Source organism: Nocardioides sp. YIM 152315, from assembly GCF_029210375.1.
GTDB lineage: Bacteria > Actinomycetota > Actinomycetes > Propionibacteriales > Nocardioidaceae > Nocardioides.
Window position 1 is genome coordinate 1 of record NZ_JARGER010000029.1, and the last position, 57,523, is coordinate 57,523.

A 57,523-nucleotide genomic window follows, 5' to 3' on the forward strand; every position below is an offset into this window, starting at 1 on the left:
ACAAACAAACTAATTCGTCGACTATGACACACTGTTGAGTTCTCAAACATCAGACGCACACCGCGCGATCGGCCTTTCGGACCTCCCGCTCCGGGGCAACTCGTCTAACTTAGCGGATTGTTTTATCCCGGCGCAAATCCGGGCCCTTCCGCCTCATCCCGCACCATGCACAGCACATTTCCCGCCAGTTTTGGAGGGCCCAGCGAGGGGCGCGCTTCGCCACCGGTGAGGTGAAGTGAGAGTCGAGATGGCCGCCGGGGCCGGAGGCCCGACCTGACCGGTCTTGCCTCCCGCCGCTCCCTGGCGACCCGGAGAACATTAGGGGACGGCGCGGCCGAGTTCAAATCGAGTAAACGTGACGGCGCGCACATGAGCGTCTGCGCAGGTCAGGGGCGGTTTGGTGCCCCGCCGGCGCCCGGGCCACGGCGCGTCAGCGGACCTCGACTCCCGCGAAGCTCTTCTTGCCGCGGCGCAGCACGAGCCAGGTGCCCCCGACGAGGTCGTCGTCCCCGGGCACGAGCTCGGGGTCCGCGACCCGCTCGTTGTTGAGGTAGGCCCCGCCCTCGGCAACGGTGCGTCGGGCCTCGCCCTTGCTCTTGGCGAGCCCGGTGGCGACGAGCAGGTCGGCGATCGGGGGGATCCCCGCGTCGCCGTCGACGACCGTGCTCCCCGCCTCGCGGAGCGCGGCGCCGAGGGTCGCGGCGCTCAGGGTCGCGAGCTCACCGCCCCCGAACAGCGCCGCGGACGCCTGCGCGATGCGCTCGGTCTCGTCGGCCCCGTGCACGAGCGTGGTGACGTGCTCGGCGAGCGCCCGCTGGCCGGCGCGCAGGAAGGGCTTCTCCGCGTGCTGCGCCTCGAGGTCCTCGATCTCCGCACGGGAGAGGAAGGTGAACACCCGCAGCAGCTCGCCGACCTTCTCGTCCTCGACGTTGAGCCAGAACTGGTAGAAGGCGTAGGGCGACATCATCTCCGGGTCGAGCCACAGGGCCCCGCCCTCGGTCTTGCCGTACTTCGTGCCGTCCGCCTTGGTCAGCAGCGGGGTGGCGATGGCGTGCGCGTGCCCGCCGTCGGCGCGACGGATCAGCTCCACGCCCGCGGTGAGGTTGCCCCACTGGTCGGAGCCGCCGAACTGCAGGGTGACGCCGTGGTCGCGGTAGAGGTTGAGGTAGTCCAGGGACTGGAGCAGCACGTAGCTGAACTCCGTGTAGCTGATGCCGGCGTCGAGGCGGGTCCTGACGACGTCGCGCGCGAGCATCCGGTTGACCGGGAAGTGCTTGCCGATGTCGCGCAGGAAGTCGATCGTCGACAGGCTCGCGGTCCAGTCGTAGTTGTTGACCATCGTGGCGGCGTTCTCGCCCTCGAAGGTCAGGAACGGCTCGATCTGGCGACGCACGCGCTCGACCCAGTCCTTGACCGTGTCGAGGCTGTTGAGGGTCCGCTCCCCCGACTCCTTCGGGTCCCCGATCATGCCGGTCGCGCCGCCGACCAGGGCGTACGGCGTGTGGCCGGCGAGCTGCAGCCGCCGGGCCGTGAGCACCTGGACGAGGTGACCCATGTGCAGGCTCGGTGCCGTCGGGTCGAAGCCCACGTAGAACCGGACGCTTCCCTCGGCCAGGGCCTGGCGCAGGGCGTCGAGGTCCGTGGAGTGCGCGATCAGGCCGCGCCACTCGAGATCGTCGAGGAGGGTGGGATCGACGGTCACGGGGAACCTTTCTCATCGGTTTGTGCGGGTCAAGCGTGCCATGGGGCCCTCTGACTACGCTCGTCGGACCGGGAAGGGGACACGTTGATCGCAGGCAGGTACACGCTCGAGCGCGAGATCGGTCGCGGCGGCATGGGCGCGGTGTGGCTGGGCCGCGACGAGGTGCTCGGGCGAGAGGTCGCGCTCAAGCGCGTCGGCTGGGCGCCGGGAGGCAGCACGCCCGACCTGGCCCGGGCCGAGCGGGAGGCCCGCCTGGCCGCACGCCTGAACCACCCGCACGTGGTAGCGGTCTACGACCTGGTCGTGGAGGGCGATGAGCAGTGGCTCGTCATGGAGTACGTCGCGGGCGCGACCCTCGCCGAGCTCGTGCAGCGCGACGGACCGCTGTCCGCCGACGCCGCGGCTCCCATCGTGCGACAGGCCGCCGACGCGCTGGCGGCGGCGCACGCAGCCGGGATCGTGCACCGCGACGTCAAGCCGTCGAACATCCTCGTCGGCCCCGACGGCCAGGTGAAGCTGTCCGACTTCGGGATCGCGCGCGCGGAGGCGGACGCGTCGCTGACCCAGACCGGGCTGGTGACCGGCTCCCCGGCGTACCTCTCCCCCGAGGTCGCCTCGGGCCAGACGGCGCAGCCGGCCAGCGACGTCTGGTCGCTCGGCGCGACGCTCTTCCACGCGCTCGCGGGGCGTCCGCCGTACGAGATCGGCGAGAACGTGCTCGGCGCGCTCTACCGGATCGTCAACGAGCCGCCGCCGCGGCTGGCCGACGCGGGGTGGCTGGCCCCCGTGCTCGTCGCCACGATGTCGACCGACCCGGCCTCGAGGTGGTCGACGGCGCAGGTCCGCGACTTCCTGACCGGCGGCCCGGCAGACGGCCTGCCGGCGCCGCTCCCGGTCGCGGCCCCGGTCGCGGCTCCGGTCGTGGCGTCCGCGTCGGTGCCGGCCGCCGAGCGCGAGCCGACGAGGCAGATGTCCCGGATGCCTGCCGCCCCGGCGGCGCCGGTCGCGGAGGCGGCCGCGGTCGGTCGCCGCTCGCGCGGCGGGCCGCTCGCGATCGCCGGGGCGGCGGTGGTCATCGTGGTGCTGGCGGTCGTGGCGTGGATGCTGGGGACCGGTGAGGACGACCCGGGCGGCGCCGGACCCTCGGGCGGCTCCAGCGCGCCCACGACGCCGACGAGCTCGGCGACCCCGGAGGTCACCGCCGACGGGATGAGGGATTTCGTCGAGACCTACCTCGCCACCGTCACCACCGACCCCGCGGCCGCCTGGCAGGAGCTGACGCCGGCGTTCCAGGAGGCCAGCGGGAACTTCGGGCAGTACCAGAAGTTCTGGCGCGGCTTCCGGTCCGCCGAGCTGGTGTCGGCGCGGCCGGACCCCGGGTCGATGCAGATCAGCTACACGGTGGCCTACGAGCACGACCGTGGCGACAGCAGCACCGACGACGTCACCCTCACCCTCGAGGGGACCGACGGCAACTTCAGGATCGCGGCCGAGAGCTGATCCGCGCACTCTAGGGTTGACGCAGGAGGCTGGTTGATGGAGTTGACGGCGCTGTACCGGGACATCGTCGAGAGGTCCCCGGACGCGATCTGGGTGTGTGACATCGAGGGGCGCACCATCTACGCCAACCCGGCCATGTGCGAGCTCTACGGCGTCGATGCCGCGGCGATGGCCGACGTCACCGTGTGGGACTCGCTCGACGAACGGGGCAAGCAGGACTTCGCCGAGCACCTGGAGGTCCTCCGGCGCGACGGCGGGAACGCCCAGGACGTCGACGTGCTCTTCTGGCGCGCCGACGGGACGTCGCTCTGGGTGATCATCAGCGAGATCGAGCAGCGCGACGACGACGGGGTGGTCGTCGGCTTCACCCACCGGATCAGTGACTACAGCGGGCGCCGCCAGGCGATGGACGCCCTGCGGGACAGCCGCGAGCAGCTCGCGGACGCGCACCGCATCGCGCGGCTCGGGAGCTGGCAGTGGGACCTCACGTCCGACGAGATCTACGCCTCCGACGAGCTGTGCGCGCTCTACGGCCTGGACGCCGAGTCGTTCCCCGCGACGTACGACGACTTCCTGCAGATCGTGCATCCCGACGACCTCGCCGACGTCGACGCCGCGGTGCGTTCGGCGCGGGAGCGACCCGCCGACTTCATGTTCGTGGCCCGGATCAAGGGTGAGGACGACTGGGTGTGGACCCGCGGCAGGGGCGTCTCGGTCGCCGACGACTCCGGTCGGGTCGTGTCCATGTCGGGGACGCACCAGGACATCACCGAGACCAAGCTCGCCGACCTCGCGCTCGAGGACCAGGTCCGCCAGAACACGCTGATGCAGGCCGTGGCCGTGGCCGCGAACGAGGCGCGCACCCTCGAGGAGGTCCTCACCCACGCCCGCCACCTCGTGCTGCTGCACGACGACTGGGAGCGCGGCCGGGCGTTCGTGCCCGACGAGACCGCCGAGCGCGTCCTGCCCCTCTTCATCACCGAGGAGGACGTGCTGGCCGACGCCGAGACGCCCGACCAGACCGCGATGGAGCTCGAGCTGGCCAACCGCGCCTTCCGCGAGAAGCGGTCGGTGTGGTCGGACTCGATGCTGACGATCGCGTGCCCGGTGTCCTACGCCGCCCAGGTGGTCGCCGTCATCACGATCACCTCGGCACCGCCGCTCCACCGCTTCGCGATGATCCAGTCGAAGGTCGAGCAGGTGGCGGTGCAGCTCGGCCGGGTCGCCGAGCGCGAGCGCGCCGAGCAGGTGCTCGCGGACGCCCGCGACGCCGCGATGGAGGCGTCGCGCCAGAAGTCGGAGTTCCTGGCGACGATGAGCCACGAGATCCGCACCCCGCTCAACGGGGTGATCGGCCTCAACGACCTCCTGCTGCGCACGCGCCTCGACCCCGACCAGCTGCGGCTGTCGTCGGGAGTCCAGGTCGCGAGCCGAGCGCTGCTGGCGATCATCAACGACGTCCTCGACTTCTCGAAGATCGAGGCCGGCATGCTCGAGCTCGAGCGCCTCGACTTCGAGGTGCGGGCGGTCTTCGACCAGATCGCCAGCATGCTCGGGGAGTCGGCGCGGGCGAAGGACCTCGAGCTCATCGTCTCGTGCCATCCCGACGTGCCCGAGGTGCTCTGCGGGGACCCGACCCGGCTTGCCCAGGTGCTCACCAACCTCGGCTCGAACGCCGTGAAGTTCACCGAGAAGGGCGAGGTCTTCATCCGGGCGACCGCCGTCCCCCGCCCCGCCGGAGGCACCCGCCTGCACGTCACGGTCGCCGACACCGGCATCGGCGTGCCGGAGGGCGACGTCGACACGCTCTTCGAGGCGTTCACGCAGGCCGATGCCTCGACGACCCGGCGGTACGGCGGCACCGGCCTCGGCCTGGCCATCTCCCGCGAGATCGTGACCGCGCTCGGGGGCGAGATCGGGCTCCACCCGAACCCCGGCGGCGGCACGGTCTTCTGGTTCACCGCCGACCTCGACACGCCGAGCGGCTCGGCCGTGGATCCCGACGACGAGCACGCCCGGGAGTGGCTCACCGACAAGCGGGTGCTGGTCGTCGACGACAACGCGCACAACCGGCTGATCCTCGGCGAGCAGCTCGCACGCTGGCAGGTGGGCGTGGAGAGCGCCCCGGACGCCGACGCGGCCGAGGCGGCGGTCGCCGCGGCGCGCGCGTCAGGCAGCCCGTTCGACGGCGTGCTGCTGGACCTGTCGATGCCCGACCGGGACGGGCTCGACCTGGCGCGGGCGCTCCAGGCGGATCCGGCGAACGCCGGGCTGCGGCTGGTCATGCTGACCTCGTCGGAGGCGCCGCCGGCCGACCAGCTCGAGGCGGCGGGCATCGAGGCCTGCCTGGTGAAGCCCGCGCTCGCCGCGGAGCTGCGCACGGCGATGCTGCGCCAGCTCGCCGGCCGTGAGCCGCGCACGGACGGGCGGCTCGAGCCCGCGGACGAGCAGGAGGCCGCACACCGCGTGCTGGTCGTGGAGGACAACCCGATCAACCAGCTGGTCGCGGTGGGCCTCCTCCGCGCCCTGGGCTACGCCTGCGCCACGGCCGACGACGGAGAGGCGGCCGTGGCGGAGGTCCGCACCGGCGACTACGACGCCGTGCTGATGGACGTGCAGATGCCGAGGATGGACGGGTACGCCGCGACGCGGGCCATCCGGGCCGAGGGATGGAAGGTCCCGATCATCGCGATGACGGCCGCCGCCGTGGAGGGCGAGCGCGACCGTTGCCTCGAGGCGGGCATGGACGACTTCCTGACCAAGCCGGTCGACTCCGCGGCACTGGGCAGCGCGCTGCAGCGCTGGGTCGGCGATGCGGAAGCGACGCAGTCGTCGTCCGCGCCCAGTACGCTGCCGACCGTGTCTGACACCGGCGACGCCCCCACGCCCCCCGACGGCCTCGCACTCGAGCGCCTCGACGAGCTGCGCGACCTCGACCCGGGCGATACGACCTACCTGGACCGGGCGATCGGCAACTTCGTGCGGAACACGCCGGACACGCTGGAGTCGATCCGCCGGGCCATCGCCGACGACGACGCGCCGACGCTCAAGCAGGTCTCGCACAAGCTCGCCGGCGGCGCGCTGAACCTCGGGGTCACCCCGGCCGGCCGCACCGCGCAGCAGATCGAGCTGGCGGCCGACACCGGCACGACCGCCGGCACGGCCGAGCTCGCCGACCGGCTCGAGCGCGACCTCGAGGAGGGCCGCGCGGCCCTGCTGGCCTACCAGGCGACGTACTCGACGAACTCGTAGGGTTCACCGCGGCGTCACGGCGGGTACGACCCGGGGATGAAGACCATCATCGGGCTCGTCGTCGTGGTGTGGCTGGTCATCGGCGCGATCGCGGCCTTCCAGCGGGGCTACTTCGGCGACGACCGCGACGTGAACTGCAAGACGACGGGCGACACGGTGCTGACCATCGTCGCCGGTCCCCTGAACTACTTCGGCGTCAACCCGAAGGTCGACTGCGAGGTCGACGTCCCGCAGCCCTCCGAGTGACGCTCAGCGCTCCTCGTCACCGGCGGGTGGCTGCGACTCGTCCAGGGCGCCCTGGTTGCCGACGAACGCGGCGACCGGCGGGATCGCGGCGGCGATCACGCTCATGACGATCGCGGCCGTGGTCGACCACAGCCGCACGACGTTCCAGGCGAGCAGGATGAGCACGACGCACGTGCCCATCAGCCAGAAGTACGTGCGGTGACGTCGACGTCGGTCCACGTCTCGACGGTAGCCCGCGGCGACCACGTGCAAGGCTGTGGTCATGCGCTACGCGAAGCTCGGCAACACCGGACTCGACGTCTCCCGCGTGATCCTCGGCTGCATGAGCTGGGGCGACCCCTCCCGCGGCGGTCACCCGTGGGTGCTGGACGAGGAGTCGGGCCGGTCGATCATCGAGGACGCCCTCGAGGCGGGGATCACGACCTTCGACACCGCCAACGTGTACGCGGGTGGCAGCAGCGAGGAGTTCACCGGCCGGGCGCTGCGTGACCTGGCCCGGCGCGAGGACGTCGTCATCGCGACGAAGGTGAACGGCCGGATGCGGCCGGGACCGTACGGCGCGGGCCTGTCGCGCAAGGCGATCCTCCACGAGATCGACGAGTCGCTGCGGCGCCTGGGCACCGACTACGTCGACCTCTACCAGATCCACCGTTGGGACCCGCAGGTCCCGATCGAGGAGACGATGGAGGCGCTGCACGACGTCGTGCGGGCGGGCAAGGCGCGCTACCTGGGGGCGTCGTCGATGTGGGCGTGGCAGTTCGCGAAGGCCCAGCACGTGGCCGAGCGCCACGGGTGGACGCCGTTCGTCTCCATGCAGAACCACTACAACCTGATCTATCGCGAGGAGGAGCGGGAGATGCTCCCGCTGTGCGCCGACCAGGGCGTCGGCGTCATCCCGTGGAGCCCGCTGGCGAGGGGGCGCCTCACCCGCGACTGGGACGACTCGACCGCCCGGTCCGAGACCGACGAGTTCGGCGCGAGGCTCTACCGCGACGAGGACCGCTCCGTCGTCGACGCCGTCGGCCGGGTCGCCGAGGGACTCGGCGTGCCCCGGGCCCAGGTCGGCCTCGCCTGGGTGCTCCACCAGCCCACCGTGACGGCGCCGATCGTGGGCGTCACGAAGCCGCACCACCTGACCGACGCCGTCGCCGCCGCCGAGCTGTCGCTGTCGGAGGCGGATCTCGAGGAGCTCGGCGCCGCCTATCACCCCCACCCGGTCGCGGGTCACGCGTAGCGGAGCAGTGCCACTCCCCCGCCGAACGCGCGGGTCTCGAGCAGCTCCAGGCGCCGCTCGACGCCGTCGGGGAACAGCCTCCGTCCGCGGCCCTGCACGACCGGGTACACGAACAGCCTGAGCTCGTCGACGAGGCCCGCGGCCAGCAGGGCGTGGGTCAACCGGATGCTGCCGGTGACGACCACGTCGCCGCCTTCGGTCTCCTTGAGGTCGCGGACGCTCGTCCTCGGGGCACCGCCGAGGACGGTCGTGGGCGACCACCCCGGATCGACCAGCGTGGACGAGACGACGTACTTCTGCACCCGGTCGAGGTAGTCGGCGACGCCGGTGGTGTCGGTGCCGACCTGGGCGGGCCAGTAGCCGCGGAAGTCCTCGAACGTCTGCCGCCCCAGCAGCAGGGCGTCGACGCCTTCGTCCTGGCGGCGCATCTCCTCGGTCAGGTCCGCGTCCTGGGCGCTCGGGTCGAACCAGTCGCCGATCATCTCGATCGAGCCGTCGAGCGTGATGTTCTGGGTCACGATGAGCCTGCGCATGGGAGTGGTGACCCGGCGACCGCCGGCGGCTCATCGGTCAGCCGCGCGAGAGCACCCGCAGCTGCAGCATCGCGACGAAGCGCTGCTCGGGGTCGGTCAGGTCGATCCCACCGACCTCGGCGACGCGGCGGAGGCGGTAGCGGAACGTGTTCGGGTGCACGTAGAGCGCCTCGGCGGCCGCGGTCACGTCGCCGAACGCCTCCAGCCACGCGCCGAGGGTCTCGACGAGCGAGCTCTGGTGACGTCGGTCGTAGTCGATCAGCCGCGCCAGGGAGCCGGTCGGCCGGTCGCCCCGCGCGGCGGCGAGGTCGCGCAGCTCCAGCATCAGCGACTCGACCAGGATGTCGTCGAGGCGGGCGACGCGGCGTACGCCGCCGCTGCCGTGCAGGACGCGGAGCGCCCGGTCGACGCTGATGCGGGCGTGGGTCAGGCCCGCGAGATCCTCGGCGATGGGCCCGATGCCGATCACCGGGCGGAACCGGTCGCCGACCCGGTCGAGGAAGTCGTGGGCGATGCGGACGGCACGCTCCTCGCCCTCCACGACGGGTCCGGTCACCGGCACGAGCCCGTAGGCGACGCCGCTGACGAGGGCGGCGGCCGCGCGTGGGTGCGCGGCGCTCAGGTGCAGCGCGAAGGCGTCGCCGAGGCGCTCGCGCTCGTGGGTCAGGGCGGCGCCCTCGCTCGTCGTGAGGTCGGCCTCGACGCCGGACACCGCGACGCCGAGGACCATCAGCGGCTGACCGGTGAGGCCGAGGCGGTCGAGGGCGGCGCGGGCGCCCGCCCCTCCTTCGAGGGCCGAGCTGAGCAGATCGGCACGGAGCCGGCGCTGGACGTCGGCGCCGGCGCGCACGCGCAGCAGGTGGAGCGCGACGAGCTTGGCGGAGTCCTGGAGGGCGATCGTGCGCTCCTCGCTCAGCGGCCCCCGGACGGCGGCCCAGATCGAGCCGAGCACCTCGTCGCCGGCCCGCACGGCGATCGCGACCCGGGGCACGGAGAACGCGTCGCTCCCTTCGGCGGCGGGCGGGCTGATGAAGACCGGCTGGTCGCTGCGGTGGAGGTCGCGGAACACACCGCGCTCGTTGAGGATCCGGGCGTAGCGCTCCGGCACCTGCCGCCCCAGGATCGTCTCGACCCGGGACGCGTCGGCCTCGTCCTGGCGCCCGGAGAACGCCAGCACCCGCGAGCTGCGGTCCTCGATGGTGATCGGGGCGTCGAGCAGCGCGGCGATGGCGTTGGCGACCGCGAACAGGTCGCCCGACGGCAGCCCGCCGAGCGACTCGCGCTCGGCGACACCGACGTCGCCCTCGGCGAGCAGCGATCGGACGATCGCCGCGAGGTGGGCCCACGGTGCGCCGCGGCTGAGGCCGAGCAGCACGACACCCGCCGCGTCGGCGGCGCGGCGTACCTCCGGCGTGAGCGGCACCGGCGCGCGGACGACGAGCGCGGCGGCGTGCGCCCGCCCGAGCACGTCGAGCAGTGCGACGACCTCGTCGGCGGCGTCGACGCCGACCCCCAGGACGAGCGCGCCCCGTGGGAGCACCGGCGCGTCGACCGGGTCGTGGATGACCACGCCTCCGACGTCCTCGGCCCCCTCGGGATCACCGTGCACGAGGTCGAGCAGCGTGGCGCCGAGACCGTCGACGACGCGGCCGAGGCTGGCGCGCGGGCGCGGATCGGGGCCGCCCGCAGGGGGTGAGGTCACGGCATGGAGCCTACGATCCGCCCCCGAGCCATGCCGTGCTCGTGGTGACCGCTGCGAGCTCGTCCTCCAGCGGCGTCACACCGAGCCCCGGCCCGGTCGGCACGGTCAGGTGGCCGTCGTCGAGGACGAACGGCGTCGTGATGTCGGTGCGGTAGTAGCGGCCCGAGCCGCTGGTGTCGCCGGGCAGCGTGAAGCCGGGGAGGGCAGCGAGGGCGACGTTCGCCGCCCGGCCCAGGCCGGACTCGAGCATGCCGCCGCACCAGACCGGCACCCCGGCGGCGACGCAGACGTCGTGGATGCGCCGCGCCTCCAGGTAGCCGCCGACCCGGCCCGGCTTGATGTTGACGATCGCGGCCGCGCCGAGCCGGATCGCCGCCGCCGCGGACTGCGCCGAGACGATCGACTCGTCGAGGCACACGGGCGTGCGGAGCTGACGCGCCAGGTCGGCGTGGCCGAGCACGTCCTCCTCCTCGAGCGGCTGCTCGATCAGCAGCAGGTCGAACGGGTCGAGACGGGCCAGGTGCCGCGCGTCGGACAGCGTGTACGCCGTGTTGGCGTCGACCTGCAGGAGCACGTCGTCCCCGAACCGCTCGCGCACCGCCCGCACCGGCTCGACGTCCCAGCCGGGCTCGATCTTGAGCTTGATGCGGACGTAGCCCTCGGCGAGGTAGCCGCCGACCGCGTCGAGCAGCGCCGGGATGCTGTCCATGATCCCGACCGAGACGCCGCAGGGCACGCGCTCGCGGACGGCGCCGAGCTCGCGGCCGAACGACCGGCCCTCGGCACGCAGCTCCGCGTCGAGCACCGCCATCTCGAGCGCCGCCTTCGCCATCCGATGGCCCTTGAACGGCGCGAGGATCTGCCCGACCGCGTTCGCGTCGAGGTGCGCCGCGTCGACGAGGGCGGGCACCAGGAAGCGGCGCAGCACGTCGGCCGTGGCATCGACGTACTCCGAGGAGTAGAGCGGGTCCGACATCGCGACGCACTCGCCCCAGCCCTCCGCCTCGTCGGTGACGACGCGGACCAGCAGGATGTCGCGGCTGGTCTGGGTGCCGAACGACGTGCGGAACGGCGAGACCAGCGGCATCGTGATCCGCCGCAGCTCGACCCCGGTCAGCTTCATGTGTTCCTCCCCCTCCGGACGACGTACCACCCGTTGCGGTCGAAGCCGCAGATCCTCGCGCCGTCGGCGACCAGCGTCGTCAGCGCCTCGCGCACGGCCGCGCGCCATCGCGCGGCGAGCGCGGGGTCGACGGCCCGGGTCGCGCCGATGTCGGCAGGCACCGCGACCAGGACGACGTCGCCCTCGAGCGAACCGGGCACGGGCGCGCCGTCGGCGCCGATGCCCACGCCCACCACGGCTCCGGCGGCCAGCTCGTCGTCGGCCCGCGATCCGATGGCGCCACCCGAGCAGGCCTCGACCACCGCGGGATCGAGCAGCGACCAGTGCACCAGCAGGCGGTCGGACTCGTCGACGCCGTTGATGGTGTCCGCCATCGCGCCGTAGAAGTTCGGCAGGTACTCGACCGGGCGCGCGGCGAGCTTGACCAGGTTGAAGTAGGCGTTGCGGCTGACCAGCGGGTCGAAGGTCCAGGCGATCTCCGAGACCCCGCGCAGCAGCGCCCAGGCGCGCTGGTGCAGCTTGAGCGCGAAGCCGACGTGCCGCCCGCTCAGGTCGGCCGCGACGCCCGCGATGTGGCTGTGCAGCGCGTCCTCGGCAGGTGCGTGGAAGAACCCCACGCAGGCGCCGACCAGCCGGTCGCCCTCGAACGCGCCTCCGACGTAGTTGCCGGCCTTGCTGAAGGCGCGCAGCAGCTCCAGCGTCATCGGCGGGTTGTCGGAGCGGCCCCAGATCGTCGCGTAGAGCTGCACGACGGCCGTGAGCTCGGCGAGGTCGGTGATCTCGCGGACCGCGACGTCCGCCGCGAGCGCGGCGGCGTCGGCGACCTGCACGGCGCGGTGCGCATCGGTGGCCGGGTCGACCAGGGCTGGGTTCGTCACGCGGCTCATGCTGCTGAGGTTCTCCGGGCTCGTCATGGTCGGGCCGCACCAGTCGGGACGGGGACGTTCGTCGGCTCCGCCAGCAGGTCGGCGACCAGCCCCGCGAGCAGCCTCGTGCCGTCGACGAGGTGGTCGACCAGCACGTGCTCGTCCTCGGCGTGCGCTCCCCCGCCGACGGCACCGAGGCCGTCGAGCGTGGGAGTCCCGACGCCGGCGGTGAAGTTGCCGTCGGAGGCGCCGCCGACCGCGGCCGCCCGGGGCTCGGGCAGGCCGAGCCGACCGGCGACGGCGCGCACCCGTGCCAGCAGCGCGGCCGACGAGCGGGCCTCGAGCGGGGGCCGGTTCGGGCCGCCGAGGACCGTGACGGCCGCGCCGTCGAGCACCGGTGTGAGCGCGCGCATGGCGGCGTCGACCCGGTCCTGCTCGGCGACCGTGCGGACGCGGACGTCGACCGCGAACGAGCCCTCGGCGGGCACCGTGTTGGTGGTCGTGCCGGCCCGGGCGGTGGTGGGCGTCACGGTGGTGCCGGCGGCCGGGTCGGCCAGCGCGGCGACCGCGAGCGCCTGGCGGGCGAGCTCGAGGGTGGCGTTGACGCCGCGCTCCGGGTCGAGCCCGGCGTGGGCGGCCCGCCCGGCGACGCGGACGTCGTACAGCGAGACGCCCTTGCGCTCGGTCTTCAGCGCGCCGCCGTCGGCCGACGCCTCCAGCACCAGGGCGGCCCGTGTGGCGCGTGCCTCGTCCTCGATCAGCCCGCGCGAGCTCGGCGACCCCAGCTCCTCGTCACCGGTGACCAGCAGGGTGACGCCCTCCGCGCCCGCGAGGGCGTGGAACGCCATCGCCAGCCCGGCCTTCATGTCGAAGCAGCCCGGTCCCCGCAGCACGCCGCCCTCGACCGTGCACGGGCGCGTGGCCAGCGACCCGAGCGGCCACACGGTGTCGTGGTGGCCGAGCACCAGCACGCGGGAGGGGCCGGTGCCGAGCCGCCAGCGCAGGTGCGTGCGGCCGTCGAGGACGATCCGCTCGGGCTCCACGCCGAGACGTCCGGCCCCGATGCGCGCGACGACGTCGGCCGAGCCGGCCACCGCGGCCAGGTCGGCCGACGGCGACTCGCACTCGACCAGCGCGCGGACGTCGGCTAGGAGGTCGGCCAGGATCGGGTGGGAGTCCATCAGTCCACCCGTGGGGTGGCCCGGACGCCGAAGTGCACGTAGCGCTCGCCGGTCGGCAGCTCGTAGAAGGTCACCGGCGCCCAGGTGTCCGCCTCCGGGGGTCGCACCGCGAACAGCGCCGGCCCGACCGGCACCATCGGGTACTCGTCCACCGGGTCCGGCACCATCTCTGCGAGCGGGCCGAGGACGGTCGTGCGCAGGGTCGGGCCGTCGGCGAGCACCTCCATGCGCACCGAGGAGCGCGCATAGGTGCCGACGTACGGCGCGACGTCGACCTCGACCGGCTCGGCCGGCGGGGCGAACGGCGCGGACATCTCGACGCCGGCGACCTCGGCGAAGATCTCGCGGTAGAGGTCCTCGTAGAGGTCGCGGGTGTTGCCGCCGTTGGCGAGGAGCGCCACCGCGACGTCCTGCCCGGGCAGCAGCCGCAGGAAGCCGGCCTGACCGAGCGTGTTGCCGTCGTGGCCGATCAGCCGGTGGCCGTGCCAGCCGAACCTGATCCAGCCCAGACCCCAGGAGTCGCCGAGGATGAACTTGTCGGGCAGATCGGCCTCGTGGCGGGTCATCGCCTCGGTCGACTCCGACGAGAGCACCTGGGTGCCATCGGGTGCGCGGCCGCCGGAGAGGTGCATCCTCGCGAAGCCGAGCACGTCGCGCACCGTCGACTTGATCAGGCCGGCCGGACCGACCGAGCGGGGCAGGTCCCACACGGGGGTGGGGACCTGCTCGCCCTCCACGTCGACGTGGCCGACCGCGGCGGCGAAGAGGATCGCCTCCTCCGCGAGCGTCACGGTGTGGTCCAGGCCGAGGGGCGTGAACAGCCGCTCCTTCATGGCCTGGTCCCAGGTCTGGTCGGTGAGCCTCTCGATCACGCGGCCCAGCAGCGACCAGCCGGAGTTGCAGTAGGACCAGGTGGCACCGAGCGGGTGGTTCTGCGCGACGTCGGCGAGCAGCGCGACGTACTTCTCGAGGCAGTCGTCGCCGCGTCCGGTGTCGGTGAAGACGTCCCCGTCGATGCCGCTCGTGTGCGTGAGCAGGTGCCAGACGGTCAACTGCTTCGTGACGTCCGGGTCGGACAGCTGGAGCTCGGGGAGCACCTCGATGACCGGCGTGTCGAGCGCGATCCTGTCCTCGTCGAGCAGCTGCATGACGACGGTCGCCGTCCAGACCTTGCTGATCGAGCCGATCTGGAAGAGCGAGTCCGTCGTGACCGGCTGGCCGGTGCGGTTGTTGAGCACGCCGTACGCCGCCTCGGCGAGGTCGTCGCCGTCGAGGATGCCCAGCTGGGCGCCCGGCACGTGGTGCCGGCGCGCCAGCACCTCGAGGCGACGCTGCCAGTGGGCGACGTCGAGGCGCGGGCGGCCACCGCGGACCGCGTACTGCTCCACCCACGCGACGACGCGGCGGTTGTAGTCCAGCCGCTGCGACGGCTTGCCGAGCAGGATGAAGACATGGGAGGCGTCCGGGTAGAGCACGAGCTCGGTCGGGACGCCGCGTCGGCGCAGCGACGTGTGCCACTGCTGGGCCTGGCCGACCGGGCAGGTCAGGTCGTCCTTGCCGTGCAGGACCAGCGTCGGCGTCGTGACCTCGTCGACGTGGGTGATCGGCGACATCGCGGCGTACTGCTCGGCGGCCTCCCACGGCGTGCCACCGAGCTCGTAGCGGCCCATGAGCACGCCGTCGTCGCTGGAGCCGAACTCGCTGGTGAGGTCGCTGACGACGCCGCCCGCGACCGCGGCCTTGAAGCGGTCGTCGTGCCCGGTGAGCCAGCAGGTCATGAAGCCGCCGTAGCTGTAGCCGGTGACCGCGAGCCGATCGCGGTCGGCGAGGCCCTCGGCGACCAGGGCGTCGAGCGGCTCGAGGAAGTCGTCGACGTCGTGGACCCCCCACCCGGCGTTGACGCCGTCGTAGAACGCCGCCCCGTAGCCGTCGCTGCCGCGCGGGTTGAGCAGCAGCACCGCCCAGCCCCGGGCGGCCAGGGCCTGGTGGTAGAGGTGCATCTCGTCGGCGGCCGCGTTCCACGCGTTGTGCGGACCGCCGTGGATGTCGAGCAGCAGCGGCAGCGGACCGTCGCGCTCCACGTCGGTCGCCGGGTCGCGGACCAGCCAGCCCTGCACCTCGGTCCCGTCCGAGATCGTGAACGTGCGCTCCTCGCGCACGAACAGCTCGACGTCGGGCATGCCGTGGTCGGTCAGCACGGTCTCGGCACCGGTCGTGAGGTCGAGCGCCACGATCTCGCCGTACGACGTGGGCGTGGCCAGCGCGACGACGGCGGTGGTGCCGGCGACGGAGAGGCCGGAGACGACGCGGCCGGCGCCCGCGAGCACGGGCCCGTCCACGTCGTGGAGATGGGAGCAGCCGCGGTCGCGGATCGTGAACAGGACGCGGCCGTCGGCGGTCTCGACCGGGCGGGCGCCGGGGTACGCCGGGCCACCGGGCATCACGTTGCGGTCCAGGTGTCCGCTGAGGTCGGTCGGGGCGCCGCCGTCGAGCGGGACGCGGAAGAGGTGGGCGTGACCGAGCGCGAGCTCCGGGTGGCCGACGACGAGCAGGCCCTCCCCGTCGTTCGTGAACGAGACCGTGCCGGCGATTCCGTCCTCGAGCGCGACGACGCGCGGCCGGGCCTTCGGGTCGTCGACGTCGACGACGTGCACCGCGGTCTGGTAGGTGAGGTCGCTGTCGGCACCGGCCCTGCGGGTGAACGCGACGGTGCGGCCGTCCGGCGACCAGGCGGGCTGGCCGGCGTGGTCGCCGTCGGTGATCTGGCGGCAGTCGCCGCTCGCCACGTCGACGACGTGCAGCTGCCGGCGGGTCGCACCGAAGAAGCCGGAGCCGTCGGCCTGGTAGTCGACGCGCCTGGCGACCAGCGGCCCCGTGCCGCCACGGTCGCCAGCCGGGTCGACGGGCGCGGAGAAGGCGAGCCGTTCGCCGTTCGGGCTCCAGACCGGGGCGCCGGCGCCGAGCGGCAGGTCGGTGACCCGCTCCGGCTCGCCGCCGTCGGCCGCCAGGACGTGCACCTGTCCCTCCCGCAGGAACGCGAGGCGGGTGCCGTCGGGAGACCAGGCCGGGGCCGTGTCGTCCGGGCCGCCGGTCAGCCGCCGTGGTGTGCCGCCGGCGGTGGGGACCGTCCAGAGCTGATCGACGTTGCGGTCCTGCTCGCCGTCCAGGGTGCGGAGCACGTAGACGACCCGCGACCCGTCGGGCGAGACGGCGGGCTGAGACGGGACCGCGAGCGCGGTCAGGTCGTCGATGGTGAGGCGTCGGGTCATCGGGGGCTCCCCTTCGTGTGCTGAGTTCCTGGGACGGCGGCGAGCAGCTCGCGCGTGTAGTCGTGGTCGGGAGCGGCCAGGACCTGCGCGGTCGGGCCCTCCTCGACGATGCGGCCGTGGTGCATGACGGCGACGTGGGTGGCGACGTACCGCACGACGGCGAGGTTGTGGGAGATGAAGAGCATCGAGAGACCGAGCTCGCGCTGGAGCTCGCGCACCAGGTTGAGCACGGCGCCCTGGATGGAGACGTCGAGGGCCGAGGTGATCTCGTCGGCGATCACCACCGCCGGGCGGCCCGCGAGCGCCCTGGCCAGTGCGACGCGCTGCCGCTGGCCGCCCGACAGCTCCGACGGGCGGGCCGCGGCGCGCGCGGGGTCGAGGTGGACGAGCTCCAGGAGCCGCCCGACCTCCGCGCGCCGGTCGGCGCGGGAGGCGCCCGGCGGGATCGCCTCCGCGACGCTCTCGCCGATGCTCATCCGCGGGTCGAGCGAGGAGTAGGGGTCCTGGAACACCATCTGCAGCGGGCGGTTGCGCCCCCGGGTCGGCACCGGCTCCCCGTCGAGGAGGATCCGGCCGCCGTGCATCGGCGCGAGGCCGACCGCGGCGCGCGCCAGGGTCGACTTGCCCGATCCCGACTCCCCCACCAGCCCGACGACGTGGCCCGCCGGGACCGTGAGGCTGACGCCGTCGACCGCGGTGGTGTGGCCGTAGCGGACGGTGACGTCCTCGAAGCGCAGCTCCCTCATCGGGTGAGTCATCTGGCGTCGACCTGCTCTCGGTCCTGGATCGCGATGTCGATGGGCTCGCCGGCGTGCCAGCAGGCGACCCGGAGGCCGGCGGCGTCGGTCTCGAGCGGCGGCTGCTCCGCGAGGCACCGGTCCGTGGCCAGCGGGCAGCGGGCGGCGAAGGCGCAACCCACCGGCACGTCGGCGGGGTCGACGGGCCGGCCCGGGACGGTCGCCAGCGGCGCATCGAGGTCGGTGTGCATGTCGGGTACCGCGGCGAGCAGCGCCCGGGTGTAGGGGTGGCGGGCGGAGGCGGCGAGGTCGGCCGCGGGCAGGTCCTCGACGATGGTGCCGGCGTACATGACCAACACCCGGTCGCAGACCTCGCCGACGACGGTGACGTCGTGGCTGATCAGCACCAGCGCGACGTCCTCGGCCGCGCGGATCGACGTGAGCAGGTCGAGCACCTGCTGCTGCACCGTGACGTCGAGCGCGGTCGTCGGCTCGTCGGCGACGATCAGGGCCGGTGTCCCCATCAGGCCCATGCCGATCATCGCGCGCTGGCGCATGCCGCCGGAGAACTCGTGCGGGTACTGGTGCGCCCGGTGCTCCGGGTCGGTGATCCGCACCGACCGGAGGCGGTCGACGGCGCGGGCCAGGGCCGCCCGGCGGCCGAGGCCCTGGTGGTGGCGGGCCACCTCGGCGAGCTGACCACCCATCCGCTGGGTCGGGTTGAACGAGGTCATCGGGTCCTGGAACACCATGGACAGCGAGGTGCCGAGCAGGTGTCGCTGCGCCCGGGTATCGGAGGCGCGCAGGTCGGCACCGAGCAGCTCGAGACGGCTCGCCTCGACCCGGCCCGGGTCGCCGACCAGCCGCGAGACGGCGAGCGCGGTCAGGGACTTGCCCGAACCCGACTCCCCCACGACGCCGACCGCCTCGCCCCGGCGTACGGCGAAGGAGATGCCGCGGACCGGGTGGATCGGACCCTCGGGGCCGGGGAAGGTGACGGTCAGGTCGCGGACGTCGAGCACGACGTCGTCGTGGTCGTGGTGTCGCTCCGCGGGCCGCTCCTCGACCTCGAGGGCGTCCGGGCTCGGCGGCAGCGCCGGCACGCCACCCACGACGCCGACGCCCAGCGCCTTGGCGACGGACTCGCCGAAGAGGTTGAAGGCGAGACCGGCGACGATCACGGCCGCGCCCGGGGCGAGCGCGGCATAGGGGTTGACGTAGATCGAGCTGATGCCGTCGTAGAGCAGCCGGCCCCAGTCGTAGTGCGGCTGCTGGACGCCGAGGCCGAGGAACGACAGGCCGGCGAAGGACAGGAGCGCGCCGCCCGCGCCGATGGTGGCGTTGACGACCAGCGGCTCGGAGACGTTCGGGAGCACGTGCCGGAAGAGCAGCCGCACCCGCCCGACCCCGGCGACGCGGGCCGCGGACACGTAGTCGCGCGCGCCGACGGAGGCGACCAGGGTCTGGGTGAGGCGCCCGAACGCCGGGGCGCCCGCGAGGCCGATCGCGAAGACCGCGCCGGTCGCGCCGACACCGAAGATCACGGCGAAGAACAGCGCGAGCAGGATGCCCGGGAAGGCGACCGCGATGTTCACCGCGGCGTTCACGAGCCGGCCGATCCGGCGACCGAGCAGGAACGACGCGGTGCCGAGCAGCAGGCCGACGACGACGGCGACGGCGGTGGCGGCCAGCGCGAGCTCGACCGACAGCCGGGTGGCGACCAGGGTGCGGTAGAAGATGTCGCGGCCCAGGTTGTCGGTGCCCGCCCAGTGGTCGGCGGACGGCCCGGCGAGGATGTTGCCGGTGTCGACGGCGTTCGCGTCGTCGGTCCACAGGATCGGAGCCAGAACGGCGAGCACGAGCACCCCGGCCGACAGCACGGACGCGGTGAGTCCCAGAGGTGTGCGCAGCACGCTCAACCAGCGCTTCAACGCTCAGTCCTCCCGGATCATCGAGCGCGGGTCGAGCAGCGCGAGGGCGACGTCGACGACGGTGTTCACGAGCAGCACGCCCGCGCCGTACACGAGGACGATGGCCTGCACCACCTGGTAGTCCTTGTTGAGGATCGACGAGACGATCGTGCTGCCGAGGCCGGGCCACGCGAAGACGTTCTCGACCAGCACGGTGCCGGCGACCATCGCGCTGAGGATCAGGCCGCCGAGCGTGAGCGACGCGGTGAGCGCGTTGGGCAGCGCGTGGCGGAGGTAGACGGTGCGGGCGGGCAGGCGCTTGGCGCGCGCGGTGCGGACGAAGTCGGCCTCCAGCACCGCGACCATCTCGACCCGGATGATGCGGGACAGGATCGCGGCGGGGCCGATGGCGAGCGCCAGCACCGGCAGGACGTACGCCGAGGGCGTGTCGTTGCCCGCGACGGGGAGCCAGCCGAGGTTGACGCCGAAGACGTAGACCAGGCCGACGCCGACGAGGAAGTCGGGGATGGTCCCGAGCACCACGCTGGTGGTCGTGAAGCCCAGCTCGGTGCGGCGGCCGTGACCGCGCCGGGTGAGCACGCCCATCGTGACGCCGAGCGGGACCGCGACCGCGACCGCCACCACGAACGCCAGCAGCGCCAGCTGGAGCGTGGCCGGCAGGCGCTGCGAGACCACGTCGGAGACCGGCAGCTGGGAGACGATCGAGGTGCCGAGGTCACCGGTGACGAGGTGCTGCAGATAGTGCCAGTACTGCACGAGGATCGGGTCGTCGAGGCCCATCTCCTCGCGCTTGGCCGCCACCAGCGACGCCGGCGCGGTGGGCCCGAGCGCCGCACGCACCGCGTCTCCCGGGATCAGGTGGATCATCAGGAACGAGGCCGTGACGAGCACCCACAGCGAGACCAGCAGGCGGCCGACGCGGCGTACCCCGAACCGGACCCACGGGTGGGAGGACACTCCCAACCGGGGCGCCTGGGCGACCGAGCCCGCCAGGGTCATGCGTTGCTCCGGCTCACCGTGTCCGTCACTGGGCCAGCATCCGGATGCTGGTCGGCACGAGCTGGCCGGGCGTCTCGAACTCCGCGCCGTTGCCGAAGGTCTTCACCAGGTTGTTGGCGAACGGCACGATGTCGGCGGCGGCGACCAGCGCGGACTCGGCGGCGAGCCAGGCGTCGCAGCCCTCCGAGCCCGGCAGCGCGCTCGCCTCCTCGACGCCCGCGGCGTAGTCGGCGTTGTCGATCCCGGAGAAGTTGGTGCCACCGTCGGCAAGGCCCGGTCCCGACAGGAAGGGAACGAGCTGGTCGGGGCTGTTGACGTTGAGCGGGACCCACGAGATGTCCCAGTCACCGGTGCCGAAGATCGCGCCCTGGAGCGCGGTCTCGTCGACGCCCTTCGCCGTCACCTCGGCGCCGGCGGCCTCCCACTGCTGGACCGCGAGCTCGGCGGCCGCGGCGACCGCGCTGCCGGCGGCACTGGAGTAGAGGAACGTGAACTCCTTGCCGGCGAGCACGGCCTTGGCGGCGTCGACGTCCTGGGCCGGGAGCGAGCCGGAGACCGAGTCACCGGGGCAGGAGACCGGCTCGATGGCCGCGAGCGTGGTCGCCGGCGTGCCCGCGTCGGCGGTCGACACCGAAGCGAGCTCGCCGAGGTCGAGCGCCTGGGTCAGCGCCATCCGCACCTGCGCGTCGGAGGTCTCGTGCCCGTCGTTGTGGTTGTACCACTGCTCGCCCTGCAGCGCGGGCGTCTCCGCGGCGAACAGGCCCTGGGCGTCGAGGCGCTTGACGTCGGGTCCGATGACCTGCGCGGCGTTGACATCACCGGCGACGAGCAGGTTCGCGGCGGTGCCCTCGTTCTCGACGATCTTCATCACGACGGTGTCGGGCATGCCCTCCTCGTCGGTCGTCGCGCCGTTCGGCCCCCACGTGTAGCCGTCGCGGATCTCGTAGGTGTAGTGGTCGCCGGGCACGGCCTCGGTGAGCGCGTAGGGGCCGGTGCCGGCGGTCGAGTCGGCCAGCGACTTGCGGTCCTTCATGCCGGAGTCGCACACCATCGGCAGGCTCGCCAGGCCGTTGAGGACGAACGGCGCGGGCTGCGCCAGCTGGAGCGTCACCGTGCCGGCCGCGTCGTCGGCCTTCGCGGTCGCGCCGGCCGGCAGGAAGACGCCGAGGTAGGCGCTCTTGTTCTTCGGGTCGCCCACGTAGGCGATGTTGTCGGCCACGGTGGACGCGGTGAACTCGCTGCCGTCGGCGCACGTGATGCCGTCGGCCAGCGTCAGCGTGACGGTCTTGCCGTCGACGGCCCACTCCGTCGCCAGCTGCGACTCGATCTCACCGCTCTCGGCGTCGACCGAGAGCAGGTTGTCGTAGGCGAGCTGGTTGACGGTGAAGAGCTGGCTGCTGGCCGAGGACTGCGGGTCCAGCTTCCCCGGGTCGCCCTTGAGCGCCATCGTGAAGGTGCCGCCGTCGGCGTACTGGCTGGCCCCGTTCCCGTCCCCGCCCGGGTCGGAGTCGCCGTCGCTCCCACCACAGCCGGCGAGGAGTGCGGCGGTGACGCCGAGGGCCAATGACGTGCCCAGCGACCTGCCCAGTGCGGTCTGCAGCTTCATGGCGGTTCCTTGCTCTCAGGTGTCTGGTCAGGCGCCGGCGCGCCGGACGGCGCGTCCGATGTGGAGGTAGAGCGCGTGGCCGGCGCCGTCGTCACCGACGAACGCGTGCGGGATGTGCATACCCTGCTCGGGCTCGACGTTGATGAGGCTGTCGCCGCGGAAGTGGACGAGCTCGCGTCGCTCCGGCTTCTCGCCGAGCTCCTCGAAGAGCCCCTTCGGGGTCTGCTCGAGCCAGATCCGGCCGTCGTCGTCCTGGCTCACGACCAGGTCGGCCACCTCGGCGGAGTAGGTGCCGACGTACCTGCTCGCGTCGATGCGTTCCGGCGACGCCGGCGGCTTCGGCAGCGGCGGCAGGGCGACGCCCGCGAGCTGAGCGAGGACGTGTCCCGCGATGTCGTGGTAGAGCGAGACGGTGTCGCCGCCGTTGGTCAGCAGCGCGACGGCGACGCCGGCGTCGGGCACCATCCGCAGGAAGGCGTTCTGGCCGATCGTGCTGCCGTCGTGGCCGATGATCTCCCCGTCGGGGGTGTCGAACCGCTCGAAGCCGAGCCCCCACGAGTCGCCCATGACGCCGAGGTACGGGAGGTCCACCTCGCGGGCGTGCATCCGGGCGGCGGTGCCGGCCGCGAGCACCTGGGTCCCGTCGGCCGCCTTGCCGTCGGCCAGGTGCATCTCGGCGAACCTCAGCAGGTCGCGCGGGCGCATCGCGAGCATGGCGCCGGCCGGGGCGTTGGAGCGGGCGAGCGCCCAGACGGGTGCGGGCTCGAATCCGGTGCCCGGCTCGAGCTCGACGTGGCCCATCGCGGCGCGGAACATGATCGCCTCGTAGGGACTGGCCGCGGCGTGGGTGAGCCCGAGCGGCGCGAAGAGGTGGTCGCGCAGGCAGGCGTCGTACTGCTTGTCGCGCAGCACCTCGACCAGCCGGCCCAGCACGCAGTAGCCGGCGTTGTTGTAGGAGAACTGCTCCCCCGGCGCGAACAGCTGCGGCACCTCGCCGAGGACCCCGAGGTACTTCTCGACGCAGTCGTCACCAACGCCGGTGTCGGTGAAGATGTCGCCCTCGAAGCCGGAGGTGTGGTTGAGGAGCATCCGCACGGTGATCACCGCGGCGGCACCCTCGTCGCCGATCGCGAACTCCGGCAGGTAGGTGCGGATCGGCTCGTCGAGGTCGACCCTGCCCTCGTCGACGAGCTGCATCACCAGCGTGCTCGTCCAGAGCTTGGTGACCGACCCGATCTGGAAGAGCGAGTCGGCCGTGGCCTCGACCCCGGTCGCCTTGTTCAGGATGCCGGCGGCGTGGTCGACGACCTCGCCTCCCGCGAGGACGGCCACGGCGGCGCCGGGGACGTCGTACTTCTCGATCAGCGCCGGCAGCTGCTCGGCGATCCACGCCTTCACCTCGGGCAGGGTGCTCATGGCGCCCCACCGTAGGAACGCGACCCCGGTGGATGTTCGTCGTGCCGCACAAGTCTCGGCGCGGTCTCCGTCGATCCGTACAGCCGGCCGACGTACGCGCAAGGTTTGCGCAAGGCGCCGCCGACTTTGGTCGGGGTCGGTACATTTTGTCGTGTCAGCCCGCTGGTGACCCGAGACGCCAGCGGGCTGACGCATGTCCGGGCTTGGTGTCCGGGTTTGGTGTTCGGGCTTCACGCTGGCCGCGTGGGGCGGGTGGGGCTCGAACCCACGACCCAAGGATTATGAGTCCTCTGCTCTGACCGACTGAGCTACCGCCCCGCTGAGGGCTGGGCCCTCGCGCGGCAGAGCCTAGTGTGTGGCCCCGGGCGGTGGTTTCGAGACAGGCGCTGGCGCGCCTTCCTCAACCACCGGGTTCGACATGCGCTGGCGCCCCTTCTTCAACCACCGGCGTCCAGGCGGTCGATGAGGCGTAGGGCATCGTGCGGGGCGTGGCCCTTGGCGTCGTTGTCGAAGTAGACGACGACGTCGGCGTCGCGGGACCAGGACGCGATCTTCTCCGCCCAGGTGTCGAGGGCGCGGTCGGTGTAGCCGCTGGCGTAGAGCTCCTGGTCGCCGTGGAGCCGGACGTAGGCGAGGTCGCTGGTCACGACCTCGGCCCGCGGCCAGCGGCCCGCCGAGTCGGCGGCGACGGACGCGATGTCGTGCTCGCGGAGCAGTGCGAAGGCCTCGTCGGTGCAGTAGGACTCGTGGCGGAACTCCAGGGCGTGCCGGATCGGCCGGTCGGCGTGACCGCGCGGCGCCCGCGTGAGCGCGCGGTCCTCGCGCACCTTGCCGTCATGACGCCGGGCGAGGGCGGCGGCGGCGCCGACCGTGCGCGGCAGCAGGTCGAAGAACGACGCGAGCAGATCGGCGTCGTAGGGCAGCCTCTCGGGCAGCTGCCACAGCACGGGGCCGAGACGTCCCTCGAGGGCCAGCACGCCGGAGGCGAAGAAGTTGGCGAGCGGGGTCTCGACGTCGCGCAGCCGCTTCATGTGGGTGACGAACCGACCGCCCTTCACGGCGAAGAGGAAGTCGTCGGGTGTCGCGTCCCGCCACGTGGCGTACGACGTGGGCCGCTGCAGCGAGTAGAACGACCCGTTGATCTCGACCGTGCCGAGCCGCTCGGCGGCGTAGCGGAGCTCGTCGCGCTGGCGGAGTCCGCGCGGGTAGAAGTCGCCGCGCCAGCCGGCATAGGTCCAGCCGGAGATGCCGACGCGCACCTCACCCACGGACGGGAGGTACCCAGTCGAGGACCGCTCACGCCGGCAGCGGCTTGCCCGTCTCGAGCAGCGTCTTGAGGCTGGCGAGGATTGCCGGCCAGCCCTCACTGATGCCCGGCAGGAGCTCGCTGCCTTCCGCGAACCCGCCGTGGGTGACGCGGAGCCGGACCAGCTCGCCCTGCTGCTCGAGGTCGAAGGTGACCAGCGAGCGCGGCTCCGCGGCCAGCCGGGTCACGTCGTCGTCGCTGAGGTCGATGGCCTTGCCGAACTCCGGCGTGATCGGGTGCCAGTGGTAGGCGAGCCGCCGCGGCGGGTCGGACTCGACGACGACACCCCGCTCGTCGGCCATGGTCACGCCGGAGAACCGCCACGAAACGACCGATCCGACCTGCCAGTCGGACGTCAGCTCGACGCCCCAGTAGCGGCTCGTGAATGCCGGGTCGGTGAGCGCCTCCCACAGCGTCTCGGGGGTCGTGCGGATGTAGGTGGTGTAGACGAACTCGTTCATCGGTGCTGCCTCCAGTGCGGTCTCGAGGTCCGCCAGCGCCTGCGCGCGTCGGCGGTCGTAGCGGCTCAGCCACCGATCGGCGATGGCGTTGATCGGCGCGGCATCGAGGAAGTGCAGCTTCTCCCGGCCGCGCCAGTGCGTGGTCACGAGGCCGGCGTCCTCGAGCAGGCGGAGGTGCTTGCTCACCGACTGCCGCGCCATCGCCAGCCCGTCGCACAGCTCGGCGAGGGTCTGACCGTTGCGCTCCTCGAGCCGGTCGAGGAGTGCTCGGCGGGTCGGGTCGGCGAGCGCCCTGAACACCGGGTCCACGCCACCATTACATGCAGCCATTTGGCTGCATGTCAAGCCGTACCGATCGCTGCCCGTGGCCTGCCATGCTCGTGTCATGGAACCCGAGAAGCTCGAAGCGCTGCCCGAGGACTGGGAGCGGGCGCTGTGCGTGGTGGCCCACCCCGACGACCTGGAGTTCGGTGCGGCGGCCGCGGTCGCCCGGTGGACCGGGCAGGGGAAGGACGTCGTCTACTGCATGGTGACCTCCGGCGAGGCCGGCATCGACGCGATGTCGCCCGACGAGTGCCGACGCGTGCGCGAGGCCGAGCAGATCGAGTCGGCGCGCATCGTCGGGGTGTCGCAGGTCGAGTTCCTCGGCCAGCCCGACGGGATCGTGGAGTACGGCGTGCCGCTGCGGCGCACGATCGCCGAGGTCGTGCGCCGGCACCGCCCCGACATCGTGATCACCGGCAACTTCCGCGACACCTGGGGAGGGCTCAACCTCAACCAGGCCGACCACATCGCGACCGGCCGCGCCGTCGTCGACGCGGTGCGCGACGCCGGGAACCGATGGGTCTTCCCCGAGCAGCTCACCGACGGGCTCGAGCCGTGGGGCGGCGTCCGCGCGGTGTGGGCGGCCGGCTCGCCGCAGGCGACCCACGCGGTCGACACGACCGAGACCTTCGACGCGGGCGTCGCCTCGCTCGAGGCCCACCGCGCCTACATCGACGGGCTGGGCTGGGAGAACTGGGATCCCCGGGAGTTCCTGGAGGGATTCTCCCGGCAGACCGGTCAGCGGCTCGGCACGGCGCTCGCCGCGTCGTTCGAGGTCTTCCCGATGGGCTGGGGAGAGTAGGCGTCCTCACGCCGCCGGCCCCTCGGCCTCGTCCGTGGTCGCCGGCGCGATGTTGTGGTTGAGCGCGAAGAGGTTGCCCGGGTCGTAGCGGCGCTTGACGGCGGCCAACCGGTCGTACGTCGCCGGCGGGTACGCCGCCGCCACGTCCTCGGGGTCGGCCGAGCCCTGGAAGTTGACGTAGGTGCCGGCGCCGAGCGCGGCCACCGACCGCCAGGGCCGGAGCGCCCGGTCGACGTCCTCCTCCGACGCGGCGGCCGGCAGCATCAGACCGCAGACGACCATCGCCTCGGCGTCGCGGTGGGCGAACGCGGTCGCGTCGGCCGGCACCCGCCCGAACGCCCCGCCCAGGCTGCGCAGCGCGAATGCCGTCGGCGCGGCGCCGGCGTGGGCCCAGGCGATCGCGGTGATGACCTCCTCGCCCAGCTCCCGGGCCAGCGTGTTGCGCGCGACCATCCGCAGACCGGGCGGGTGCTGGGCGTGCTCGAGGATCTCGGCGTACGGCCGCTCGGTGATGCTCGCCTCCCGCACCTCGCCCAGCTCGAGCAGCGGCTCGATCGCGGCGTCGGCCTCGCTCTGCCCGCTGCCGGGATCTCCGGCGTAGCAGAGCAGCAGGATCGCAGTGGGCGGGACGTCGGGCATGCGGGGCGCCAGCACCAGCGTGCTGGAGAGCTCCTCCGGCGCGGCGCGCATGACGTCGCGCCAGCGGCGGATCAGCCGGCCGGCGTCGTCGAGCTGGTAGGTGACGGTCCCGTGGTGGACCGTGGCCACCTCCTGGGCGACGAAGTCGAAGTCGACGACGATCCCGAAGTTGCCCCCTCCGCCCCGCAGCGCCCAGAAGAGGTCGGGGTGCTCGTCGTGGGAGGCGGTCAGCAGCCGGCCGTCCGCGGTCACCACCCGAGCGCCGACCAGGTTGTCGATGGCCAGGCCGTGCCGGCGCACCATCCAGCCGATCCCGCCGCCCAGGGTCAGCCCGCCGACGCCGACGTCGCTGGTGTCGCCGGCGGTCAGCCCCCAACCGTACGGCTCCACGGCGGCGGCCACCCGGCCCCAGGTCGCTCCGCCACCGATGCGCACGAGGCGACGTTCGGTGTCGAGCACCTCGACCGCGCCGAGGTGGGTCAGGTCGATCACCATGCCGCCGGTGTTCGTGCCGTGGCCCACCGGGCTGTGGCCGCCGGAACGCACGGACACCGCCAGGTCGTGGCGTGCGGCGTGGGCGACGGCGGCCGCGACCTCGTCGGGGCCCCGGGGCCGCACGATGCAGGCAGGCTCTCCGGTCGCCAGGAACACCCGGGCCGCGTCGTCGTACCCGGGGTCGCCGGGCCGCACCACGTCGGTGCCGAGGTCGGTCTCGTACACACTCATCGCTCTCTCCTCGTTCGTCTGCTCGGTCCGCCGATCGTGTCGCGACCGGCACCGTGACCGCGTCGCCCGTGGGGCGTCACTCCGCGCTCCTCTCGCGGGTGCGACGCCGAGCCGCGAGTACGACGCGGGGAGGCGCCGCGGCGTACTCCCGCGCCGTTCCGCGCGGCGCTCGTCGGTCACATCCCTACGACGATCGAGCGGCGACGAACCTGACGGGCCGGTGGCGACCGCGTCCCTACCGCCCGCGGAGTAGCCACGAGCTACTCCCCCGGCCGGACGCACGATCCGCTCATCGGCCCTACGCTTCGGTGCATGCGCACCGATCGTGGATGGCGCCGGTTCTACGGGATCGGCTGGCTGGTCTCGGGGGTCGTCGGCGTCCTCTCGTTCGTGCAGTGGCACGTCTACGTGCGCGAGGTCGAGCGCCGTCTCGAGGAGGCCGAGCGGACCCGCGACGAGGTCGCGCGCCGGCACGCGGTCGAGGAGCGCCTGCGGATCGCGCGCGAGCTGCACGACTCGCTCACCCACAGCATCTCGGTCATCAAGGTGCAGGCCGGGGTCGCGACCCACCTGGCGAGGAAGAGCGGCCAGGAGCCGTCGGAGGCGCTGCTCGCGATCGAGGAGGCCAGCAGCGACGCCGTCCGCGAGCTGCGCTCGACGCTCGAGGTGCTGCGTCGCGAGGACGACGCCAACGGCAACGGGCTCGACCGGGTCCCGGCGCTGGTGGAGCGCGCGCAGTCGTCGGGCCTGCGCACCACCCTGTCGGTCCGCGGCCAGGCGCGACCGCTGCCGGTCGACGTCGACCAGGCGGCGTACCGCGTCGTGCAGGAGGCGCTGACCAACGTCACCCGGCACGCCGGCGACGCGACCGCGTCGGTGCAGATCACCTACGGGTCGGACTGCCTCACCGTCCTGGTCGAGGACGACGGCGCGGGGTCGCGACAGCCGCCGGTGCCGGGCTACGGTCTGATCGGGATGCGCGAGCGGGTCACGGCGCTCGGCGGCACGCTGACGGCGGCGCCCGGCGCGATCCGGGGGTTCGCGGTGCTCGCCGAGCTGCCGGTGGCCGGGTGAGCAGGGTGATCCGGGTGGTGCTGGTCGACGACCAGCCGCTGATCCGCAGCGGGATCAGGGCGCTGCTCGACGCCGAGGACGACATCGCCGTCGTCGCCGAGGGCGGCGACGGTCGGGCGGCGGTGGAGCTCGCCGTCGAGCACCGGCCCGACATCGTGCTGATGGACGTGCAGATGCCGGCGATGGACGGCATCGAGGCGACCCGCCGGATCGTCGCAGACGACCGGCTTGCGGACGTCCAGGTCGTGATGCTGACCAACTACGGGCTGGACGAGTACGTCTTCAACGCGTTGCGCGCCGGTGCCTCGGGGTTCGTGGTGAAGGACACCGAGCCCGCCGACCTGCTGCAGGCGCTGCGGGTCACGGTCCGCGGCGAGGCGCTGCTCTCGCCGGGCGTCACCCGGCGGCTGATCAGCGAGTTCGCCACCCGCCCGGCGACCGCGCTGGACTCCGCCGACCCCGGCGTCCTCACCAACCGGGAGCGCGAGGTGGTCGCCCTGGTCGCGCACGGCCTCAGCAACGACGAGATCGCCGAGCGGATGGTGCTCAGCCCGATGACCGCCAAGACGCACGTCAGCCGGGCGATGACCAAGCTCGGCGCGCGCGACCGCGCCCAGCTGGTCGTCTTCGCCTACCAGTCCGGGCTCGTCGCCCCGGGTGCGGCCGGCTGATCGGCGCCGTACCCACAGGCGGCACACAGCGGGCTCACAGCAACCACCGGCAGACTCGGGCCGTGCCCGCGAACGACCCTGCCGTCTCTCCGCTCACCCGCGCCGACGGTGCGCCGCTGCACGCGCTCGTCGTCGACGACGAGGTCAACATCGCCGAGCTCGTGACGATGGCGATGCGGTACGAGGGCTGGTCGGTCGACACCGCACACACGGGCGCCCAGGCGGTCGGCGCCGCGCGGGCCGAGCGGCCCGACGTCGTCGTGCTCGACTGGATGCTCCCCGACTTCGACGGCCTGGAGGTGCTCCGCAGGATCCGCGCCGCGCACCCCACCGTGCCGGTCCTCTTCCTGACGGCGCGCGACGCGGTCGAGGACCGGGTCGCCGGGCTCACCGCCGGCGGGGACGACTACGTCACCAAGCCGTTCTCCCTCGAGGAGCTGGTGGCCCGCACCCGCGCCCTCGTACGTCGTGCCGGCGTGGCCGTGGCGGCCGACGGCAGCCCGGCCCTGGTGGTCGGCGACCTGGTGCTGGACGAGGACAGCCGCGAGGTGACGCGCGCCGGAGCCGAGGTGCAGCTGACGGCGACCGAGTTCGAGCTCCTCCGCTTCCTCATGCGCAACCCGCGTCGCGTGCTCAGCAAGGCCCAGATCCTCGACCGCGTCTGGAACTACGACTTCGGCGGCCAGGCGAACGTCGTCGAGCTCTACATCTCCTACCTCCGCAAGAAGATCGACGCCGGGCGCGAGCCGATGATCCACACCGTCCGCGGCGCCGGCTACGTGCTGAAGCCGGCGACATGAGACGACACCTCGCCTCACTCACCTCGCGGCTGGTGCTGACGACGGTGGTCCTGGTGCTCGCCGTCTCGGTGCTGATCGGCGCGGCCACCACGCTGGCGATGCGCAGCTATCTCCAGGACCAGCTGGACCAGCAGGTGGAGCAGGCGCTCCGGACGCCTCCCGGCGGGCCGGGGACCGGGCTGGGCACCCTGCGGGTCGAGCTGCCGGACGACCGCGACCCGAGCGGGGTGGTTGCCGAGACGGGCGCGAACGGCCGGGGCCGGCTCGTGGAGCTGACCGACGACCAGATCGCCGACCTCACCGACGTCCCTGCAGACGGGCACGCCCACAGCGTCGACGTGGCAGACCTGGGCGGCTACCGGGTCCGGGCCGAGGACGTGCCCGGCGGGACCGTCGTCGCCGGGCTGCCCGACAAGCAGGTCGACAACACCCTGACGCGGCTGGTGTCGCTCGAGGTGCTCTTCGCCCTTCTCGCGGTGCTCGTCGCGGCGGGCACCGCGCTGGTCGTCGTACGCCGTCAGCTGCGGCCGCTGCGCGAGGTGTCGGCGACCGCGAACGCGGTGGCCGAGCGCCCGCTCGACTCCGGCGCGGTCGACCTCACCGAGCGGGTGCCCGACCACCTCACCGACGAGCGCACCGAGGTGGGCCGGGTCGGCACGGCGCTCAACACCCTGCTCGCCCACGTCGAGAGCTCGCTCTCCGCGCGCTACCGCAGCGAGCAGCAGGTCCGGCAGTTCGTCGCCGACGCCTCCCACGAGCTGCGGACCCCGCTCACGACGATCGCCGGCTACACCGAGCTCGCCCGGCGCCACGGCGACGCCACCACGACCCGGACCGCCCTCGCGAAGGTCGAGGACGAGTCGAGGCGGATGACCGCGCTGGTCGAGGACCTGCTGCTGCTCGCGCGTCTCGATGCGGGCCGACCGCTCTCCCACGACCGCGTGGATCTCTCCCGCCTCCTCGTCGAGGCGGTCGACGACGCCCGCGTGGTCGACGCGGGACGCCGGTGGCAGGTCGCCCTGCCCGCGGACGGCGAGCCGGTCGAGGTGACCGGCGACGCCCAGCGGCTCCACCAGGTCGTGACCAACCTGCTGACCAACGCGCGCAAGTACACCCCCGAGGGCACGACGGTGACCGTGACGGCGCACCCCGACGGATTCGACGTGCACGACGACGGCCCCGGCTTCCCGCCCGAGCTGGTCGGCACGGCGTTCGAGCGGTTCACCCGCGGCGACGCCGCCCGCCATCGCGACGGCAGTGCCGGCCTGGGGCTCGCCCTCGTCCAGGCGATCGTGACCGCACACGGGGGCGCCGTCCGTCTCGACAGCCGACGGGGCAGCACCACCATCGCCGTACGCCTGAACGTACGCCTGAACCTCGACTGACGCGCCCGGCCGCGAGCTCCGGCCCGGACGACCACCGTCGAGGTGGTCCGTTGGTCGGCCCCGAGCGACCACTCGCAGAATGGGGAGGGCCGTCGCGTTGACGGGGACGCCGCCCGTTGGTTCCTGTGGAGTTCCACATCTCTTCTCGGGAAGGCAATGAAGATGGGGCGGTTACTTTCGAACCAGATGCTCGGCCGTCGTTCGCTCCTGGGCGGCTTGGCCGGGGTGGGCGCAGTCGGACTCACGGGGAGCCGGGTCTTCGACGGCTCCAGTGCTCTGGCCAGCCCGCCGGCGGTCAATGTTGCTCCAGCCGATCTGGACTCCCTGGATCTGCTCAAGCGGATGATCTCCTACGACACCCAGAACTTCGGCACGGGCGGCAAGACGCGACCGTTCGCCGAGATGCTCAAGGGGGTGTGGGACGCCGCCGGCGTCTCCACGGAGATCATCCCCACCCCGCAGCCGGACAACGTCCACCTGGTCGCTCGGATCAAGGGCACCACCTCGGCGGCGCCGGTGCTGATCCTGGGGCACTCCGACGTCGTGCCGGTCGAGAAGGAGCGGTGGCGCACCGATCCGTTCGTCGGCACCGTCAGGAAGGGCCAGATCTTCGGTCGCGGCGCACTCGACATGAAGGGCATGGATGCCGCGTCGGTGTCGGCCCTGCTGCGCCACATCGACGAGGGTGGTCAGTTCGAGCGCGACATCATCGTGCTCACCGACTGCGACGAGGAGGCCGGCGAGTACGGGTCGAGCTGGCTTGCGGAGCAGCACTGGGACAAGCTCGACGCGGGCATGGTGCTCACCGAGGGCGGCTGGTTCCTGGCGCAGCACGACCGGACGACACCGATGCTGATCACCGTGACGCGTCAGGACAAGGTGTACTTCAACCTCGACCTCACCGCGCGCGGTGTCGCGACGCACTCCTCGAAGCCGAACCCGAACGCCGCGATCGTGAAGCTCTCGCGTGCCGTCGACGAACTCGCCGGCTGGCTCGCGCCGATCCACCTGACCCCGGTGACGAGGGAGTACTTCGCAGCCCTCGCCCGGGCCACCCACGACCGGGCCTTCGCCAAGGCCATCAGAATGCTGCTCCACGCCCGCTCGCACGACACGCGGGAGCGGGCGGCGCGCGTGGTCGTGGCGCGCTCGGACTACCCGTGGCTGCACTCGGCACTGCTGCGGACCACGACCGCGTTCGTCATCGAGGACGCCGGCTACAAGGAGAACGTCATCCCCTCGACCGCACACGTGCGGGTCAACTGTCGCGGCATCCCGGGAGGGCAGAAGCCACGAGCCTTCCTGAAGCAGGTCCGGTCGCAGCTCGCCCACCGGGACGTCAGGGTGGCGCTCGCGAGACCCGAGGGAACCTCCGAGGCGGAGTACCTCGACCAGCTGGACAAGTCCTGGGCCACCCGGCCCGCCGACCTCGACACACCCCTCTACCGCGCGATCAAGAAGGCGGCAGCCGCGACCTACCCGCACGCGGTGTTCGCACCGGCACTCTTCGAGGCGGGCACCAGCCTGCAACCCTGGCGCGAGCACCACATCCCGGGCTACGGCGTCTACCCCTACGTCATCGACAACGACCAGCTCGTCGCGATGCACGGCAACAACGAGGGGATCTACGTCGACGCGCTGCGCAAGGGCACCGCCTTCATGTACCGCATGTTCGATCGGTTCCGCGTCTGAGCCACCGCGACGCCGAGACGTTGACGGGCCTGACCTGCGGACCCATGTCCGCGGATCAGAGTCCGAACGCGGCGGTGACGAGCCGCTGCAGGACCTCGCCTTCGGAGCCGTCACGGTTGCCGAGGGGGTGGATCGCGTAGGTGAGCGAACGCCGTCCGTCCCGTGTCGTGAAGGTGCCTGAGCTCGTTCCCGGCACGGATCCCGACTTTCCCCAGACGACGAGACCGCCGGGGAGCTCGGTGCGCTGCAGGCCGGCGCTGTAGCAGGCCCGGTGATGTGGGCACTCGTCGCCGACGTACGGCACGTCGGGCACCCGGAACAGCAGTCGCTGCTGGCGCCGCTCGAGGAGTCGGCCTCTGATCAGGGCGTGCAGGAACCTGTCCAGGTCTCGTGTGGTCGACACCAGTCCGCTCTCAGCCCAGCCGTACGGGCTCTGCTCGGTGACGTCCACCGGCTCGTCGTCGACGCGCAGGTAGGTGTGCACGTGCGGCTTGGGCAGGGTCGCGTCCTCGGGTTCGGGCAGGCGCGTCGCGCGCAGACGCAGCGGTCGCAGGATTCGTCGCTGGAGCACGTGGCCGTACGACGCGCCGGTGACCCGCTCCACCAGCAGGCCGGCGATGAAGTGATTGACGCCGTTGTACTCCTGCCGGGTGCCCGGCTCGAAGGCCATCGGCTGGCTGGTCGCCGTCGCAACGACCTGCTCGGGTGTGAATCGGTCGAAGCGGTGCGCGACGAAGGTGGCGGGATCCTCCCACCCGGCGTCCTCGGTCGAGTGTGGCAGACCGCTGGTGTGGTCCAGCAGGGTGCGCACGGGGACGTGCGGGTACGACGACGGCAGCAGCCCCGGCAGGTACCGCTGGACCGGAGCGTCGAGGCGCAGCCGACCCTGCCGAGCGAGCTGGAGGACCAGCACCGAGGTGAACATCTTGGTGCCGCTCGCGATCCGGAACCGCGAGGCTGGTGAGCCCTGGTGCGCGGAGCCGAGCTTGCGGGCGCCTCCGCGGACGGTGACCTGTCGGGCACCGTCCCGGACGCGCGCGAACGCCGCAGTCGCGGCCGGGGTGGGCAGGTCCACGACCGCGCCCCGGAGACCGGCCTCGTCGACCGGGCCCGGCTGGACCGGATCCGCCCCGGCCGGCCCCGCCGGCACGGCGGTTAGCGCCGCCGCGCAGGCGAGGATGGTTGCTCGAAGGGCGAGCCTGGTCCCCCTCATCCGTTGACCGCGATCGACTGGATGGTTGCGCCGGGCTTGGTCTGGCCCCAATGGCCGTCGGCGATCTGGACGCGCTTGCCGTAGCAGGACCCCTTGCTGTAGACGGTGATGGTGTGGCCGCTCTGGTTGGAGACGGTCTTCCCGCCCCACGGGTAGCAACCACCTTCGGGGTTCAGCCCGCTGGTCCGCTTGGTGCCGGTGAAGTCGTTGCCGGTCCAGGTGCAGACCGATCCGTCCCGGCACAGGGGAGCGGCCGAGGCGGGCGGCGGGGCGGCGAGCGGCACCGTGAACGTCGCGAGGACGGCGGTGATGCCCGCGGTGACGAGGCGCTTGCGGGTCGTCGTGGACATGGATGTCTCCTCTCTCAGGGATCGCGGGAGCGGCGTTCTGGGGCGCTCGCGCTGGAGTGGAGATGGTTCCCGGCAACGAGGAACGGCTCGTTCCTGATGGATCGGCTCTCAGCTCACGGCCGAACGGCACTGCTCCGCCACCCGCACGACCTCCTTGGCCAGCTCGGGCTGGTCCGTCACGGTGAAGTCCGCGTCCAGCCGGAGCAGGTTGATCGCGACCATCCGCCAGCTGGTGCCGCCGACCAGGACGTCGCAGCGCCCCTGACCACCGCTGCTCACAATGCACTCGGCGGGCGCGAGCACCCGGCGGATGTGCTCCGGAGCCGCGTCGACCACGACACGTGCCAGGTGGCTCCAGAGCTGGGCCCGGGGCACGCGCTCGGCGACGTAGGCCTCCAGGTCGTCGGCGGGCAGGCGCCGCGCCGCGAACCGCGGCCCACCCGGGGTGCGGAGGTCGATCCCCTCCGCGTCGTGGATGGTCCACTCCTCGGCACGGACGTCGTAGCCGAGCAGGAACCAGTGGTGCCCGCTGCTGATCAGCCGGTAGGGCTCCACCTCGACGCCGGCCAGGTCCTCGCTGTCGGCGTAGCGGAACCGGACCCGCCGTCGTTCGGCGCACGAGTTCACCAGCGACAGCAGCAGGCTCGGGTCGACGATGGACATCGGGGCCGAGCTCGGCATGGGCGCGATGAAGTGGTTGAGCCGCTGGATGCGCGCGCGCATCCGGGTGGGCAGCACCTGCTCGAGCTTCGCGAGCGCACGCAGCGAGGTGTCCTCCATCCCGCCCACGATGCAGTTCACCCCCGTGCGCAGGCCGACGGCAACGGCGATCGCCTCGTCGTCGTCGAGGAGCAACGGCGAGACGCCGTCGTCCCCCGGCGATCCCATCCGGTAGCCGCCGGCGCTGCCGCGTACGGCGTCGACGTCGTAGCCGAGATCGCGCAGTCGCTCGATGTCGTGGCGCACCGTGCGGACGGTGACGTCGAGACGTTCCGCCAGCTCGGGACCGCTGCGCACGCGCGGTCCCTGGAGCAGCGACAACAGCGACAGGAGTCGTGATGCGGTCCGAGACATCCCCCCCACCATCACACAGAGACCGATCCAGGTCGGACGCGGTGTTCTCACTGCCGCGACACTTGAAGCGGTGAACCCGCGGGGTAACCAAGCCCAAATCGTTGAGGGCCCCTGACCCACGTTTCCGCAGGTCAAAGGCCCTCTCTCTGCTCCCCCGGTTGGACTCGAACCAACAACCCTCCGGTTAACAGCCGAATGCTCTGCCAGTTGAGCTACAGGGGATCGGGTGCAGCCCGCACAGGTTAGCAATCGGGCGACGCCAACAGAAATTGAGGGGTTCAGTCCGGACCGACCTCGGCGCGCGCCGCCGCGAGTGCCTCCTGGGCGGCCCGCCGGACGTCGGGATCGTCCGGGTCGACGCCCTCGTCGTACTCGTAGAACCACGCGATCGGCCGGTCCCCGCTGGGCGCCCGGCGGGCGATCACGCGGAGGCCGCGCCGGCCGTCGACCGGCACGTGCCGCTGCAGCACGACGCTCGCGGTCACCCGCTCCCGCACGAGCTCGAGCAGCCGACCGGGTTCGGGGAGGGCGAAGACGTGCTCGGGGCGCTGCTCCCCCCACGCGCCCACCTCGCTGATCCGCAGCGTGGCGGAGTCCTTGTCCCAGTCGGCGGCCTGGACCTCCTCCCACGGGATCCGCACGGTCTCCTCGAGGCCGAGCCGGTCGTGGCCGAGTCGGCGGACGACGTAGAGGGCGTCGCGGGTGCCGCCGAGGTGGGCGTCGTCCGCGGCCGCGTCGGCGAGCAGCTTCTCGCCGCGCTCGACTCGGACCGGTGGACGCTCCCGGCGGAACCTCACTGCACGGTCCCGGTCAGCTGGTCGAGCAGGGTACGCCGATGCGCCTCGAGCGCGGCGAGCTCGCCGAACATCCGGTTGAAGGCGTCCGGGTTCTCGACCGGGTTGGTGCGCTGGAGCTTCGACTTGATGTCGGCGATCCGGCGGGCAGCCGTCAGCTCCTGGAGCCGCAGCAGGTACTCGGTGAAGTACGCGGCATCCGGTGCCTTCTTCAGCGGCTCGACCGCCAGGGCACTGATCGCGGACGACACCGCCGGGTCGTCTGCGGCATCGCGCAGACGCGTCGCCCAGTTCGGGTCGCCGACTCCGGCACCGATCCCACCCGCGGCGGCGACCAGGCCCCACACCGCACGGAAGACCGGGTGGGTGAAGTCGTCGGGCCCGAGCGCCGCACTGAGACGTCCGATCGACATCGGGTGCTGGATGATCAGCATCAGCGCCTCGCGCTCCTTGTCGAAGCGAGGGTCGAAGATGCTCGGCACGTTCGAGCGCGGCGGCGGCGTGGCGGACGTCGCGACCGGGGCCTGGCCGGGCCGCCGGTTCGCGGCGCGGCGTACCTCGGCACGCGCCTCGTCGGGGTCGGCGCCGACCATCCCGGCGAGCTCGCGGGCGAACGCGTCGACCTTCGACCGGTCGCGGATGCTCGACACGAGGCGAGCGCCCTCACGGAGCGCGTCGACCCGACCGTCGGCACGGTCAAGGTCGTACTTGCCGACGACGTTGGAGAGCACGAACCGGTAGAGGGGCACCCGGCGGGCGACCAGCTCGCGCACCGCGGCGTCGCCGTGCTTGATGCGCAGGTCGCACGGGTCGAGGCCGTCGGGCTCGACCGCGACGTAGGTCTGGGAGACGAAGTTCTGGTCGCCGCCGAACGCGCGCAGCGCCGCCTTCTGCCCGGCGGCGTCGCCGTCGAAGGTGAAGATGACCTCGCCTCGGAACTCCTCGTGGTCGTTGAGGAAGCGCCGCAGCACTCGGGCGTGGTCGTCGCCGAACGCCGTGCCGCACGTGGCGACCGCCGTACCGACCCCGGCGAGGTGACAGGCCATCACGTCGGTGTAGCCCTCGACGATCACGGCCTGCGACGACCGGCCGATCTCGCGGCGGGCGAGGTCGAGGCCGTAGAGCACCTGCGACTTCTTGTAGATCCTGGTCTCGGGGGTGTTGAGGTACTTGGCCTCGATGCGGTCGTCGTCGAAGATCCGGCGGGCGCCGAAGCCGATCGTGTCGCCGCTCGCGTCGCGGATCGGCCACAGCAGGCGCCCGCGGAAGCGGTCGTACGCCGAGCGCCCGACGGCCACGAGGCCGGCCTCGACGGCCTCCTCCTGGGAGAAACCGCGGCCGCGCAGGTGCTGGAAGAGCGCCTCGCCCTCCCGGGGCGCGAAGCCGATGCCGAAGCGCTCGGCCGAGGCCTGGTCGAAGCCGCGCTCGGCGAGGAACTGCCGCGCGACGAGCGCGTCAGGAGTGCCGAGCTGCTCGGCGTAGTACACCTGCGCGACCTTGTGCGCCTCGATCAGCCGGCCCCGCTGCGGCCCCTTCGGCCGGTCGTCGTGGCCGCCGGGCCCGTCGTCCTCACGGCGCAGCACCACGCCGACCTTGTCGGCGAGCCGCTCGACCGCCTCGCCGAAGCTGAGGCCGTCGATCTTCATCAGGAACGTGATGACGTCGCCGCCCGAATTGCAGCCGAAACAATGGAAGAATCCGCGGCCCGGGTTGACGTTGAACGACGGCGACTTCTCGTCGTGGAAGGGGCACAGGCCCTTCTGGGAGCCGCCTCCGGCGTTGCGGAGCGTGACGTACTGCGAGACCACGTCGTCGATGCGCGCCTTCTCGCGCACCTCGGCGATGTCCTCCTCGCGGATCCGTCCTGCCACGTCGCGGAGTCTATGTGGGGGTCAGTAGTCGCCGGACATGACGTTCACAAGTTCCTCGCCGGCGGCGTAGCGGCGGAGCTGCTCGCGCACCAGCCGGTAGGCCCGCGGCCACATCGCGCTGCTCGCGCCACCGACGTGCGGGGTGATCAGCAGGTGCGGCGCGTCCCAGAGCGCGTGGTCCTCGGGGAGCGGCTCGGGGTCGGTCACGTCGACCGCCGCGTGGATCCGCCCGCTGTCGAGCGCCTCGATCAGGGCAGGGGTGTCGACGACGGCCCCACGGGCCAGGTTGACCAGCAGCGCGCCGTCCTTCATCGCGGCCAGGAAGCCGGCGTCGACCAGGCCGCGGGTCTCGTCGGTGAGAGGTACGACGAGCACCACGACGTCCGCGGCCGGGAGGAGCGTCGGCAGCTCGTCGATGGCGTGCACGCCGTCGCGAGCGCGGCGCGCGACCCGCACCACCTCGGTCTCGAAGGGCAGCAGCCGTCGCTCGATCGCCTCCCCGACCGCGCCGTACCCGACGATGAGCACGCGCCTGTCGGCGAGCGCGGGGCGCCAGCCCGGGCGCCACCGGTGTGAGTCCTGGTCACGGACGAAGCGGGGCACGCCGCGCAGGCTGCTGAGGATCAGTGTCAGCGCGAGCTCGGCGGTCGAGGTGTCGTGGATGCCGCGGCCGTTGCAGAGCAGCACCCCGTCGGGGACGTGCGGGCGGATGTTGTCGACCCCCGCGGTCAGCGTCTGGATCACCTCCAGGCCCCTCATCCGGGGCAGCACCTCGGCGATCCGCGAGCCGACCTGGTAGGGCGGGACGTAGAACCGGACGTCGCCGACGCTGTCGGGCACGTGCTCGGTCGGGTCGACCACCTCGTAGCGGAGCCCGTCGGGCGGATCCCCCAGCCCGTCACCCAGCTCGGCGGGATCGAAGGGCAGCCAGACGAGTCGGTCGGTCACGGCGCCCACGCTAGACGAGTCGACCTCGGCAGAGTCGCTCGTGCCAGGCGACCGCGCTGGCGTCGGTCAGCGAGGCCACCTGGTCGACGACGACCCGGAGCCGGGCCGAGTCGTCCGACGCGGCGCGCCAGTCGTCGGCGAACGGCCGGTCGAGGGCGTCGGGACCGCGGTCGGTCAGGGCCGCGACGAGCTCCGCGAGCAGCTCGCGCTGGCGCTCCATGAGCGCGACCCGGTCGTCGGTGCGCATCACGTAGTGGGCGGCGATGCCCTTCAGCACCGCGATCTGGAGCCGGGTCTCCGCCGGCACCACCAGGTCGGCCCGATAGCGGACGAACGGTCCGGGCCCGGCGGCGAACGTGGCGTGCTGCACGGCGCCGCAGAAGCGCCCGATCAGGTCGCTGGTGAGGTTCTTCAGCGCGGCGAGCGACCGCCGGCTCCCGTCGTACGGCGCGCTCGGCCAGCTGCCGACTGCGCGCAGGTCGGCGAGCGTGGCGTCGAGGGTGTCGTCGGTCGCGTCGGGGAGGTACCAGTCGCGGACGGCCTCCCAGACGGCCGCCGTGTCGAACGACGTGAGGTCCACCCGGCCGGCGACGACGCCGTCCTCGACGTCGTGCACCGAGTAGGCCACGTCGTCGGCCAGGTCCATGACCTGCGCCTCGAGGCACTGCCGGCTGCCGACCGCGCCCTCGCGCATCCAGGCGAAGACCGGGAGGTCGTCGGCGTAGACCCCGAACTTCGGCGTGACCTCGGTCCGCGGCCACGGGTACTTCGTGCAGGCGTCGAGCGTCGCGCGGGTGAGGTTGAGCCCGACCGAGGTGCCGGACGCGTCGACGGTCTTGGCCTCGAGCCGGGTGAGCAGCCGCAGCGTCTGCGCGTTGCCCTCGAAGCCGCCGCACGCCTCCGCCACCTCGGCGAGCACCCGCTCGCCGTTGTGGCCGAACGGCGGATGGCCGAGGTCGTGCGCGAGCGCGGCGGTCTCGGCGATGTCGGGCTGGCTGCCCAGCGCGCGGGAGAGGTCGCGGGCGACCTGCGCGACCTCAAGGCTGTGGGTGAGCCGGTTGCGCACGAAGTCGTCGCTCTGCGGGCCGACCACCTGGGTCTTCGCGGCCAGCCGGCGCGACGAGGCGGCGTGCACGAGTCGGGCCCGGTCCCGTTCGAACGGCGTGCGGATCGGCGCGTCCACCCGCTTGGGCGGCTCCTCGACGATCCGCTCACGCGCGGCTTCGTCGTACAGGTCCTGGATCTTCATCGCATCGCGAGCCTAGTGAGTCGGGTGACCGCACGGTCTCGCGGCCGCCGCGGGCGGGCCACCGGCCTCGAGCAGCGCGACCTCCACCGACCGGCGCGGCTCTACCGGCGTCTGGTTCGAGGACCTGTTCTTGTTGGTGTCAGACCATGCCGCGGTCGCGGGCGGCGGCCGCCGCTTCGGTGCGGGACTGGGTGCCGAGCTTGGTGTTGATGTGTGCGAGGTGGGACTTGACGGTGGCGACGGAGACGAACAGTTCGCGCGCGATGGCTTCGTTGGACTTCCCGCCCGATGCGAGGCGGAGGACCTCGAGTTCGCGGGCACTGAGGTTGCGGGTCGGGGCGCGCATGCGGCCCAGGAGTCGGCGTTGCACTTCGGCGTCGAGGGTGACTTCTCCGGCGGCCGCCGAACGGATGGCACGGGCGAGGTCCTGGGTGGGGGCGTCCTTGAGGAGGTAGCCGGTGGCTCCTGCTTCGATCGCCGCCAGAATGTCGGCGTCGGTGCCGTAGGTGGTCACGACGAGCACGGGGGTGCCGTGTCGGCGGACGACGGTGTCGGTTGCGGTGGCACCTGACATGCGGGCGTCGCCGAACCGGAGGTCGAGGAGGATCACGTCGGCTCGGCCGCTCTCGTCGAGCCAGGTGAGGAGGTCCTCTGCGGTCGAGGCCTCGTGGATGACGTGCATGTCGGGCTGGCTGTCGACCACGGTGCGTAGTCCGGCGCGGACCACCGGGTGGTCGTCGGCGAGCACGACGTCGATCATCGGGTGGTCTCGGCTGGGTGGGTGGGCAGGGTGACGGCGAGTGCGGTCCCGTCTCCGGGCGCGGTGTCGAGTGCGACGGCTCCTCCGAGTGCCCGGATTCGCGAGCGGATGGCGGGGATCCCGAATCCGCGCTCGCCAGCCTGACCGTCGATGATGGCGGGGTCGAATCCCTTGCCGTCGTCGACGACGTCGAGCGTGACGAGGTCGGGCTCGTAGCTGAGCGTCACCCGGGCGCGCGTGGCCTCGGCGTGTTCGGTGACGTTGGCGAGCGCTGATTGGGCGATGCGGAGCAGCGCGGTCTCCAGCGGCACCGACAGGGGGACGGCGGCGCCGTTGCTGTGCACTGACACGGCGAGGGGTCGTGAACCTCCGGCGTCGGTGCCGTTGTTGGTGGTCGCGGTGCGTTCGGCCACGCGGTGCAGGGCGTCGAGCAGCGTGGTCCGATCGAGATCGCCGGGGGTGAGGTCTTGGACCACGCGACGTGCCTCGCCGAGCCCGTCGCGCGCTGCTTCGCGTGCCTGGCCGATGAGCATCCGCGTCTGCTCGCTGTCGGTGCCGGTGGTGTTCTCGGCGGTGCGGAGCAACAGCTCGATCGCGGAGAGCGACTGCGCGAGGGTGTCGTGGATGTCGCGGCCCAGGCGGGCTCGCTCCTCGGTGACGGCCCGGTCGCGTTCGGCCTGGGCGAGGTGTCGGCGTGCCTGTGTCAGTTCGTCCACGGTGCGTTGGCGGGTCTGTGACTCCCGGACGAAGGCCTCGATGCCGAGCACCACGCCGACGGCGACGCCGGCTCCGAGCACCGGACCCAGGACGAATCCGGTCCACGGATCGCCGGGGCCGGCCTGGACGAGAACACCCTCGGCGACGCCGGCGAGGGTGGTGACCAGGACCGCGATGGGGCCGCGATGGGGTCCCAGCACGTGCATCTGGAGGAACATGAGAGGGAAGGCGATCCACAGGGCCGCCGGGGTGATCCACAGCGAGACCGCCCACAGCACGGTGAGGACGGCGATCCAGGCGGTGTCAGGCCACCAGCCTCCCCGCGAGGCTTCGACCGACCGTTCGTACACCCGCATGGCCACGCGCCCCCACGCATAGACCGCTGCGAACAGCCCCGCGCTCAGCGCGGCGACCCAGATGGTTCCCGAGGGTGCCTGCACGACCGCCACCACGATGAGGATCGCGAACAGCACGTCCAGACCCACGGTCAGGCCACGGGTCGGCGAGGGAAGCGGGTGCGAGTTCACCTGGCCAAGGTAGCCGCGATCCGCGGCGACGCATCGTCCGAAAGGTTGATCCCGACGGCCACCGTTCGGCGCCACAGGATCACTCCGGGTCGCGATGCTCACGACGCTGCGCGCGCGGATGCTGGAAGAAGTCCAGCATTCCTGTGGAGGTTCCCCGTGTTCGTCGCGCTGCGCGATCTCAAGCGTGCCCGTGGCCGCTTCGCCCTGATGTCGGTGGTGATCGTGCTCATCGCCCTGCTGGTCACCATGATCGCCTCCCTGACCGCCGGCCTGGCACGGGAGTCCACCTCGGCGATCACGGATCTGCCGGCCGACCACATCGCGTTCTCGATGCCGTCTGGGGACGACGCGCCCGAGTTCACCGCCTCCAGCGTCACCGCCCAGCAGTGGCAGGGTTGGGCCGACGTGTCCGGTGTCGAGTCCGCCGAACCGCTCGGACTGGCCACCACCCGAGCGGAGTCGGAGAGCACGACCGCCGCGGTCACCGCTCTCGGCGTGGGAGAAGGCTCACAGCTGGTGCCCTGGGACGAAGGCGGCGTCGCCCCCGGGGCCGTGGTCCTGACCCCGTCCGCGGCCGAGGCGCTCCGCGCGGGGGCCGGCGACACCGTGACGCTGGGTGGCAGCGACCTCACCGTGACCACGATCACCGACACCGACGAGTCGTTCTCCCACACCCCCGTCGTCTGGACGAGCCTCGATGACTGGCAGTCGATCGGGGCGCGAACCGCTGCCGACCGGCCAGCGGGCCAGGTCGCAAGCGTGATAGCGCTGTCCACTGACGGAGCCCACGACGCCACGTTCACGGCAGCCGACGATGACCTCGGCACCACGACCGTCACCACCTCCGACGCACGCTCGGCGGTGCCGTCCTTCGCCGGGGAGAGCACCTCGCTGAGGACCATGCAGGCCTTCCTGCTGGTCATCTCCGCGCTGGTGGTCGGGGCGTTCTTCACGGTCTGGACGATCAGCCGCTCCGGTGACATCGCGGTACTCAAGGCACTGGGCGCCTCCACCGGGTACCTGCTGCGGGACGCACTCGGCCAGGCAGCGCTGCTACTGGTCGGCGGTGTCGCCGCAGGGACCGGGCTCACCGTCGCCTTCGCCTCGCTGCTGCCGGACGAGGTCCCGGTGATCATCACCAGCTTCACCACCCTGATGCCGGCCGCCGCGCTGGTCCTGCTCGGCCTGTTCGGCGCCGGAATCTCGGTGGCCCGCATCACCCGGATCGACCCGCACACCGCCCTCGCCGCCCGCTGACACCCCGTGACCACCCGCTGACCGGCCGCCCCCGGCGGCCGGCTCTGGAAGGAGCCTCCGATGGACCTGCGCCTGGAGAACATCACCCTGATCTACCCGGACGGGGACACCACGCTCACCGCGGTGGACGAGGTCGACCTGACCGTGCCCGCCGGCACCACCACCGCTCTGCTCGGTCCCTCCGGCGCGGGCAAGTCCAGCCTGCTGGCGGTCGCGGCCGGGCTGACCCCACCCCGCGGAGGGCAGGTCAGGATCGGTGCGGAGATCGTGTTTACCCCGACCACCACAGTCGCGCAGGCAACCAGGGTCCGGCTCGAGCGGATCGGGATGGTCTTCCAGTCACCGCAGCTGCTCGGCTCGCTGACCGCGCTCGAGCAACTCGAGCTCGACGCCCACCTGCGCGGCCGCCGGCCCGCCAGCGTGCGCAGGCGTGCCCTGGAACTCCTGGACGCCGTCGGCGTCGCCGACCACCGCCACAAGCGGCCCGCACACCTGTCCGGTGGGCAACGGCAACGCGTCGCGATCGCCCGTGCCCTCATCGGCGAACCCGAAGTCCTGCTCGTCGACGAGCCCACCTCCGCACTCGACCACGAACGCGGCACCCGCGTGGTCGAACTGATCACCGGCCTGGCCCGCGAGACACGCGCGGCGACCCTGCTGGTCTCCCACGACGCCTCCACCCTGGCGACCGTGGACGCGACCGTCCGGATGATCGACGCCCGGATCGACGACGGGACCCACCGCGCCGGATCAGCTCGTTCAGGGGTGGCGGGAGAACGACCTGGTCCGCACCGAGGCACAACCGAACCCGTGAATGCATCACCCGATGCAACTGTTCGGAGTCAGCCGTTGGTGGCGACGTGCACGTGGTCGTAGTGGTTGGCGGTGGCCGAGCCGCGCGAGGACATCGACCGCCAGCCCTCGCCGGCCCGCACGGGGGTCCAGATCCGCTGCCGCCAGAGGATGTCGTAGAGATTCAGCTCCGCGGCGTGCTCCTGGAGGAACGCCGCGATTGCGTCGCCGAGCTCGACGTCGCTGGTCATGATGTCGAGCGCACGCCCCGAGGAGTGCTCGCCGTGGGCGTCCCAGCCGCCGTACGACGTGATCTGCGGGAAGGCGTGGCACACGGAGCGGTAGACGTACACCGCGTCGTCGGTGAGGCCACCCTCGACGCCCGGGTCCGGGCAGGGCGCCATCGAGAGTCCGGCGGCCGCGGCGACCGGCTTCTCCTCGCTCAGGTAGCCCTCGGACACCCACCGCGAGTTGCCGTCGACGACGATCTCGACCCGCCCGGAGGCACGGCGCCCGGTGACGAGCACGCGCTTGGCGGACTTCATCTCGCCGTCCTTCGTCGCGAACTCGCCGGACCCCGTCCAGAGGTTGAGCACCTCCGTGGTCCACCGGCGGGTGTCGGCGGTGCGGACGGCCGAGCGGGTCGCGACGACCCGCGCGCTGCGGTCGACGGCCTTCTGGAAGGCCTTGCGCTCCTTGCGGGTGTCGAGCCGCGACTCGCTCCGCGAGGCGGTCGACTCGCGTGCCGCGCCCGAGACGCTGGCGGCGTCCTGGGCGACCGGGAGGTCCGGCACGGGATCGCTGGACACCACACCCAGGGTCACGGCGGAGCCGGTCGCCAGGAGGGCGATCGGTGCCGCCACGAGGGCGGCCCTGGGCAGGCGGCGGGCGCTGGTCTCCCGCTTGTGGCGGTGTTCTGCCACAGCGCTGATCCTTTGCGGGTTGCTGTCAGGTCGGTGTCACCGGACCGCTCGGGGGAAGGTCACGAAACGGCAACGACGGTCGAGTCAACCACACGCTTCCCGGGGTCGTGCAATCTTCAAACGGACCGGGTGGGGTATTTCCGGTCACCCGCCGGTCGTCTCGACAGCGTCCTCCTGCAGGTGGCAGCCCGCGCCGTCGACGTCGTCGAGCCAGCCCTCGGGCAGCACGACGCGGGCGCGCGGCGACCCCTGGCGACCCCGCGGGGCGCCGAGCTCGCCGACCGGGAACGGCTCGACGGGGTCGAGGTCGGCGAGCAGCCGGTCGAGGTCGGCGAGCGTCTGGACCAGGCCCAGCGAACGCCGCATCTCGCCGCCGGCGGCGAAGCCCTTGAGGTACCAGGTCACGTGCTTGCGGAATTCCTTGCAGCCACGCTCCTCCCCCATGTGCTGGCACAGCAGCTCGGCGTGCCGGCGCATCATCGCCGTCACCTCGCCGAGCGTCGGGAGGGTCGCGGTGTCCTCGCCGCGGAACGCGGCGGCGAGGTCGCGGAACAGCCACGGCCGGCCCAGGCAGCCCCGGCCCACGACGACGCCGGCCGCACCGGTCTGCTCGACCATCCGCAACGCGTCCGCGGCCTCCCAGATGTCGCCGTTGCCCAGCACCGGGATGTCGACATGGTCGACCAGCGCTGCGATCGCGTCCCAGTCCGCCGCGCCCGAGTAGGCCTGCGAGACCGTGCGGCCGTGCAGCGCGATCGCGGCACAGCCGCTCTCCTGCGCGATCCGGCCGGCGTCGAGGTAGGTCAGGTGGTCGTCGTCGATGCCCTTGCGGGTCTTCATCGTCACCGGCACGTCGTACGGCGTGGCCGCGGCGACGGCGTGCTCCAGGATCTCGGCGAGCAGCCCCCGCTTCCACGGCAGCGCCCCGCCGCCCCCCTTGCGGGTGACCTTCGGCACCGGGCAGCCGAAGTTGAGGTCGATGTGCGCGACGCCGTACTCCGCGCAGAGGATCTCCGCGGCCTTGCCGACATACACGGGGTCGGTGCCGTAGAGCTGCACCGAGCGCACGGTCTCGAGCTCGTCGAAGACCAGCATGTCGCGGGTGTGCTGGTCACCCTCGACCAGGCCGCGGCTGGTGATCATCTCGCAGACGTAGAGTCCCGCGCCCTGCTCGGCGCACAGCCGGCGGTACGCCGCGTTGGTGATGCCCGCCATCGGCGCGAGCACGACCGGGACGTCGACCGTCAGCGACCCCAGAGTCAGACTCCGGGTCGGCGAGGTCGGCAGCGTGGTCATGTCCCCCATTGTCCGCGAGCGGCTGCGCCGCGCCGAATCGGTGGTTTCGAGACGGGACTTCGTCCCTCCTCAACCACCGGTCGGCGCGGCTTCGTCCCTCCTCAACCACCGTTGTTCTTGTTCTTGCCCTTCGGCTTCTTCTTCTCGGGCTTGGGCGGCACGTACTTCTCGATCTCACCGGTCCAGATGATCGGGTCGAAGGACTCGTCGGGGCGGAAGCTCACCGCCTCCAGCGTGCCGTGGTCGGGCGCGAGGTAGACGAGGCAGACGTCCTCGTGCGCGCCGGGGCCGAACTTGCTCGGCAGCGGTGTGCTCGGGCACGGCGTGAAGGAGCTCGCGAACGGCGTCGACTCGAGGAGCAGGTTCTCCTCGTTGACGACGTAGAGCGGCACCCGGCGGCCGCCGAGGTCGGTGTCGCCGACGTTCTCGACCGTCACGTGCACGAAGTAGGGGGTCGACGCCTCCTGCTCCTTGCTCAGCTGCCAGGCGGAGAGCGTCTTGCGCGTCGTCGTCCGCTCGATCTCGGTGACGGTCAGGTCGAGGACGCCGACCTCGTCCTGGCGCGGCTCCCACGCCACCACGCCCTGGTCGCCGACCTCGAGGTGGGTGCCCTGCGGCGTCAGCGTGACGCCGTCCGGCACCGGCAGGTACGGCGAGGCGCTCTCGGTCGCCGTCGGGGTGTCCGAGTCCCCCGAGCTCTGCGGGTCGCCGTCGTCCGAGCAGCCCGCGAGGGCCGCGGCCAACGCGACGGTCAGCGCCGCGGATCCGAGGAGGCGCCGATTCATGTCGTCATTGTGCCTGCGCCGAGGCGTCAGCAACCGACGAAACGCTCAGCGAAGTAGGACACGACCCCGTCGAGGCCGATCCGGTCCTGCTGCATGGTGTCGCGCTCGCGGACGGTCACGGCCTGGTCGTCGAGGGTCTCGAAGTCGACCGTGACGCAGTACGGCGTGCCGATCTCGTCCTGACGGCGGTAGCGACGGCCGATCGCGCCGGAGTCGTCGAAGTCGACGTTCCAGCCGGCGGAGCGCAGCCGCATCGCGAGGTCCTTCGCCTTGGGCGAGAGGTCGGCGTTGCGGCTCAGCGGGAGCACGGCCACCTTGACCGGCGCGAGGCGCGGGTCGAGGCGCAGCACCGTGCGCTTGTCGACGCCGCCCTTGGTGTTGGGGGCCTCGTCCTCGGTCCAGGCGTCGACGAGGAACGTCATCAGGCTGCGCGACAGGCCCGCGGCCGGCTCGATGACGTACGGCGTGTAGCGCTCGTTGTTGGCCTGGTCGAAGTACGACAGGTCCTGGCCGGAGTGCTTTGCGTGCGTCGACAGGTCGAAGTCGGTGCGGTTGGCGATGCCCTCGAGCTCACCCCACTCGGAGCCGGCGAACCGGAAGCGGTACTCGATGTCGACGGTGCGCTTGGAGTAGTGGCTGAGCTTCTCCTGCGCGTGCTCGTAGTGGCGCAGGTTGTCGGGGGCGATGCCGAGGTCGACGTACCACCTGGTGCGCTCGTCGATCCAGTACTGGTGCCACTCCTCGTCCTCACCCGGCTTGACGAAGAACTCCATCTCCATCTGCTCGAACTCGCGGGTGCGGAAGATGAAGTTGCCGGGCGTGATCTCGTTGCGGAAGCTCTTGCCGATCTGGGCGATGCCGAACGGCGGCTTCTGGCGGCTCGAGGTCACGACGTTGGCGAAGTTGATGAAGATGCCCTGCGCGGTCTCGGGGCGCAGGTAGTGGAGGCCCTCCTCGTTCTCGATGACGCCGAGGTGGGTCTTGAGCAGGCCCGAGAACTGGCGGGGCTCGGTCCACGCGCCGCGGGTGCCGCAGTTGGGGCACGCCACCGTCGCAAGGTCGACGTCGTCGGGATCGTCGATGCCCTTCTTCTCCGCGACCTCCTCCTGGAGGTGGTCGGCGCGGAAGCGCTTGTGGCACGACTGGCACTCGGTCAGCGGGTCGGTGAACGTGTCGACGTGGCCGCTGGCCTCCCACACCTGGCGCGGCAGGATGATGCTCGAGTCGAGGCCGACCATGTCGTCGCGCATGGTGACCATGGACTTCCACCACTGGCGCTTGATGTTCTCCTTGAGCTCCACGCCCAGCGGACCGTAGTCCCACGCCGAGCGGGTGCCGCCGTAGATCTCGCCGCACGGGTAGACGAAGCCCCGCCGCTTGGCGAGGGAGACGACGTGGTCGACGGTGGACGGCGGCGGCTTGGCCACGGCGGAGCTCCTGCGGATCGTGAGACTGAGAGGTCTCAGCCTATCGACCGCGGCGACTCGATATTGAGGGTGGCTCCCGGCTCGACCAGCTCGTAGGCCGACGGCTCCTCGATCGCCCGTGACAGGGTGGCGACCGCCCGCAGCTTCACGTCGTACGACGACAGCGCGCGTCGGTAGCTGCCGACGTTCTCCCAGCGCATGCTGAGCACCCACAGCTCCGGGTCGTCGACGTTGCGACCGACCTCGCCCCCGACGTAGCCGGCGCACGCGGCCAGCGCCTCCCGGGCGGTCTGGAGGTCGGCGCGGAAGGACTCCCCCTCGGCCGCGGGGACACCGAAGCGGTACACGACGAGCACGGGGCGAGCGTAGCCGCGCCTCCGGTTTGACAATCGTTCTCAACTGATCTGAGAATGGTTCTCATGAAGAGACTCGCCGTCGCGGCCACAGGCACTGTGCTCGCCCTCACCTGGTCACTGAGTGGCTGCTCCGCCTTCGACGACTCCGCCACCTCCGCCGACGGGGTCGAGGTCGCGGCGGCGTTCTACCCCCTCCAGTACGTCGCCGAGCGGGTCGCCGGCGCGCACGCGACCGTCGACAACCTCACCGCCCCCGGTGGCGAGCCGCACGACCTCGAGCTCACCGTGAAGGAGACCGCCCAGGTCGCCCAGGCCGACCTGGTCGTCTACCTGCACGGCTTCCAGCCGTCGGTCGACGACGCCGTGGACACCACCGCCGAGGGCGAGACCTTCGACGTGTCCGAGGCCGTCGAGCTTCGCCCGGCGGGCGCGGCCGACCACGACCACGAGCACGCGGACGAGGGCGAGGAGGAGGGCGAGGAGCACGACCACGGCGACACCGACCCGCACTTCTGGCAGGACCCGCTGCTGATGGCCGACCTCGGCGACGAGCTGGCCGACCGGCTTGCCGAGATCGACCCCGACCACGCCGGCGACCTCCGCGACAACGCCGCCGACCTGCGCGGCGACCTCGAGGCGCTCGACGCGGCGTACGCCGATGGACTGGCCAGGTGCGAGCGGCACGCGGTCGTCGTGGCCCACGACGCGTTCGGCTACCTGAGCCGCTACGGCCTCGAGTTCGAGCCGATCGCGGGTCTCTCCCCCGATGCCGAGCCGACCCCGGCCGACCTCGCGCACCTGCAGGAGGTCATCGAGGAGGAGGGCGTGACGACCGTCTTCTACGAGTCGCTGGTCAGCCCGGCGATCGCCGAGCAGCTCGCGAGCGACACCGGTGCGAAGGTCGCCGTGCTCGACCCGGTGGAGGGCCTGTCGGACGAGACGGCCGACGAGGACTACCTTTCCCTGATGGAGCAGAACCTGGCTGCCCTCGAGGAGGCGAACGGCTGTTGAGCAGTCCCGTCGTCGAGCTCGACAACGGCGCGGTCGCGATCGCCGGCCGCCCGATCCTGCGGCACATCGACCTGACCGTGCGGTCCGGCGAGTTCGTCGCGCTGATGGGCGCCAACGGCTCCGGCAAGTCGACGCTGGTCCGCGCGCTCACGGGGCTCTGGCCGCTGGCGACCGGCGCGCTCAGCCTGTTCGGCACGCCGTTCGGGTCGTTCCACGACTGGCAGCGGGTGGGGTTCGTCCCCCAGCGCGGCACTGCCGCCTCCGGCGTCCCCGCCTCGGTGTGGGAGGTCGTCGCGTCCGGCCGACTGACCCGGCGCAAGCTGCTGCGCCCGCTGGGGCGCGCCGACCGCGCCGCGATCGCCGACGCCCTCGACGTGGTCGGGCTCGCGCACCGCTCTGGCGAGAGCGTCTCCTCGCTGTCGGGCGGCCAGCAGCAGCGAGTGCTGATCGCCCGCGCGCTGGCCGGCGAGCCGGAGCTGTTCTTCCTCGACGAGCCGACCGCCGGCGTCGACCTGCCCAACCAGCAGGTGCTCGCCGACACCCTCCGCACGATGTCCGGGCGCGGCGCCACGATCGTGCTGGTCGCCCACGAGCTCGGACCGATGGCCCCGCTGATCGACCGGGCGGTCGTGATGCGGGACGGCCGGATCGCGTACGACGGCCCGCCGCTCGCCAGCGAGCAGGTCGCGACCGCGCACCTGGACGGGCACCACCACCATCACCACCACGAGCCGGAGCACCACGATCACGCGCCGCACGTCTCGTCCCTCATCGAGCGAGGCGACCGATGACCTACTGGGACCTGCTCTCCTACGACTTCATGCAACGCGCGCTGCTGGCCGCGGTCTTCACCGGCCTGGCCGCGCCGGCGATCGGCACCTACCTGGTCCAGCGGCGGATGGCGCTGATGGGCGACGGCATCGGCCACGTCGCCGTCACCGGCGTCGCGCTCGGCCTCCTGACCGGCGCCACGCCCACCTGGACCGCTGTGCTCGTCGCGATCGCCGGCGCCATCGCGATCGAGGTGATCCGCGAGCGCGGCCACGCGAACGGCGACGTCGCGCTCGCCCTGCTCTTCTACGGCGGCCTCGCGGGCGGCGTCCTCATCACCGGTCTCGCCAACGAGAGCGGCGCCCGGCTCAACCAGTACCTCTTCGGCGCGATCACCACGATCTCGAGGACCGACGTGATCGTCACGATGGCCCTCGCGGCCGTGGTGATCCTGATCTGCGTCGGCCTCGCGCCGCAGCTGTTCGCGGTCGCACAGGACCAGGAGTTCGCCCGGGTCGCCGGGCTCAACATCCGCGCCTACAACCTGCTGGTCGCGGTGCTCGCTGCGGTGACGGTGACGGTCGCGATGCGCACCGTCGGCCTGCTGCTGGTCTCGGCGCTGATGGTCGTCCCGGTCGCGACGTCCCAGCAGCTGAGCCGCTCCTTCCGCACCACCCTGGGTGCGGCGATGGCGCTCGGCACCGCCGCGTCCGTGGGTGGCCTGCTGCTGTCGGCGTACCTCTCCTTCGACGCGCGCGTGGCGCCCGGTCCGACGATCGTGCTGCTGGCGCTCGCCGGCTTCGTCCTGGCCTGGCCGGTCGGCATCTGGATGCGACGGAGGCGCCGGCTGCGGCAGCCGTTCCCCGTCGTCCCCGCCGCGGCGCACCAGGAGACCGACCCGCACCCGCACCAGCACGGCGAGGACTGCGGCCACATGGCCGTGCCGCACGGCGACCACGTCGACTACGTGCACGACGGACACCGCCACGCGCCCCACGGGAGGCACTATGACGAGCACTGACCCCACGCCGCCGCTGCGGCCGACCCGCCAGCGCCGGGCCGTGGTCGAGGCCATGACGTCGTTCGCCGACTTCCGGTCGGCGCAGGACATCCACGAGCTGCTCGGCGAGCGCGGCGATCAGGTCGGCCTGGCCACCGTCTACCGGACCCTCCAGCGCCTGGCCGAGGCCGGCGAGGTCGACGTGCTGCGCACCGAGGAGGGCGAGGCGATCTACCGACGCTGCTCGGAGAGCCACCACCACCACCTCGTGTGCCGTTCCTGTGGCGCCACCGTCGAGGTCGAGGGCCCGACCGTGGAGCGGTGGACCCGGAGCATCGCCGCCGAGCACGGGTACGCCGAGGTGAGCCACACGCTCGAGATCTTCGGCACCTGCCCCGCCTGCGCCTGACGTCGTACGCCGCGGCGCCGGTCAGGCCTGCAGCGGGAGACGCACTCGGAAGACGCTGCCCCGGCCCGGCTCGCTCTCGACCTCGATCCGGCCCCCGTGGCTCTCGACGATGTCCTTGGTGATGCTCAGCCCGAGTCCGGCACCCGCCACGGCGCGGCTGGCGGCGTCGGCGGTGCGGAAGAAGCGGGTGAACAGGCGCTCACGGTCGGGTGCCGAGATGCCGATGCCGGTGTCGGTCACCTCGATCTCGGCGCGGTCCGCGTCCACCGACAGCCGGACGGCGACGTGCCCGCCGTCCTCGGTGTACTTGACGGCGTTCGAGACCAGGTTGTCGACGACCTGGGCGATCCGCTGCGGGTCCAGGCCCAGGCTCAGCCGGTCCGGTGCCGACAGCGTGAGCCCGACCCCGGCGCGGTCGGCCGCTGGTCGCGCGGCCTCGACCGACTCGACAACGATCGCGGCGAGGTCGGCCGTCGTCCGGTTGATCGGCATCGGCCGGCCGTCACGCTGCGCGGTGTCGAGCAGGTCGGCGATCAGGCGCCGCAGACGCTCGGCGTTGCGGTGCACCACCTGGAGCTGGTCCTGCGCGCGCGGCGTGAGGGTCTCGTCCTCCTCGAGGATCTGCACGTAGCCCACGATCGAGGTCAGCGGCGTGCGCAGCTCGTGGGAGACCAGCGCCACGAACTCGTCCTTGACGCGCAGGGCGCGCATGAAGTCGGTGACGTCGTGGTAGGCGAGGGCGGCGCCGGCGAACGAGCCGTCCTCCGCCCGCACGGTCCGGGCGGACACCGAGAGCGCCCGCCGCTCCGCGGGGTCGTCACCGACCCACATCCGCACGTCGTCGAACTCCTCGCCCTGGCTGGCGCGGTAGCTCGGCATGTCCTCCATCTCGAGGGGCGTCCGCGCGTCGGCGGCGAAGACGTTGCCCAGCTGCCCGGCGCGGCCACGGTGGCCCTCGGGGAAGGCCAGCTCCAGGAACTCGCGGTGCCGCCGGTTCATCCCGGCGTACTCCCCCGAGCGGCCCAGCAGGATCAGGCCCACGTCGGTGGTGTCGAAGATCGCCTGGCTGACCCGCTGCTGGTGGTCGATCGTCTCGAGCGCCTCGGCGAGCCGGTCGCGCTGGCGCTCCGCCTCGGCACGCCCGAGGCGGACGCGCTCCATGCCGTCGGCGATCACCAGGGCGGCGGCGCCCGCGACCAGGGGGAAGAAGACCGCGCGGCCCATCAGGATCGGGTCGGGCGCGCTGTAGAGGAGCGCGGGCACGGTGACCAGCAGCAGCGTGGCGACGCCCGTGGTCCACACCCCGATCCGGCCCCAGGTGCGCCCGAGCCACAGCGCAGGGAAGACGAGCAGCATCCCGTTGCCACCCTCGGGGCTGAGCCGGGTCACGCCGACGACGGCGATGTCGGCGACCGGGAGCACCAGCGACAGCCGGGGATCCAGTCGCTCCCAGGGCACCACCAGGGCGACGACCAGGAGGACGCCGGCGGCGACCGCGCCGAGGCCGGGACCGCTGAGGAGGCCGAAGCGGTAGCCGAACAGCACCCGGAAGCCCGCGTCGAGGGCGTAGAAGATCGTGAACGCGACCTGGAAGGTGGCGGGCTCGACGAACGGCCCCAGGCGCCACCACGCGCCGGGCCGCGCGACCCCGCGATCCCCCGGCGTCGTCATTCCGGGTTCGGTACGGCGCCCCCGTACCGCCGATCGCGCCGGGCGTAGAGCTCGACCGCCTGCCACAGGTGGCGGCGGTCGACGTCGGGCCAGAGCACGTCGGTGAAGACGAGCTCGGCGTACGCCGCCTGCCAGAGCATGAAGTTCGAGAGCCGCTGCTCGCCCGAGGTGCGCCACACCATGTCGGCGTCGGCGACCTCGGGCACATAGAGGTGCCGGGCGAACGTCTTCTCGCTGATCTTCTCGGGGTCGAGCCGCCCGGCGGCGACCTCGCGGCCGATGCTGCGGGCGGTGTCGGCGAGCTCGGCGCGACCGCCGTAGTTGACGCACATGGTCAGCGTCAGCACGTCGTTCTTCCGGGTCAGCTCCTCGGCCGTGCGGAGCTCGTCGACGACCGACTTCCACAGCCGCGGCGTGCGGCCCGCCCAGCGGACCCGGACCCCCAGCTCGTGCATCTCGTCGCGGCGGCGACGGATGACGTCGCGGTTGAAGCCCATCAGGAACTTCACCTCATCCGGCGAGCGCGACCAGTTCTCGGTCGAGAACGCGTAGGCCGAGATCGCCTTGACCCCGATCTCGATGGCGCCCTCGACGACGTCGAAGAGCGAGTGCTCACCCTGCTCGTGGCCCCGGGTGCGCGGCAGCCCGCGCTCCTTGGCCCAGCGCCCGTTGCCGTCCATCACGATCGCGACGTGCCCGGGCACCAGCGACTTCGGGATCGCCGGCGGGCGCGCCCCGGACGGGTGCGGCGTCGGTCGGCGTACGTCGCGTCTCACGGCCGCGAGCCTAGTGCCGCGCGTCGGAAGTTTCTGTGCGCTTCGCGCACACATGGCACGCGCTCTGCTACGTTGCCGAAGCTCGCGAGACGGGCGGGTATGGCGTCGCTCCGGCGCCTTGCAGCGCACGCACCCTGAGCACGCCAACCGTTCAACAACATCCGACGCACGACACTAGTCATGCGACTCCCTCCACGGGCGGCGTCACGCGGAACCGGGTGTCGCGGACGCGCGGCTCCACGGCGGTCACCAGCGACCGGCGACGTCCCACCTCCACACCTCCCTCAGGAGACGAGCTCGGCCGCCCGGATCGGCAGCACGACCCGGAACTCGCTGCCGCGACCGATCTCGCTCTCGACCTCGATGACGCCGCCGTGGCTCTCGACGATCGTCTTGGCGATGGCGAGCCCCAGACCGACGCCCTGGATGGCGCGCAGCGTCGCCTCGCGGGTGCGGAAGAACCGGTTGAAGAGCTGGCCGTGGTCGTCGGAGCTGATGCCGATGCCGGTGTCACGCACCCGGATCACGGCACGGCACTCGGTGTGCTCGACCTGGACAGACGCGCGCCCACCTCGCTCGGTGTACTTGATCGCGTTCGACACCAGGTGGTCGACGACCTGCGCCAGGCGTCGTGGGTCTCCCGAGTAGGCGAGCGAGGTGGGTGCGACCACGTGCAGGTCGACCCCGGCACGCTCGGCGTGGGGCCGGGCGGCGAGCACGCACTCGTGCACGATCGTCGCCAGGTCGGTCGCGCACTCGGCCTGTCGAGCGGCACGGCCGGTGGGCTGCGCCAGGTCGAGCAGGTCGCGGACGAGGCCGTGCAGGCGATGAGCGTTGCGCGCGACGACCTCGAGGTGCCGCCGCAGGCCCGGGTCCAGGTCGTCGCGCTCGAGCGCCACCGCGACGTACCCGATGATCGACGTCAGTGGGGTGCGCAGCTCGTGGGAGACGAGTGCGACGAACTCCTCCTTGACCTGGAGGGCGCGCATCAGCTGGGTCACGTCGGCGTAGGACACCGCGGCACCCATCAGGTTGCCGTCGTCGTCCTCGACCCGGCGCGCCGAGACCGACATCGCCCGCCGGGCTGCCTCGTCCTCGCCGATCCAGACCCGGGCGTCGTTGAAGTCCTCGCCACGCCTGGCCCTCGCCGTGGGCACGTCGTCGAGCTCCAGACGATCCGTGCCGCTCTCGTCGAACACCCACGGGTTCGAGAGGTCGCCGCCCGGGTAGGCGAGCTCGGAGAACTCGGCGAGGCGCTGGTTGACCAGCACCGCCTCACCCTCCGCGTCGAGCAGCGCGAGGCCGATGGGGACGGCCTCGAAGATCGCGTTCGCCGACCGTCGGTTGCGTTCGATCACGCTCATCGCCGCGACCAGGTCGGCCTCCCGGGCCTCCGCGCGTGCCTGGGCCGACCGGGCCGTTCGGACGCCGAAGGTGATCGCGGCCGCCGCGATCCCGGCGATCATGGGCAGCGTCACGAGCCGTTCGACGGTGACCGGGCCGGTGCCGTGCACGAGGAGTCCGGGGACGGTGACGGACGCGAGGGTCGCGACGACCGCCAGCCCGGCACCGGGCAGCCCCAGCTCCAGGCCGAGCCACAGCGCCGGCAGCACGACGAGCGGTGAGGCGCCTCCGAGATCGGGGCCGGCGGCGAGCATCCCGACCGCGGCGATGTCGAGCACGGCGGCACCCCGCCGTACAGAGGCGACCTCGGCCAGCGACGGACGCAGGACGAGCACCACGGCCGCGGCCACGGTCAGCAGGATCCCTGCGACCGGCCAGGAGACGGGGTCGCTCAGTCCACCATCGACGGCCCGGACCGCGGCGATGCCCAGCAGGGTGACCGCGAAGGCACTCTGGAGCACGCGTGGGTCGGGCAGCTCGTCATGCCATGCCAGCTGATTGCCCACCCACCGCAGGCGTCGCCCGAGCCTCCGCACCTAGCCTCCTGGATTCGCTCCTTCCGTGCTATCGGCACCACCGGGATCGTCCTGAGAGTCCTGGGCGCTCCGTCAGCGTTCGACGTGCTCGAGGGACTTCAAGCCCCGCTCGAGGTGCCAGGCGAGGTAGGCCGCGACCAGGCCGCCCGCCTCCCGGAGGTGGCGCTGGTGGGCGGCGTCGACGACCGGCCAGTCGCCGGTCAGCAGCGCCGCGAGCAGGTCCACGGTCTCGGGCGCCGGGTTGGCGGAGCCGGGGACGCGGCACGTCACGCAGAGCATCCCGCCCATCGACGGGTTGAACCAGCGGTGGGGCCCCGCTCCCGGGCTCGGCACCGCGCCGCACCGTGCGCAGTGCTCGAACGACGGGGCGTACCCGGCGACCGCGAGCGAGCGCAGCAGGTAGGAGTCGAGCACCTGGCCCGGTCCGTG

50 protein-coding genes and 2 tRNA genes (1 of these 52 cut by a window edge) are annotated in these 57,523 nt (G+C 72.3%); 16 read left to right on the plus strand and 36 right to left on the minus strand.

The window, feature by feature from the left end; genetic code table 11:
- Positions 1-430: 430 nt before the first annotated feature.
- Positions 431-1,702 carry a tyrosine--tRNA ligase gene (gene tyrS / locus PZ894_RS09540; protein ID WP_275744271.1) on the minus strand — a complete coding sequence of 424 codons (1,272 nt, stop codon included), beginning with the start codon at positions 1,700-1,702 and terminating at the stop codon, positions 431-433.
- Between the two features lie 84 nt (positions 1,703-1,786).
- On the opposite strand from tyrS, the gene PZ894_RS09545 reads away from it, so the two are divergent.
- The 3 genes from PZ894_RS09545 to PZ894_RS09555 are packed head-to-tail and all read left to right on the plus strand — an operon-like array spanning position 1,787 to position 6,700.
- On the plus strand, positions 1,787-3,202 hold the full coding sequence (locus PZ894_RS09545) for a serine/threonine-protein kinase (protein ID WP_275744272.1): 1,416 nt from the start codon (positions 1,787-1,789) through the stop codon (positions 3,200-3,202).
- Positions 3,203-3,238: 36 nt separating this feature from the next.
- On the plus strand, positions 3,239-6,454 hold the full coding sequence (locus tag PZ894_RS09550; protein ID WP_275744273.1) for a response regulator: 3,216 nt from the start codon (positions 3,239-3,241) through the stop codon (positions 6,452-6,454).
- Between the two features lie 36 nt (positions 6,455-6,490).
- Positions 6,491-6,700 (plus strand): hypothetical protein, encoded by a 210-nt coding sequence (locus tag PZ894_RS09555; protein ID WP_275744274.1) that lies wholly within the window; start codon positions 6,491-6,493, stop codon positions 6,698-6,700.
- Between the two features lie 3 nt (positions 6,701-6,703).
- On the opposite strand, the gene PZ894_RS09560 is transcribed toward PZ894_RS09555, so the two are convergent.
- The gene (locus PZ894_RS09560) at positions 6,704-6,919 is read right to left on the minus strand and encodes a DUF3099 domain-containing protein (protein WP_275744275.1); all 216 of its coding nucleotides are present in this window, start codon (positions 6,917-6,919) and stop codon (positions 6,704-6,706) included.
- Between the two features lie 43 nt (positions 6,920-6,962).
- Between PZ894_RS09560 and PZ894_RS09565 the strand changes: the two genes are divergently transcribed.
- Positions 6,963-7,934 (plus strand): aldo/keto reductase, encoded by a 972-nt coding sequence (locus PZ894_RS09565; protein ID WP_275744276.1) that lies wholly within the window; start codon positions 6,963-6,965, stop codon positions 7,932-7,934.
- Here PZ894_RS09565 and PZ894_RS09570 read toward each other — a convergent pair.
- The 14 genes from PZ894_RS09570 to PZ894_RS09635 all read right to left on the minus strand — a co-directional run bounded on the left by PZ894_RS09570 (position 7,925) and on the right by PZ894_RS09635 (position 25,373).
- Positions 7,925-8,467, minus strand: coding sequence for a dihydrofolate reductase family protein (locus PZ894_RS09570; RefSeq protein WP_275744277.1), 543 nt, complete (start codon positions 8,465-8,467; stop codon positions 7,925-7,927). The two genes, PZ894_RS09565 and PZ894_RS09570, sit on opposite strands and share 10 nt — an antisense overlap.
- 37 nt (positions 8,468-8,504) lie before the next feature.
- Positions 8,505-10,169, minus strand: coding sequence for a helix-turn-helix domain-containing protein (locus PZ894_RS09575; protein WP_275744278.1), 1,665 nt, complete (start codon positions 10,167-10,169; stop codon positions 8,505-8,507).
- Positions 10,170-10,179: 10 nt separating this feature from the next.
- On the minus strand, positions 10,180-11,292 hold the full coding sequence (menC, locus tag PZ894_RS09580) for an o-succinylbenzoate synthase (RefSeq protein WP_275744279.1): 1,113 nt from the start codon (positions 11,290-11,292) through the stop codon (positions 10,180-10,182).
- Positions 11,289-12,170 carry a GNAT family N-acetyltransferase gene (locus PZ894_RS09585; protein WP_275744280.1) on the minus strand — a complete coding sequence of 294 codons (882 nt, stop codon included), beginning with the start codon at positions 12,168-12,170 and terminating at the stop codon, positions 11,289-11,291. The genes menC and PZ894_RS09585 overlap by 4 nt, the downstream gene beginning before the upstream one ends.
- 32 nt (positions 12,171-12,202) lie before the next feature.
- The gene (locus tag PZ894_RS09590; protein ID WP_275744282.1) at positions 12,203-13,339 is read right to left on the minus strand and encodes a M20/M25/M40 family metallo-hydrolase; all 1,137 of its coding nucleotides are present in this window, start codon (positions 13,337-13,339) and stop codon (positions 12,203-12,205) included.
- Positions 13,339-16,608 carry a serine hydrolase gene (locus tag PZ894_RS09595; protein WP_275744283.1) on the minus strand — a complete coding sequence of 1,090 codons (3,270 nt, stop codon included), beginning with the start codon at positions 16,606-16,608 and terminating at the stop codon, positions 13,339-13,341. The genes PZ894_RS09590 and PZ894_RS09595 overlap by 1 nt, the downstream gene beginning before the upstream one ends.
- Positions 16,605-17,354, minus strand: a complete 750-nt coding sequence (locus PZ894_RS09600; protein ID WP_275744284.1) for an ATP-binding cassette domain-containing protein — start codon at positions 17,352-17,354, stop codon at positions 16,605-16,607. The genes PZ894_RS09595 and PZ894_RS09600 overlap by 4 nt, the downstream gene beginning before the upstream one ends.
- Before the next feature lie 8 nt (positions 17,355-17,362).
- Positions 17,363-19,276, minus strand: coding sequence for a dipeptide/oligopeptide/nickel ABC transporter permease/ATP-binding protein (locus PZ894_RS09605; RefSeq protein ID WP_275744285.1), 1,914 nt, complete (start codon positions 19,274-19,276; stop codon positions 17,363-17,365).
- Between the two features lie 3 nt (positions 19,277-19,279).
- Complete coding sequence (locus PZ894_RS09610) at positions 19,280-20,275, minus strand: ABC transporter permease (protein ID WP_275744287.1); 996 nt, start codon at positions 20,273-20,275, stop codon at positions 19,280-19,282.
- Positions 20,276-20,300: 25 nt separating this feature from the next.
- Positions 20,301-21,881, minus strand: coding sequence for an ABC transporter substrate-binding protein (locus PZ894_RS09615; protein ID WP_275744289.1), 1,581 nt, complete (start codon positions 21,879-21,881; stop codon positions 20,301-20,303).
- A gap of 27 nt (positions 21,882-21,908) precedes the next feature.
- Entirely contained in the window at positions 21,909-23,297 is a 1,389-nt protein-coding gene (locus tag PZ894_RS09620) for a serine hydrolase domain-containing protein (protein ID WP_275744291.1), read from the minus strand.
- 244 nt (positions 23,298-23,541) lie between these two features.
- Positions 23,542-23,615: transfer RNA gene (locus PZ894_RS09625), tRNA-Ile, on the minus strand.
- A gap of 119 nt (positions 23,616-23,734) precedes the next feature.
- Positions 23,735-24,565: a DUF72 domain-containing protein gene (locus tag PZ894_RS09630; protein ID WP_275744293.1), complete on the minus strand. Its 831-nt coding sequence runs from the start codon at positions 24,563-24,565 to the stop codon at positions 23,735-23,737.
- A 28-nt stretch (positions 24,566-24,593) separates the two neighbouring features.
- Positions 24,594-25,373, minus strand: a complete 780-nt coding sequence (locus PZ894_RS09635) for a metalloregulator ArsR/SmtB family transcription factor (protein WP_275744295.1) — start codon at positions 25,371-25,373, stop codon at positions 24,594-24,596.
- Between the two features lie 76 nt (positions 25,374-25,449).
- Between PZ894_RS09635 and PZ894_RS09640 the strand changes: the two genes are divergently transcribed.
- Entirely contained in the window at positions 25,450-26,190 is a 741-nt protein-coding gene (locus PZ894_RS09640) for a PIG-L deacetylase family protein (protein WP_275744297.1), read from the plus strand.
- A gap of 6 nt (positions 26,191-26,196) precedes the next feature.
- On the opposite strand, the gene PZ894_RS09645 is transcribed toward PZ894_RS09640, so the two are convergent.
- Positions 26,197-27,555 carry an FAD-binding oxidoreductase gene (locus PZ894_RS09645; RefSeq protein ID WP_275744299.1) on the minus strand — a complete coding sequence of 453 codons (1,359 nt, stop codon included), beginning with the start codon at positions 27,553-27,555 and terminating at the stop codon, positions 26,197-26,199.
- A 312-nt stretch (positions 27,556-27,867) separates the two neighbouring features.
- Here PZ894_RS09645 and PZ894_RS09650 point away from each other — a divergent pair, with 312 nt between their 5' ends.
- From PZ894_RS09650 to PZ894_RS09670, 5 genes are all read left to right on the plus strand, one after another.
- A complete protein-coding gene (locus tag PZ894_RS09650; protein ID WP_275744301.1) occupies positions 27,868-28,629 on the plus strand; it encodes a sensor histidine kinase in 762 nt (253 codons plus the stop codon).
- A 5-nt stretch (positions 28,630-28,634) separates the two neighbouring features.
- The gene (locus PZ894_RS09655; RefSeq protein WP_275744371.1) at positions 28,635-29,300 is read left to right on the plus strand and encodes a response regulator transcription factor; all 666 of its coding nucleotides are present in this window, start codon (positions 28,635-28,637) and stop codon (positions 29,298-29,300) included.
- 62 nt (positions 29,301-29,362) lie between these two features.
- Positions 29,363-30,100, plus strand: a complete 738-nt coding sequence (locus PZ894_RS09660; RefSeq protein ID WP_275744302.1) for a response regulator transcription factor — start codon at positions 29,363-29,365, stop codon at positions 30,098-30,100.
- On the plus strand, positions 30,097-31,485 hold the full coding sequence (locus PZ894_RS09665; protein WP_275744303.1) for a HAMP domain-containing sensor histidine kinase: 1,389 nt from the start codon (positions 30,097-30,099) through the stop codon (positions 31,483-31,485). The genes PZ894_RS09660 and PZ894_RS09665 overlap by 4 nt, the downstream gene beginning before the upstream one ends.
- A gap of 186 nt (positions 31,486-31,671) precedes the next feature.
- Complete coding sequence (locus PZ894_RS09670) at positions 31,672-33,177, plus strand: M20/M25/M40 family metallo-hydrolase (protein WP_275744304.1); 1,506 nt, start codon at positions 31,672-31,674, stop codon at positions 33,175-33,177.
- A gap of 55 nt (positions 33,178-33,232) precedes the next feature.
- On the opposite strand, the gene PZ894_RS09675 is transcribed toward PZ894_RS09670, so the two are convergent.
- The 10 genes from PZ894_RS09675 to PZ894_RS09720 all read right to left on the minus strand — a co-directional run bounded on the left by PZ894_RS09675 (position 33,233) and on the right by PZ894_RS09720 (position 42,680).
- A complete protein-coding gene (locus PZ894_RS09675) occupies positions 33,233-34,390 on the minus strand; it encodes a serine hydrolase domain-containing protein (protein ID WP_275744306.1) in 1,158 nt (385 codons plus the stop codon).
- Positions 34,387-34,740 (minus strand): peptidase inhibitor family I36 protein, encoded by a 354-nt coding sequence (locus PZ894_RS09680; protein ID WP_275744308.1) that lies wholly within the window; start codon positions 34,738-34,740, stop codon positions 34,387-34,389. Before PZ894_RS09680 ends, PZ894_RS09675 begins: the two co-directional genes overlap by 4 nt.
- Positions 34,741-34,848: 108 nt before the next feature.
- Positions 34,849-35,814 carry a WYL domain-containing protein gene (locus PZ894_RS09685; protein ID WP_275744310.1) on the minus strand — a complete coding sequence of 322 codons (966 nt, stop codon included), beginning with the start codon at positions 35,812-35,814 and terminating at the stop codon, positions 34,849-34,851.
- A gap of 149 nt (positions 35,815-35,963) precedes the next feature.
- A tRNA-Asn gene (locus PZ894_RS09690) sits at positions 35,964-36,036 on the minus strand.
- A 56-nt stretch (positions 36,037-36,092) separates the two neighbouring features.
- Positions 36,093-36,611 carry a hypothetical protein gene (locus PZ894_RS09695; RefSeq protein ID WP_275744312.1) on the minus strand — a complete coding sequence of 173 codons (519 nt, stop codon included), beginning with the start codon at positions 36,609-36,611 and terminating at the stop codon, positions 36,093-36,095.
- On the minus strand, positions 36,608-38,479 hold the full coding sequence (dnaG, locus tag PZ894_RS09700) for a DNA primase (protein WP_275744314.1): 1,872 nt from the start codon (positions 38,477-38,479) through the stop codon (positions 36,608-36,610). Before dnaG ends, PZ894_RS09695 begins: the two co-directional genes overlap by 4 nt.
- A 21-nt stretch (positions 38,480-38,500) precedes the next feature.
- Positions 38,501-39,427 (minus strand): 2-hydroxyacid dehydrogenase, encoded by a 927-nt coding sequence (locus tag PZ894_RS09705; protein ID WP_275744316.1) that lies wholly within the window; start codon positions 39,425-39,427, stop codon positions 38,501-38,503.
- A gap of 10 nt (positions 39,428-39,437) precedes the next feature.
- A complete protein-coding gene (locus PZ894_RS09710) occupies positions 39,438-40,676 on the minus strand; it encodes a deoxyguanosinetriphosphate triphosphohydrolase (protein WP_275744318.1) in 1,239 nt (412 codons plus the stop codon).
- 139 nt (positions 40,677-40,815) lie between these two features.
- Positions 40,816-41,436 carry a response regulator transcription factor gene (locus PZ894_RS09715; RefSeq protein WP_275744320.1) on the minus strand — a complete coding sequence of 207 codons (621 nt, stop codon included), beginning with the start codon at positions 41,434-41,436 and terminating at the stop codon, positions 40,816-40,818.
- Positions 41,433-42,680 carry a sensor histidine kinase gene (locus PZ894_RS09720; RefSeq protein ID WP_275744322.1) on the minus strand — a complete coding sequence of 416 codons (1,248 nt, stop codon included), beginning with the start codon at positions 42,678-42,680 and terminating at the stop codon, positions 41,433-41,435. Before PZ894_RS09720 ends, PZ894_RS09715 begins: the two co-directional genes overlap by 4 nt.
- Positions 42,681-42,836: 156 nt before the next feature.
- Between PZ894_RS09720 and PZ894_RS09725 the strand changes: the two genes are divergently transcribed.
- Entirely contained in the window at positions 42,837-43,937 is a 1,101-nt protein-coding gene (locus PZ894_RS09725) for an ABC transporter permease (protein WP_275744324.1), read from the plus strand.
- Positions 43,938-43,997: 60 nt separating this feature from the next.
- Positions 43,998-44,813 carry an ABC transporter ATP-binding protein gene (locus PZ894_RS09730; RefSeq protein WP_275744326.1) on the plus strand — a complete coding sequence of 272 codons (816 nt, stop codon included), beginning with the start codon at positions 43,998-44,000 and terminating at the stop codon, positions 44,811-44,813.
- Here the strand turns inward: PZ894_RS09730 and PZ894_RS09735 are convergent.
- The 5 genes from PZ894_RS09735 to PZ894_RS09755 all read right to left on the minus strand — a co-directional run bounded on the left by PZ894_RS09735 (position 44,780) and on the right by PZ894_RS09755 (position 49,516).
- Positions 44,780-45,652, minus strand: coding sequence for a mucin-2 protein (locus PZ894_RS09735; protein ID WP_275744328.1), 873 nt, complete (start codon positions 45,650-45,652; stop codon positions 44,780-44,782). The genes PZ894_RS09730 and PZ894_RS09735 overlap by 34 nt on opposite strands.
- Positions 45,653-45,796: 144 nt before the next feature.
- On the minus strand, positions 45,797-46,948 hold the full coding sequence (dusB, locus tag PZ894_RS09740; protein ID WP_275744330.1) for a tRNA dihydrouridine synthase DusB: 1,152 nt from the start codon (positions 46,946-46,948) through the stop codon (positions 45,797-45,799).
- Between the two features lie 101 nt (positions 46,949-47,049).
- Positions 47,050-47,733, minus strand: a complete 684-nt coding sequence (locus PZ894_RS09745; protein ID WP_275744332.1) for a hypothetical protein — start codon at positions 47,731-47,733, stop codon at positions 47,050-47,052.
- Positions 47,734-47,759: 26 nt separating this feature from the next.
- Entirely contained in the window at positions 47,760-49,160 is a 1,401-nt protein-coding gene (locus PZ894_RS09750; protein ID WP_345799145.1) for a glycine--tRNA ligase, read from the minus strand.
- 35 nt (positions 49,161-49,195) lie between these two features.
- Positions 49,196-49,516 (minus strand): antibiotic biosynthesis monooxygenase, encoded by a 321-nt coding sequence (locus PZ894_RS09755; protein WP_275744334.1) that lies wholly within the window; start codon positions 49,514-49,516, stop codon positions 49,196-49,198.
- Positions 49,517-49,579: 63 nt separating this feature from the next.
- Between PZ894_RS09755 and PZ894_RS09760 the strand changes: the two genes are divergently transcribed.
- The 4 genes from PZ894_RS09760 to PZ894_RS09775 are packed head-to-tail and all read left to right on the plus strand — an operon-like array spanning position 49,580 to position 52,707.
- Positions 49,580-50,527 (plus strand): metal ABC transporter substrate-binding protein, encoded by a 948-nt coding sequence (locus PZ894_RS09760; protein ID WP_275744337.1) that lies wholly within the window; start codon positions 49,580-49,582, stop codon positions 50,525-50,527.
- Positions 50,524-51,318 carry a metal ABC transporter ATP-binding protein gene (locus PZ894_RS09765; RefSeq protein WP_275744339.1) on the plus strand — a complete coding sequence of 265 codons (795 nt, stop codon included), beginning with the start codon at positions 50,524-50,526 and terminating at the stop codon, positions 51,316-51,318. Before PZ894_RS09760 ends, PZ894_RS09765 begins: the two co-directional genes overlap by 4 nt.
- Positions 51,315-52,319: a metal ABC transporter permease gene (locus PZ894_RS09770; protein WP_275744340.1), complete on the plus strand. Its 1,005-nt coding sequence runs from the start codon at positions 51,315-51,317 to the stop codon at positions 52,317-52,319. Before PZ894_RS09765 ends, PZ894_RS09770 begins: the two co-directional genes overlap by 4 nt.
- The gene (locus PZ894_RS09775; RefSeq protein WP_275744341.1) at positions 52,306-52,707 is read left to right on the plus strand and encodes a Fur family transcriptional regulator; all 402 of its coding nucleotides are present in this window, start codon (positions 52,306-52,308) and stop codon (positions 52,705-52,707) included. Before PZ894_RS09770 ends, PZ894_RS09775 begins: the two co-directional genes overlap by 14 nt.
- 21 nt (positions 52,708-52,728) lie before the next feature.
- Here PZ894_RS09775 and PZ894_RS09780 read toward each other — a convergent pair whose 3' ends face one another.
- The 4 genes from PZ894_RS09780 to recO all read right to left on the minus strand — a co-directional run.
- The gene (locus PZ894_RS09780) at positions 52,729-54,378 is read right to left on the minus strand and encodes an ATP-binding protein (RefSeq protein WP_275744342.1); all 1,650 of its coding nucleotides are present in this window, start codon (positions 54,376-54,378) and stop codon (positions 52,729-52,731) included.
- Entirely contained in the window at positions 54,375-55,154 is a 780-nt protein-coding gene (locus PZ894_RS09785) for an isoprenyl transferase (protein WP_275744343.1), read from the minus strand. Before PZ894_RS09785 ends, PZ894_RS09780 begins: the two co-directional genes overlap by 4 nt.
- 284 nt (positions 55,155-55,438) lie before the next feature.
- Entirely contained in the window at positions 55,439-57,064 is a 1,626-nt protein-coding gene (locus PZ894_RS09790; protein ID WP_275744345.1) for an ATP-binding protein, read from the minus strand.
- A gap of 102 nt (positions 57,065-57,166) precedes the next feature.
- Positions 57,167-57,523: the 3' end of a DNA repair protein RecO gene (gene recO, locus PZ894_RS09795; protein ID WP_275744347.1), read on the minus strand. 384 nt of this gene lie beyond the right edge of the window; 357 of the gene's 741 nt are visible here — the last part of the coding sequence; the start codon falls outside the window, past its right edge; its stop codon occupies positions 57,167-57,169.

Excerpts from the sequence above, each read along its gene's own strand:
- PZ894_RS09550 (WP_275744273.1), top strand. The coding sequence starts at position 3,239 with ATGGAGTTGACGGCGCTGTACCGGGACATCGTCGAGAGGTCCCCGGAC.
- PZ894_RS09555 (WP_275744274.1), top strand. The coding sequence starts at position 6,491 with ATGAAGACCATCATCGGGCTCGTCGTCGTGGTGTGGCTGGTCATCGGC.
- PZ894_RS09565 (WP_275744276.1), top strand. The coding sequence starts at position 6,963 with ATGCGCTACGCGAAGCTCGGCAACACCGGACTCGACGTCTCCCGCGTG.
- PZ894_RS09570 (WP_275744277.1), bottom strand. The coding sequence starts at position 8,467 with ATGCGCAGGCTCATCGTGACCCAGAACATCACGCTCGACGGCTCGATC.
- menC (WP_275744279.1), bottom strand. The coding sequence starts at position 11,292 with ATGAAGCTGACCGGGGTCGAGCTGCGGCGGATCACGATGCCGCTGGTC.
- PZ894_RS09590 (WP_275744282.1), bottom strand. The coding sequence starts at position 13,339 with ATGGACTCCCACCCGATCCTGGCCGACCTCCTAGCCGACGTCCGCGCG.
- PZ894_RS09595 (WP_275744283.1), bottom strand. The coding sequence starts at position 16,608 with ATGACCCGACGCCTCACCATCGACGACCTGACCGCGCTCGCGGTCCCG.
- PZ894_RS09600 (WP_275744284.1), bottom strand. The coding sequence starts at position 17,354 with ATGAGGGAGCTGCGCTTCGAGGACGTCACCGTCCGCTACGGCCACACC.
- PZ894_RS09610 (WP_275744287.1), bottom strand. The coding sequence starts at position 20,275 with ATGACCCTGGCGGGCTCGGTCGCCCAGGCGCCCCGGTTGGGAGTGTCC.
- PZ894_RS09615 (WP_275744289.1), bottom strand. The coding sequence starts at position 21,881 with ATGAAGCTGCAGACCGCACTGGGCAGGTCGCTGGGCACGTCATTGGCC.
- PZ894_RS09620 (WP_275744291.1), bottom strand. The coding sequence starts at position 23,297 with ATGAGCACCCTGCCCGAGGTGAAGGCGTGGATCGCCGAGCAGCTGCCG.
- PZ894_RS09640 (WP_275744297.1), top strand. The coding sequence starts at position 25,450 with ATGGAACCCGAGAAGCTCGAAGCGCTGCCCGAGGACTGGGAGCGGGCG.
- PZ894_RS09645 (WP_275744299.1), bottom strand. The coding sequence starts at position 27,555 with ATGAGTGTGTACGAGACCGACCTCGGCACCGACGTGGTGCGGCCCGGC.
- PZ894_RS09650 (WP_275744301.1), top strand. The coding sequence starts at position 27,868 with ATGCGCACCGATCGTGGATGGCGCCGGTTCTACGGGATCGGCTGGCTG.
- PZ894_RS09665 (WP_275744303.1), top strand. The coding sequence starts at position 30,097 with ATGAGACGACACCTCGCCTCACTCACCTCGCGGCTGGTGCTGACGACG.
- PZ894_RS09670 (WP_275744304.1), top strand. The coding sequence starts at position 31,672 with ATGCTCGGCCGTCGTTCGCTCCTGGGCGGCTTGGCCGGGGTGGGCGCA.
- PZ894_RS09675 (WP_275744306.1), bottom strand. The coding sequence starts at position 34,390 with ATGAGGGGGACCAGGCTCGCCCTTCGAGCAACCATCCTCGCCTGCGCG.
- PZ894_RS09680 (WP_275744308.1), bottom strand. The coding sequence starts at position 34,740 with ATGTCCACGACGACCCGCAAGCGCCTCGTCACCGCGGGCATCACCGCC.
- PZ894_RS09685 (WP_275744310.1), bottom strand. The coding sequence starts at position 35,814 with ATGTCTCGGACCGCATCACGACTCCTGTCGCTGTTGTCGCTGCTCCAG.
- PZ894_RS09710 (WP_275744318.1), bottom strand. The coding sequence starts at position 40,676 with ATGAAGATCCAGGACCTGTACGACGAAGCCGCGCGTGAGCGGATCGTC.
- PZ894_RS09715 (WP_275744320.1), bottom strand. The coding sequence starts at position 41,436 with ATGATCGACGTCGTGCTCGCCGACGACCACCCGGTGGTCCGCGCCGGA.
- PZ894_RS09730 (WP_275744326.1), top strand. The coding sequence starts at position 43,998 with ATGGACCTGCGCCTGGAGAACATCACCCTGATCTACCCGGACGGGGAC.
- dusB (WP_275744330.1), bottom strand. The coding sequence starts at position 46,948 with ATGACCACGCTGCCGACCTCGCCGACCCGGAGTCTGACTCTGGGGTCG.
- PZ894_RS09745 (WP_275744332.1), bottom strand. The coding sequence starts at position 47,733 with ATGAATCGGCGCCTCCTCGGATCCGCGGCGCTGACCGTCGCGTTGGCC.
- PZ894_RS09760 (WP_275744337.1), top strand. The coding sequence starts at position 49,580 with ATGAAGAGACTCGCCGTCGCGGCCACAGGCACTGTGCTCGCCCTCACC.
- PZ894_RS09770 (WP_275744340.1), top strand. The coding sequence starts at position 51,315 with ATGACCTACTGGGACCTGCTCTCCTACGACTTCATGCAACGCGCGCTG.
- PZ894_RS09775 (WP_275744341.1), top strand. The coding sequence starts at position 52,306 with ATGACGAGCACTGACCCCACGCCGCCGCTGCGGCCGACCCGCCAGCGC.
- PZ894_RS09780 (WP_275744342.1), bottom strand. The coding sequence starts at position 54,378 with ATGACGACGCCGGGGGATCGCGGGGTCGCGCGGCCCGGCGCGTGGTGG.